Source organism: Brachyspira hampsonii (assembly GCF_002214805.1).
In the GTDB taxonomy this organism is placed as follows: domain Bacteria; phylum Spirochaetota; class Brachyspiria; order Brachyspirales; family Brachyspiraceae; genus Brachyspira; species Brachyspira hampsonii.
Genome location: NZ_CP019914.1, coordinates 1384112 through 1441782, shown reverse-complemented (window position 1 = coordinate 1441782; position 57671 = coordinate 1384112). Strand labels below are relative to the sequence as shown.

53 protein-coding genes and 2 pseudogenes (2 of these 55 running past the window's edge) are annotated in these 57671 nt (G+C 27.4%); 19 read left to right on the top strand and 36 right to left on the bottom strand.

Going from position 1 to position 57671, the window contains the following annotated elements:
• From BHAMNSH16_RS06165 to BHAMNSH16_RS06155, 3 genes are all read right to left on the bottom strand, one after another.
• Positions 1-68, bottom strand: partial view of a YggT family protein gene (locus tag BHAMNSH16_RS06165; protein WP_008728969.1) — the 5' portion only. Its footprint begins 253 nt before the window's first position; only the first 68 of its 321 coding nucleotides appear in the window; the start codon lies at positions 66-68; the stop codon falls past the left edge of the window.
• Positions 69-91: 23 nt separating this feature from the next.
• Positions 92-424 carry an STAS domain-containing protein gene (locus tag BHAMNSH16_RS06160; protein WP_008728971.1) on the bottom strand — a complete coding sequence of 111 codons (333 nt, stop codon included), beginning with the start codon at positions 422-424 and terminating at the stop codon, positions 92-94.
• A 98-nt stretch (positions 425-522) separates the two neighbouring features.
• On the bottom strand, positions 523-1308 hold the full coding sequence (locus tag BHAMNSH16_RS06155) for an exodeoxyribonuclease III (RefSeq protein WP_008728972.1): 786 nt from the start codon (positions 1306-1308) through the stop codon (positions 523-525).
• 167 nt (positions 1309-1475) lie between these two features.
• Here BHAMNSH16_RS06155 and BHAMNSH16_RS06150 point away from each other — a divergent pair.
• Positions 1476-2359 (top strand): annotated as a pseudogene (locus BHAMNSH16_RS06150) (MBL fold metallo-hydrolase).
• Between the two features lie 252 nt (positions 2360-2611).
• Here BHAMNSH16_RS06150 and BHAMNSH16_RS06145 read toward each other — a convergent pair.
• Entirely contained in the window at positions 2612-4453 is a 1842-nt protein-coding gene (locus tag BHAMNSH16_RS06145) for a methyl-accepting chemotaxis protein (protein ID WP_008728974.1), read from the bottom strand.
• 406 nt (positions 4454-4859) lie between these two features.
• On the opposite strand from BHAMNSH16_RS06145, the gene BHAMNSH16_RS06140 reads away from it, so the two are divergent.
• Together BHAMNSH16_RS06140 and BHAMNSH16_RS06135 are read left to right on the top strand one after the other, a co-directional pair.
• Complete coding sequence (locus BHAMNSH16_RS06140) at positions 4860-5702, top strand: fumarate hydratase (protein WP_008728975.1); 843 nt, start codon at positions 4860-4862, stop codon at positions 5700-5702.
• A gap of 18 nt (positions 5703-5720) precedes the next feature.
• Positions 5721-6251 carry a Fe-S-containing hydro-lyase gene (locus BHAMNSH16_RS06135; protein ID WP_008728977.1) on the top strand — a complete coding sequence of 177 codons (531 nt, stop codon included), beginning with the start codon at positions 5721-5723 and terminating at the stop codon, positions 6249-6251.
• Positions 6252-6404: 153 nt separating this feature from the next.
• On the opposite strand, the pseudogene BHAMNSH16_RS06130 reads toward BHAMNSH16_RS06135, so the two are convergent.
• Positions 6405-8249, bottom strand: a pseudogene (locus BHAMNSH16_RS06130) (methyl-accepting chemotaxis protein).
• A gap of 525 nt (positions 8250-8774) precedes the next feature.
• On the opposite strand from BHAMNSH16_RS06130, the gene metG reads away from it, so the two are divergent.
• Both metG and BHAMNSH16_RS06120 read left to right on the top strand, forming a co-directional pair.
• A complete protein-coding gene (gene metG / locus BHAMNSH16_RS06125; RefSeq protein WP_008728978.1) occupies positions 8775-10730 on the top strand; it encodes a methionine--tRNA ligase in 1956 nt (651 codons plus the stop codon).
• Between the two features lie 148 nt (positions 10731-10878).
• Complete coding sequence (locus BHAMNSH16_RS06120; protein ID WP_241033666.1) at positions 10879-11529, top strand: cell division protein FtsQ/DivIB; 651 nt, start codon at positions 10879-10881, stop codon at positions 11527-11529.
• A gap of 432 nt (positions 11530-11961) precedes the next feature.
• On the opposite strand, the gene BHAMNSH16_RS06115 is transcribed toward BHAMNSH16_RS06120, so the two are convergent.
• From BHAMNSH16_RS06115 to BHAMNSH16_RS14515, 3 genes are read right to left on the bottom strand one after another with little or no spacing between them, the layout of a single operon-like run.
• Positions 11962-13245 (bottom strand): dicarboxylate/amino acid:cation symporter, encoded by a 1284-nt coding sequence (locus BHAMNSH16_RS06115; protein WP_008728980.1) that lies wholly within the window; start codon positions 13243-13245, stop codon positions 11962-11964.
• A 53-nt stretch (positions 13246-13298) separates the two neighbouring features.
• Positions 13299-13889: an MATE family efflux transporter gene (locus BHAMNSH16_RS14520; protein ID WP_241033665.1), complete on the bottom strand. Its 591-nt coding sequence runs from the start codon at positions 13887-13889 to the stop codon at positions 13299-13301.
• A gap of 29 nt (positions 13890-13918) precedes the next feature.
• Entirely contained in the window at positions 13919-14569 is a 651-nt protein-coding gene (locus BHAMNSH16_RS14515) for an MATE family efflux transporter (protein ID WP_241033664.1), read from the bottom strand.
• A 362-nt stretch (positions 14570-14931) separates the two neighbouring features.
• On the opposite strand from BHAMNSH16_RS14515, the gene BHAMNSH16_RS06105 reads away from it, so the two are divergent.
• Complete coding sequence (locus BHAMNSH16_RS06105; protein ID WP_008731427.1) at positions 14932-15786, top strand: hypothetical protein; 855 nt, start codon at positions 14932-14934, stop codon at positions 15784-15786.
• A 113-nt stretch (positions 15787-15899) separates the two neighbouring features.
• Entirely contained in the window at positions 15900-17138 is a 1239-nt protein-coding gene (locus tag BHAMNSH16_RS06100; RefSeq protein WP_039954920.1) for a M14 family metallopeptidase, read from the top strand.
• Positions 17139-17293: 155 nt separating this feature from the next.
• Here the strand turns inward: BHAMNSH16_RS06100 and BHAMNSH16_RS06095 are convergent, their stop codons facing one another.
• The 11 genes from BHAMNSH16_RS06095 to BHAMNSH16_RS06050 form a co-directional block, all read right to left on the bottom strand.
• Positions 17294-18262 carry a beta-ketoacyl-ACP synthase III gene (locus BHAMNSH16_RS06095; protein WP_008731430.1) on the bottom strand — a complete coding sequence of 323 codons (969 nt, stop codon included), beginning with the start codon at positions 18260-18262 and terminating at the stop codon, positions 17294-17296.
• A 334-nt stretch (positions 18263-18596) separates the two neighbouring features.
• The gene (locus tag BHAMNSH16_RS06090; RefSeq protein ID WP_008731431.1) at positions 18597-20129 is read right to left on the bottom strand and encodes a DUF4026 domain-containing protein; all 1533 of its coding nucleotides are present in this window, start codon (positions 20127-20129) and stop codon (positions 18597-18599) included.
• An 89-nt stretch (positions 20130-20218) separates the two neighbouring features.
• Positions 20219-20926 carry a M48 family metallopeptidase gene (locus tag BHAMNSH16_RS06085; protein WP_069731919.1) on the bottom strand — a complete coding sequence of 236 codons (708 nt, stop codon included), beginning with the start codon at positions 20924-20926 and terminating at the stop codon, positions 20219-20221.
• Positions 20910-23294 (bottom strand): type I restriction endonuclease subunit R, encoded by a 2385-nt coding sequence (locus tag BHAMNSH16_RS06080; RefSeq protein ID WP_241033663.1) that lies wholly within the window; start codon positions 23292-23294, stop codon positions 20910-20912. Before BHAMNSH16_RS06080 ends, BHAMNSH16_RS06085 begins: the two co-directional genes overlap by 17 nt.
• Positions 23294-24049, bottom strand: a complete 756-nt coding sequence (locus BHAMNSH16_RS14510) for a type I restriction endonuclease (RefSeq protein ID WP_241033662.1) — start codon at positions 24047-24049, stop codon at positions 23294-23296. Before BHAMNSH16_RS14510 ends, BHAMNSH16_RS06080 begins: the two co-directional genes overlap by 1 nt.
• 113 nt (positions 24050-24162) lie before the next feature.
• Positions 24163-25311, bottom strand: a complete 1149-nt coding sequence (locus BHAMNSH16_RS06075; protein WP_008731433.1) for a restriction endonuclease subunit S — start codon at positions 25309-25311, stop codon at positions 24163-24165.
• A gap of 11 nt (positions 25312-25322) precedes the next feature.
• On the bottom strand, positions 25323-25658 hold the full coding sequence (locus BHAMNSH16_RS06070; protein WP_008731434.1) for a HepT-like ribonuclease domain-containing protein: 336 nt from the start codon (positions 25656-25658) through the stop codon (positions 25323-25325).
• Between the two features lie 15 nt (positions 25659-25673).
• Complete coding sequence (locus BHAMNSH16_RS06065; protein WP_008731435.1) at positions 25674-26825, bottom strand: nucleotidyltransferase domain-containing protein; 1152 nt, start codon at positions 26823-26825, stop codon at positions 25674-25676.
• A gap of 8 nt (positions 26826-26833) precedes the next feature.
• Positions 26834-27136 carry a helix-turn-helix domain-containing protein gene (locus BHAMNSH16_RS06060; protein ID WP_008731436.1) on the bottom strand — a complete coding sequence of 101 codons (303 nt, stop codon included), beginning with the start codon at positions 27134-27136 and terminating at the stop codon, positions 26834-26836.
• A gap of 38 nt (positions 27137-27174) precedes the next feature.
• Complete coding sequence (locus BHAMNSH16_RS06055; RefSeq protein WP_008731438.1) at positions 27175-28671, bottom strand: type I restriction-modification system subunit M; 1497 nt, start codon at positions 28669-28671, stop codon at positions 27175-27177.
• 35 nt (positions 28672-28706) lie between these two features.
• Positions 28707-29303 carry a restriction endonuclease subunit S gene (locus tag BHAMNSH16_RS06050; RefSeq protein WP_008731440.1) on the bottom strand — a complete coding sequence of 199 codons (597 nt, stop codon included), beginning with the start codon at positions 29301-29303 and terminating at the stop codon, positions 28707-28709.
• Positions 29304-29806: 503 nt separating this feature from the next.
• On the opposite strand from BHAMNSH16_RS06050, the gene BHAMNSH16_RS06045 reads away from it, so the two are divergent.
• Positions 29807-31651 carry a methyl-accepting chemotaxis protein gene (locus BHAMNSH16_RS06045; RefSeq protein ID WP_008726817.1) on the top strand — a complete coding sequence of 615 codons (1845 nt, stop codon included), beginning with the start codon at positions 29807-29809 and terminating at the stop codon, positions 31649-31651.
• Positions 31652-32139: 488 nt separating this feature from the next.
• Here BHAMNSH16_RS06045 and BHAMNSH16_RS06040 read toward each other — a convergent pair whose 3' ends face one another.
• Positions 32140-32520, bottom strand: coding sequence for a PepSY-like domain-containing protein (locus tag BHAMNSH16_RS06040; RefSeq protein ID WP_069731918.1), 381 nt, complete (start codon positions 32518-32520; stop codon positions 32140-32142).
• A 770-nt stretch (positions 32521-33290) separates the two neighbouring features.
• Positions 33291-33671, bottom strand: a complete 381-nt coding sequence (locus BHAMNSH16_RS06035) for a DUF4234 domain-containing protein (RefSeq protein ID WP_008730621.1) — start codon at positions 33669-33671, stop codon at positions 33291-33293.
• 170 nt (positions 33672-33841) lie between these two features.
• Between BHAMNSH16_RS06035 and BHAMNSH16_RS06030 the strand changes: the two genes are divergently transcribed.
• The 5 genes from BHAMNSH16_RS06030 to BHAMNSH16_RS06010 all read left to right on the top strand — a co-directional run bounded on the left by BHAMNSH16_RS06030 (position 33842) and on the right by BHAMNSH16_RS06010 (position 40792).
• Positions 33842-36214 carry a transglycosylase domain-containing protein gene (locus tag BHAMNSH16_RS06030; RefSeq protein ID WP_008730623.1) on the top strand — a complete coding sequence of 791 codons (2373 nt, stop codon included), beginning with the start codon at positions 33842-33844 and terminating at the stop codon, positions 36212-36214.
• Between the two features lie 386 nt (positions 36215-36600).
• A complete protein-coding gene (locus tag BHAMNSH16_RS06025; protein ID WP_008730625.1) occupies positions 36601-38454 on the top strand; it encodes an MATE family efflux transporter in 1854 nt (617 codons plus the stop codon).
• A 6-nt stretch (positions 38455-38460) separates the two neighbouring features.
• Positions 38461-39171, top strand: coding sequence for an IspD/TarI family cytidylyltransferase (locus BHAMNSH16_RS06020; protein WP_069731917.1), 711 nt, complete (start codon positions 38461-38463; stop codon positions 39169-39171).
• A gap of 75 nt (positions 39172-39246) precedes the next feature.
• Positions 39247-39795, top strand: a complete 549-nt coding sequence (locus tag BHAMNSH16_RS06015) for an excinuclease ABC subunit B (RefSeq protein ID WP_069731916.1) — start codon at positions 39247-39249, stop codon at positions 39793-39795.
• Complete coding sequence (locus tag BHAMNSH16_RS06010; protein WP_008728722.1) at positions 39785-40792, top strand: guanido phosphotransferase; 1008 nt, start codon at positions 39785-39787, stop codon at positions 40790-40792. The genes BHAMNSH16_RS06015 and BHAMNSH16_RS06010 overlap by 11 nt, the downstream gene beginning before the upstream one ends.
• Before the next feature lie 3 nt (positions 40793-40795).
• Here BHAMNSH16_RS06010 and BHAMNSH16_RS06005 read toward each other — a convergent pair whose 3' ends face one another.
• From BHAMNSH16_RS06005 to BHAMNSH16_RS05970, 8 genes are all read right to left on the bottom strand, one after another.
• Positions 40796-41287: a hypothetical protein gene (locus BHAMNSH16_RS06005; protein ID WP_008728723.1), complete on the bottom strand. Its 492-nt coding sequence runs from the start codon at positions 41285-41287 to the stop codon at positions 40796-40798.
• A complete protein-coding gene (locus tag BHAMNSH16_RS06000; RefSeq protein ID WP_069731915.1) occupies positions 41287-41778 on the bottom strand; it encodes an LEA type 2 family protein in 492 nt (163 codons plus the stop codon). The genes BHAMNSH16_RS06005 and BHAMNSH16_RS06000 overlap by 1 nt, the downstream gene beginning before the upstream one ends.
• Positions 41779-41904: 126 nt before the next feature.
• Positions 41905-42318 carry a hypothetical protein gene (locus BHAMNSH16_RS05995; protein WP_069731914.1) on the bottom strand — a complete coding sequence of 138 codons (414 nt, stop codon included), beginning with the start codon at positions 42316-42318 and terminating at the stop codon, positions 41905-41907.
• 69 nt (positions 42319-42387) lie between these two features.
• On the bottom strand, positions 42388-43215 hold the full coding sequence (locus BHAMNSH16_RS05990; RefSeq protein WP_008732488.1) for a sulfide/dihydroorotate dehydrogenase-like FAD/NAD-binding protein: 828 nt from the start codon (positions 43213-43215) through the stop codon (positions 42388-42390).
• Between the two features lie 36 nt (positions 43216-43251).
• The gene (gene rplS / locus BHAMNSH16_RS05985) at positions 43252-43662 is read right to left on the bottom strand and encodes a 50S ribosomal protein L19 (protein ID WP_008732489.1); all 411 of its coding nucleotides are present in this window, start codon (positions 43660-43662) and stop codon (positions 43252-43254) included.
• Between the two features lie 424 nt (positions 43663-44086).
• Positions 44087-44347 carry a hypothetical protein gene (locus BHAMNSH16_RS05980; RefSeq protein ID WP_008732490.1) on the bottom strand — a complete coding sequence of 87 codons (261 nt, stop codon included), beginning with the start codon at positions 44345-44347 and terminating at the stop codon, positions 44087-44089.
• A gap of 143 nt (positions 44348-44490) precedes the next feature.
• Complete coding sequence (locus tag BHAMNSH16_RS05975; RefSeq protein WP_069731913.1) at positions 44491-45528, bottom strand: substrate-binding domain-containing protein; 1038 nt, start codon at positions 45526-45528, stop codon at positions 44491-44493.
• 67 nt (positions 45529-45595) lie between these two features.
• Complete coding sequence (locus BHAMNSH16_RS05970; RefSeq protein ID WP_069731912.1) at positions 45596-46204, bottom strand: LemA family protein; 609 nt, start codon at positions 46202-46204, stop codon at positions 45596-45598.
• 200 nt (positions 46205-46404) lie between these two features.
• Here BHAMNSH16_RS05970 and BHAMNSH16_RS05965 point away from each other — a divergent pair, with 200 nt between their 5' ends.
• The 4 genes from BHAMNSH16_RS05965 to BHAMNSH16_RS05950 all read left to right on the top strand — a co-directional run bounded on the left by BHAMNSH16_RS05965 (position 46405) and on the right by BHAMNSH16_RS05950 (position 49557).
• Entirely contained in the window at positions 46405-47148 is a 744-nt protein-coding gene (locus tag BHAMNSH16_RS05965; RefSeq protein ID WP_008727523.1) for a basic amino acid ABC transporter substrate-binding protein, read from the top strand.
• Positions 47149-47232: 84 nt separating this feature from the next.
• On the top strand, positions 47233-47946 hold the full coding sequence (locus BHAMNSH16_RS05960; RefSeq protein ID WP_008727525.1) for an amino acid ABC transporter permease: 714 nt from the start codon (positions 47233-47235) through the stop codon (positions 47944-47946).
• Positions 47939-48667 (top strand): amino acid ABC transporter ATP-binding protein, encoded by a 729-nt coding sequence (locus BHAMNSH16_RS05955; RefSeq protein WP_008727526.1) that lies wholly within the window; start codon positions 47939-47941, stop codon positions 48665-48667. Before BHAMNSH16_RS05960 ends, BHAMNSH16_RS05955 begins: the two co-directional genes overlap by 8 nt.
• Before the next feature lie 152 nt (positions 48668-48819).
• A complete protein-coding gene (locus BHAMNSH16_RS05950) occupies positions 48820-49557 on the top strand; it encodes a site-2 protease family protein (RefSeq protein WP_008727527.1) in 738 nt (245 codons plus the stop codon).
• Between the two features lie 6 nt (positions 49558-49563).
• Here BHAMNSH16_RS05950 and BHAMNSH16_RS05945 read toward each other — a convergent pair whose 3' ends face one another.
• The 4 genes from BHAMNSH16_RS05945 to BHAMNSH16_RS05930 are packed head-to-tail and all read right to left on the bottom strand — an operon-like array spanning position 49564 to position 52254.
• Entirely contained in the window at positions 49564-50454 is an 891-nt protein-coding gene (locus tag BHAMNSH16_RS05945) for a hypothetical protein (protein WP_008727528.1), read from the bottom strand.
• A 15-nt stretch (positions 50455-50469) separates the two neighbouring features.
• The gene (locus BHAMNSH16_RS05940; protein WP_008727531.1) at positions 50470-51546 is read right to left on the bottom strand and encodes a hypothetical protein; all 1077 of its coding nucleotides are present in this window, start codon (positions 51544-51546) and stop codon (positions 50470-50472) included.
• Between the two features lie 25 nt (positions 51547-51571).
• Positions 51572-51979 (bottom strand): DUF948 domain-containing protein, encoded by a 408-nt coding sequence (locus BHAMNSH16_RS05935; protein ID WP_008723215.1) that lies wholly within the window; start codon positions 51977-51979, stop codon positions 51572-51574.
• Positions 51980-51987: 8 nt separating this feature from the next.
• Positions 51988-52254 (bottom strand): YtxH domain-containing protein, encoded by a 267-nt coding sequence (locus BHAMNSH16_RS05930; RefSeq protein ID WP_008727534.1) that lies wholly within the window; start codon positions 52252-52254, stop codon positions 51988-51990.
• Positions 52255-52613: 359 nt separating this feature from the next.
• Here BHAMNSH16_RS05930 and BHAMNSH16_RS05925 point away from each other — a divergent pair, with 359 nt between their 5' ends.
• Together BHAMNSH16_RS05925 and BHAMNSH16_RS05920 are read left to right on the top strand one after the other, a co-directional pair.
• Positions 52614-53126: a PaaI family thioesterase gene (locus tag BHAMNSH16_RS05925; protein WP_008727536.1), complete on the top strand. Its 513-nt coding sequence runs from the start codon at positions 52614-52616 to the stop codon at positions 53124-53126.
• 108 nt (positions 53127-53234) lie between these two features.
• On the top strand, positions 53235-55028 hold the full coding sequence (locus tag BHAMNSH16_RS05920) for a glycosyltransferase (protein WP_069731911.1): 1794 nt from the start codon (positions 53235-53237) through the stop codon (positions 55026-55028).
• 3 nt (positions 55029-55031) lie between these two features.
• On the opposite strand, the gene BHAMNSH16_RS05915 is transcribed toward BHAMNSH16_RS05920, so the two are convergent.
• The 3 genes from BHAMNSH16_RS05915 to BHAMNSH16_RS05905 form a co-directional block, all read right to left on the bottom strand.
• Positions 55032-55304 carry a hypothetical protein gene (locus tag BHAMNSH16_RS05915; protein ID WP_069731910.1) on the bottom strand — a complete coding sequence of 91 codons (273 nt, stop codon included), beginning with the start codon at positions 55302-55304 and terminating at the stop codon, positions 55032-55034.
• A gap of 397 nt (positions 55305-55701) precedes the next feature.
• Positions 55702-56655 (bottom strand): ABC transporter permease, encoded by a 954-nt coding sequence (locus BHAMNSH16_RS05910; RefSeq protein ID WP_008727538.1) that lies wholly within the window; start codon positions 56653-56655, stop codon positions 55702-55704.
• 39 nt (positions 56656-56694) lie between these two features.
• Positions 56695-57671, bottom strand: partial view of an ABC transporter permease gene (locus BHAMNSH16_RS05905; protein WP_008727541.1) — the 3' portion only. Its footprint extends 139 nt past the window's final position; only the last 977 of its 1116 coding nucleotides appear in the window; its start codon lies beyond the right edge, outside the window; the stop codon is at positions 56695-56697.

Below are 57671 nucleotides of genomic sequence, written 5' to 3'. Positions count from 1 at the left end.
ATAAAAGAATAAAGTCTTAGAGTTTGCATTAATAAATAGTATATAAATCTAATTGTTTCTATTAACATATAACATATATATCCTGTTTATATTATTTAATATTTTTTAAGGCTTCATCTATATTATCAGCAGTTTTTACAATGGTTAAAAATTTAGTAGCCTCGAATAATGATTTTAACTGTTTGCTTAGAGAACAAAAATAAACAACTCCTCCATTTTCTGAAGACACCCTTAAAGCTAATGCAATCAATCCTAATGCTGAAGAACACATATATTCTATATTATGAAAATCAAATATCAAATTATAAATATCTACATTTTTAATATAATTTAATTTTTCTTCTAATATATCAACATTCTCAGATATAATATTTTTTTCTATATTTATTATTGCCGTTTTATCCTCAATAATTGTACGAACCATGCAAACTCCTTTAATAAGATGAAAATAGAACCATATTTAATAGTTTTTAATATATTATAAAACCTTAAAAAATCAAGCAGTTTTTTAATTTACAGTTTTTATTGTTTATCCCATTCAATCAGTATAGGACAATGATCGCTTCCCATAACATCAGTTAATATATCAGCCCTTTTTATATTAGGTGCTATTTCATTGTTAACAAAGAAATAATCTATTCTCCAGCCCACATTTTTTTCTCTTGATCTAGTTTTCATATCCCACCAGCTGTAATGTCCGCCTTCTTTTACAAACATTCTAAATGTATCTGTAAAGCCCTTATTTAAGAATTCTGTTATTTTTTCGCGTTCCTCTGGTAAGAAACCTATACTCTTTTCATTTTCTTTTGGTCTTGCTAAGTCTATAGCCTCATGTGCAATATTCATGTCGCCGCATAATATTACATTAGTCTTGCTTTTTAATTTAGTTAGATGTTTTGTGATTTCATCATAGAAGGAAAGTTTATATTGAAAATGTTCTTCAGATTTTCCGCCGTTTGGGAAATATACATTAAATATAGTAAAATCATCAAATTCTAATGACAATATTCTTCCTTCTCTGTCTGAGAATTTACTTCCTAATTTGTTTTTTATTTCTTTATTTGGTTTTAATTTAGTATATATAGCAACTCCGCTGTATCCTTTTTTTACTTCAGGATCGGCAGGATTAATAAAAAGCTCATAGCCCTCTATATTTCTTAAATCTTCAGGCAGCTGTTCTTCAAATGCCTTAGTTTCCTGAAGACATATTATATCCGGATTTTCTTTTTTTATAAAATCTACCAAACCTTTTTTGTATGCTGCTCTTATTCCGTTTACATTCCAAGATATTATTTTTAATATACTCATTATTTTAATTGCCTTTTTATATAATTGTATATTTATTATAAACTTTATGCTGTAATAATACAACTATATAAAGATTGTATAGTTTTTTAAAAATTTAAATTAGATTGATTTTTTTTTATTATTGTATTATGATATATAGTATAAATATAATAATTTAAGGTTTATTTGTGAAAGTAAGATTTCTTGGAAGCAGAGGATCTATACCAACCCCTGGTAGTAGTTTTAGTGTATATGGCGGAAATACATCTTGCATTCAAGTTGTAGATGATGACGGTACTTATATAATATTAGATGCCGGAAGCGGACTTAAAAATGCAAGTTATTATGCTTTAAAATCAGAAAAGACTGAAAGCATAATATTATTAACTCATTTCCATTGGGATCATATAATAGGCATACCTTTCTTTGCCCCATTTTTCTCTGATAAATACAGCTTTACAATATACGGTCCTAAAGATTCTTATACAGAAATGTATGATACTATAAATAATATACTAGCTAAAGATTATTTCCCTGTTAATTTGGAGCAGTTTGCCGCTAATCTTAAATTTGAAGCATTTTATGAGGGAAAGAAAATAACATTCGGAAATATGACTATAGAAGGTTTATGGGTTAATCATCCTTGTCATACTCTTTCATATAAAATAACTTCAGGCAATAAAACAGTTGTATATCTTACAGATCATGAGCCTTATAAAAAGCGTCTTCATGCACAGCATCCTTCTCTTTCTCATTACAATCATAATGCTGATTTGCTTCATGCAAGATTGATAGACTTTGTACGAGGTGCTAATGTTCTTATAATAGAAGGCGAATATACAAAAAGTGAATATTATAACGGACATGTAGGCTGGGGACATTCTACTTTGAATGATGCTATTCAGGTAGGTCTTGATGCTGATGTGCCTTATGTTATACTTCATCATCATAATCAGGAAAGAACAGATGCTCAGATAGATTTAATACATAGTAAATTAATGGCTTTCCTCAAAAAGAAGAAATAGATCTGCATCTTGCTTTTGCAAAAGAAGGATCTTATATTAACATATAAATTATTTATTTAGATTTTAAATTTCATTAATTTTATTATAATAATGTTTTTTAATAATTATATACTATTTAAATATATAAATCATTTGGCATATAATTGCAATTAAATTTTATTTAAAAGAAAAAATTATAATATCATATTCAAAACTATAATTATCAAAAGTTTTTATATATAATAATAAAAATAAAGATTTTATAATTAAAAAAAGCAACAGACATTTAATGCCTATTGCTTTTAATTTATATTTTTAATTTAAGATAATTTGAAGAATGAAATACTTTGCTGAAGTTTTTCTGCTCTGCTTAAAAGATTTTTAGACAAATTATTAGAATCAACAGCTAAAGAGGCATTTTGAGTTGTTGCACTTTCCATACTGTTTATTGCAGTACTTATTTGATTAACACCAGACTGCTGTTCTAATGCAGTATTTGATATACTTTCCATTAAATTGGAAGTCTCTTTAACTTTATTTTGAAGTTCTTCAAATAATTCCTGAGATTTCCTAGCAGTTTGTGTGGCATTATTAATTTGCTCTGCCGTATTATCTACTAAATGAGTAATATCTTTTACCGAAGCCTGAGTAGTTTGTGCCAGATTTCTTACTTCGCTTGCCACCACCGCAAAACCTTTACCCTGATCTCCTGCTCTTGCCGCCTCTACAGAAGCATTTAAAGCTAATATATTGGTTTGAAAAGCTATATCTTCTATTATTTTTGTTATGTCTTTTATTTTTTCACTAGATTTATAAACTTCTTCTATATTTGCAGATGTTTCAGTTATTATTTCAGCAGCTTCTCCTATATGATTAATAGATTCATTCATCATATCTTTACCATTTACCGCATTTTCAGTTGATGACTGTATTGTAGAAACTATCTCTTCTACACTTGCTGCTGTTTCTTCCAAACTAGAGGCTTGCGATTCAGTTCTTGATGATAATTCGCTGCTGCTTTCCATCATATTCTGAGATGATTCTAATATTTCTTTAGATGTTTCATTTACTTCATTAATAACTTCGACTAATTTTTCACTCATTATATTAAATGTTTTTTCTAATTTTCCAAACTCATCTTTTCTTTCTTTTTTTATTTCTTTTATTCCTATATGTCCTTCTGATATATTTTGTGCCTGTTTCATTATACTGTCTAAAGGAGACATAGTTTTCTTTATATATGAAATAAGGAATGTGTTTATACAAATTATAGATAATATACATACTATAACAGCTATTCTTATCATTCTTATATTTTCTTTATATATGATTTTATTATCCATAGCCATAGTTAATGTCCAAGGCATTTCTTCCAATTTTGTGTATACTGCTGTTCTTGAAGTGCTGCTGGTATTTTTATACTTAATTATTCCGCTTTGCTTATTATCTTTTTTTATTAGATTAAAATAAGCTCCACCATTTTCATTTATATAATCATAGGTGTCTGCAACTATAATTCCGTCATTATCTAATGCAAATAATCTTCCTGTTTCATCAAGTTTTAATTTTTTTAATTTATTTATAAGTTCTTCCCAATTTATTATCATATATATAGAGCCTATTAAATTATTATTGGCATCTCTTACTCCGGATATTATTGCCAATGACCATTTATTATCAGCACTTGATTTTAATATTTTAGTTCCGTAAGCGGTATCATAATTGTTTTGTTTAAAATTATCCCATATACCCGGTCTTAAATCCTGTATATTTTTACCTATTTCTACATGTTTAGCATTATCCAATATATAACCATTTGTATCCGTTACACCTATATCTAAAGAAAATTTATTTATAGATTCAAATTTCTGTAATGTTTCATTTAATTGTATATTTGCATTTGTACTGTAGCTGTTTAATAGATAATTAATTACTGCTGGAGTTATAGAATAAGTTTTTATAAGGGTTTTATTGTCAAAAATCCATGAATCCATCATAGATTTATATCCTTCTATTGTGCTTGCAAATCCTGAAAATGTTGTATTGCTTACTCCGACAAATGATCTGTATGATAAAAGAATGATAGTAATGATTAGAAATATTGTGGTTATTATACTGATAGTTAAAGGCATTTTAAATCTTATTGAATGTCTTTTTTTCATATTAGTATTCTCTCCGTAAATTATTATTTATTTTCTGATAAAAATTGTAAGTCAAAAGTGGCTGTAAAGTAAAATTGATGAATGTTTACAATTTTTATATTTAGCAATATAAAGTATTTTTATACTAGAAATTAATACATAATAATTTTTTATAAACCTGCAATATTTTTATTTTATATAAAACTATTATAAAAATATACTGTAAAATATATTTTTTATATTTTATAACATAAAGGGTAAATAATATAAACTTTTAATAAAAAATATATAATCCTATAATAATATTATTAATGTTTTATTACAATTGAAAATATCTAATTTATTAATATACTATATATTATACTTCATTTGAATTGTATAAAAAATATTAATATGGTATTGAAATAAAATAGGCGGGATATGTTTTATGCGTGATTTACATGTTGATGCTATAACGGATATTATATCAAAATTATGTATAGAAGCGAATATTAATTTAAATAAAGATATTAAGAATGCTTTTATTGAAAATGAGAAAAAAGAGGAAAATCTTCTTGCTAAGAATATTTTAAATATTTTGATAGAAAATTCAGAAATAGCTTTAAAAAATGCCAAGCCAATATGCCAGGATACAGGCATGGCAATAGTTTATATGGATATCGGAACAGATGTTCATTTTATAGGCGGGAATCTTACGGATGCTATAAATAAAGGTGTGGCATTGGGATATACTAGCGGATATTTAAGAAAATCTGTAGTCAATGATCCTATTGAAAGAAAAAATACTAATGACAATACGCCTGCTATAATTCATTATAATATAGTTGAAGGGGATAAAGTAAAAATAGTAGTAGCTCCAAAGGGATTTGGAAGCGAAAATATGAGCAGATTAAAAATGTTTCCTCCGTCAGCTGGTATAGAAGGTGTAAAAGAATTTGTATATGAGACAGTAGAAATGGCAGGTGCCAATGCCTGTCCTCCAATGATTATAGGCATAGGACTTGGAGGCACTATGGAAAAATGTGCGGATATAGCTAAAAGGGCTTTACTTAGAGAGATAGGATCCAGCAATCAAGATCCTCGTTTGGATAAACTTGAAAAAGAGTTGCTTGAAAATATAAATAAAATGAATATTGGTCCTTCCGGATTTGGCGGCAAAACAACAGCTTTATGCGTTCATATTAATATGTATGCCACTCATATAGCTGCACTTCCTGTTTGTGTTTGTACCGGATGTCATGTTACCAGACATTCTGAAGCGGTATTATAATAAAGGAGTAATGATTTTATGGAAGTAAAAAAACTTACAGGCCCTTTAACTAAAGAAGTTTTATCAGTATTAAAAGCCGGAGATATGGTAAGTTTAACAGGAACTATATATACAGCCAGAGATGCAGCTCATAAGAGATTGATAGAAATGATAGATAAAAATGAAAAACTGCCTTTTGATTTAGAAAATCAGACAGTATTTTATGCAGGACCTTCTCCTAATAAACCTAATGAAGTTATAGGAAGCGTAGGACCTACTACTAGTTATAGAATGGATGCTTATTCTCCTAAACTTATAGAACTAGGACTTTTATCTATGATAGGTAAGGGAAAAAGGGGTAAAGAAGTTATAGATGCTATAGTAAAATATGGAGGATGCTATTTTACAGCTATAGGAGGTGCTGCTGCATATATGTCTAATTGCGTTAAAGAAGCAAAAATTATAGCTTTTGAAGATTTAGGTACAGAGGCAATTAGAGAAATGTTTGTTGAGGATATGCCGTTAATAGTTACAATAGACTCACATGGCAATAATGCTTTGACTGTTTGATATATAAAGTATTTTATTTTTTAATATTTAATAAAAAGAGAGGCTGAATTTACAGCTTCTCTTTTTATATTAATAAACAATTATATTTTTATTTATTTTAAAACATAAAAATATAATTAATACATAAAGGTATTATGCTTTTTTCTACTATTATTATTTATATAATTTGAAAAATGAAATGCTTTGCTGAAGTTTTTCTGCTCTGCTTAAAAGATTTTTAGACAAATTATTAGAATCAATAGCTAAAGAGGCATTTTGAGTTGTTGCACTTTCCATATTATTTATTGCTGTGCTTATTTGATTAACACCAGACTGCTGTTCTAATGCAGTATTTGATATACTTTCCATTAAATTGGAAGTCTCTTTAACTTTATTTTGAAGTTCTTCAAATAATTCCTGAGATTTCCTAGCAGTTTGTGTGGCATTATTAATTTGCTCTGCCGTATTATCTACTAAATGAGTAATATCTTTTACCGAAGCCTGAGTAGTTTGTGCCAGATTTCTTACTTCGCTTGCCACTACCGCAAAACCTTTACCCTGATCTCCTGCTCTTGCCGCCTCTACAGAAGCATTTAAAGCTAATATATTGGTTTGAAAAGCTATATCTTCTATTATTTTTGTTATGTCTTTTATTTTTTCACTAGATTTATAAACTTCCTCTATATTTGAAGAAGTTTCTGCGATAATTGCTGCTGCCTCTCCTATATGATTAATAGATTCATTCATCATATCTTTACCATTTGCCGCATTTTCAGTTGATGACTGTATTGTAGAAACTATCTCTTCTACACTTGCTGCTGTTTCTTCCAAACTAGAGGCTTGCGATTCAGTTCTTGATGATAATTCGCTGCTGCTTTCCATCATATTCTTAGATGATTCTAATATTTCTTTAGATGTTTCATTTACTTCATTAATAACTTCTGCTAATTTTTCGCTCATTATATTAAATGTTTTTTCTAATATTCCAAACTCATCTTTTCTTTCTTTTTTTATTTCTTTTACTTCAATATGTCCTTCTGATATATTTTATGCCTGTTTCATTAAACTTTCTAATGGGGACATTGTTTTTTTAATATACGATAAAGTAAAGGTATTAATAAATAAAACGGATAATATACATACTATTATAGCTATTTTAATCATGGTTATATTTTCTTTATATATGATATTATCATTCATAGACATAGTCAATGTCCAAGGCATTTCTTCCAATTTTGTGTATACTGCTGTTCTTGAAGTGCTGCTGGTATTTTTATATTTAATTATTCCGCTTTGCTTATTATCTTTTTTTATTAGATTAAAATAAGCTCCACCATTTTCATTTATATAATCATATGTGTCTGCAACTATAATTCCGTCATTATCTAATGCAAATAGTCTTCCTGTTTCATCTAATTTTAATTTTTTTAATTTATTTATAAGTTCCTGCCAATTCATTGTAATATATATAGAGCCTATTAAGTTATTATTAGCATCTCGCACTCCGGATATTAATGTAAGAGACCATTTATCATCATCGCCGTATTTTAATATTTTGCTTCCATAAACAGTATCATAATTGTTTTGTTTAAAATTATCCCATATACCCGGTCTTAAATCCTGTATATTCTGACCTATTTCATTATGTTTGGCATTATCGAGTACAATACCGTTTATATCTGTTACACCTATATCTAAAGAAAATTTATTTATAGATTCAAATTTCTGTAATGTTTCATTTAATTGCATATTTGCATTCGTACTGTAGCTGTTTAATAGATAATTAATTACTGCTGGAGTTATAGAATAAGTTTTTATAAGAGTTTTATTATCAGAAAGCCATGAATCCATCATAGATTTATAACCTTCTATTGTGCTTGAAAATCCGGAAAAAGTAGTTTTACTAACGCCTAAAAATGACCTGTAAGATAATATAGTTATTGTAATAATTAGAAATATTGTAGTTATTATACTTATAATTAAAGGCATTTTAAATCTTATAGAATATCTTTTTTTCATAAAATTATTCTCCCTAAAATAAATATATTTTTTCTTAAGTATAAATTAGTTATGTGTCAAAAAATGACGCAGATATTTTTTTATTAGAATTATTATTAAAAAAATAGATTTTTATGAATATTATTTTATGCAATAACGATATGAATATAATAATATTTAAAACTTGATGCTTGATGCTTGATGCTTGATGCTTGATGCTTGATGCTTGATGCTTGATGCTTGATGCTTGATGCTTGATGCTTGATGCTTGATGCTTGATGACATAATACTTAAACCTTAATAAATTCAAATAAATTATACTATTTTATTTTAAATAAGTCAAACTTATGTATTCTTATAAAACATGTTTAGAGTCTTATAATATATATTCAAACTTCAAAGCAAAATAATTTGATTATAAGTTTAAGCATAAATAATAATGAAATACTATATTAATTTTTTAGCTTTACAAAAAACATTAATTTTAGTATAATTGATTTGTTTTTAAAATATTAAAGATACATAACCTGACATGGAGGCATACAGATGACAGATAAAAAGTTTTATATTACAACTCCGATATATTATCCTTCAGATTATCTTCACATAGGGCATTGCTACTGTACTATAGCTACAGATACTATGGCTAGATATAAGAAGATAATGGGATATGATGTTTATTTTCTAACAGGTACTGATGAGCATGGTGAAAAAATCGCAAGAAAAGCAGAAGCAGCAGGAACTACTCCTAAGGCTTATGTTGATAATATTGTCAATGCCACTAAAGAGTTATGGAAAAGACTTCATATTGATTACAGTCATTATATAAGAACTACTGATGACTATCATGAGAGAAGAGTTCAGAAAATATTTAAAATTCTTTATGATAAAGGATATATTTATAAGGGGGCTTATAAAGGACTTTATTGCGTAAGCGACGAAGCATTTTTTACTGAAAGTCAGGTAGTAAAAAAAGATGACGGAAAGTTTTATTGTCCGGACTGTGAAAAAGAATTGGAATATAAAGAAGAAGAATGCTATTATCTTAAACTTTCAGAATATGGACAATGGTTAATAGATTATTATAAAGAGCATCCTGAGTTTTTAGAACCTAAAGAAAGACAAAATGAAATGCTTAAAAACTTTTTACTTCCGGGTTTAGAGGATTTAGCAGTAAGCCGTAAGGGATTGCAATGGGGCATACCTTGTCCTGTTGACAGCGAACATAGTATATATGTATGGATTGATGCTTTGGCTAATTATATAACAGCTTTAGGATATCCTGAAGAGGGACAAGATGAATTATATAAAAAATATTGGCCTGCAGATGTACATTTTGTAGGAAAGGAAATTGTCCGTTTTCATGCTATTATATGGCCTATAATGCTTAAAATGCTTGATATACCGCTTCCTAAGAAAGTATTCGGTCATGGCTGGGTGCTTTTTGATGACGGAAAGAAAATGAGTAAAAGCAGGGGAAATGTAGTTGATCCTAATACTTTAATAGATAAATACGGAGTTGATGCTTTAAGATATTTCCTTATGAGAGAGATTAATTTCGGTTCTGACGGATATTATTCTCAGGAGCTTTTTTTAAAGAGAATAAACAGCGACTTAGCTAATGATTACGGCAACTTATGGCATAGAATCACTACTATGCTTGGAAAATATTTTGATGGTGTTCTTCCTAATGAATCAGAGAGTGTTTATGGTGATAGAGAAAAAGAACTTAAAAAAATGGTTCTTACTCTTGATGCTAATGTAGAATCTGCTTTAGATAGTTTTAAATTTCATGAGGCTTTGGCTTATATTTGGGAAGTGATTAGAACTACTAATAAATATGTTGAAGAGAGTGCACCTTGGAATTTGGCTAAAGATGAAAGTAAAAGAGAGCATCTTGCCAATGTAATGTATATTTCTTTCCAAGTTTATTATATAGTAACTGCATATTTACAAATATTTTTTATAGAAACACCTAAGAAAGTTTTTAATAGATTAGGAATTGGAGACAGTGTTTCTTTGGAAAGTGCTAAGCAATGGGGTTCTTTAAAAGCTGGAATAAAAATAGAAAAAGGGGAGCCTTTATTCAATAGATATGATATAGAAAAAGAAATAGGTGCTTCTTCTGAGGATAATAAAAAACAGGTTAATCCTCCTAAAGAAGATAAGCATAAACCTAATATAGAAAAAGAAGATTTTGAAAAATTAGAATTATTAACTGCTAAAATACTAGTGGCTGAAAAAGTAGAAAATGCTGATAAACTTTTAAAATTTGTACTTGATATTGGTGGAGGTGAGCAGAGAGTGGTTGTATCTTCTATAGCAGAATATTACAAGCCTGAGGAAATGGTTGGCAAAACTGTACTTTATTTAGCTAATTTAAAGCCTAAAAAATTCAGAGGCGTTACATCTCATGGTATGCTTCTTTTAGCTGATAATGGAGAAACCCTTTCTCTTATGACTGCAGAAAAAGGTTTCGATGCAGGATGTTCTGTTAATTAATAATTTATAATTAAACATTAAAAGCTGATATTATAATGAAAGATTTTAAAGATAATAAACTTAGAAAAAAGCTTAAAAAAATAAACTTAGCGATAAGCAGAAAAATATTTTAAAGAAAATAATTATCTTTTTTGTTTCGGCTGTTATAATGTTATCTCTTGTTGTGATTATAAATAAAGCTAGAATATTAAGAGTGGAAATACGAGGATTAGAAGTTTTAAATGCTATAGATATAATGGAAGAAGCCGGATTATCAAAGTACAATAATGTAAGTATTTTTAATATACCTAAGAAAGAAATAAAGTCTGATATAGAAAATAATCCAAGACTTCAGGTAGAAAGCATAAAAACTTCTTTTCCTGATTTACTTATTATAAATGTAATAGAAAGAGGAACATTATTTTTACTGGAATCCAGCAGCGGAATATATGAAATCACAGATGACGGATATATTATCAAAGATAATATTATTCACAATTATGATGTTCCATATATAACAGGATTAAGTATTAATCCTGCAAACAGAATGGTAGAAAATGATTATTCTAAATATCTTTCATCTGTTATATATGATTTGAAAACTAATCATAATGAAATATATAATCTTATATCAGAGATTAATGCCTATGGAGATGATTTGATACTTTATCCTAGGGGATATCAGGTGCAGGTGATATTGGAAAAGTATGTGAAAACTGATAAATTTGTAGATTTGGCTGCTATATTAAAGACATTGCAGAATCAGGATAATCAAACTCACAGAATAGATTTCAGATTTAAAGAAGCTATAGTCAATTAATATATTTTTATCTCTTTATTTAATGTTTAATGCACTTTATAAAAATTGCGTAGCATATTTATACTTTAGTATAAATAGATTTCAGATTTAAATAGTATATAGTTAATTAAAATATATTTTATTATTTTTATATTTACGCACGGTAAATAAAATTTAAAATATAAAAATATTTCAATTACAATTTTAATAATATATATAAATGCATTTATCGTGCGTTAAAAAAAATTTAAATTTAAACACAGCTAGGGTGGGTGTGCTTTTATAATTTAAACTTTAAATTTAAATATATTTATTAGTTGTAAATAGAATTCTAAAATCTAAAGGGCGGGGTATGTAATTAGTTTTTTAAATTTAATTACACTTTCCTCCCTATATAGTTTTAATCTGAATAATTTTATTTTTAAATACTTAATATTTAAAAATTAACTTATATCAGTTCCACTTACTCATATCCATTTGCTTTGTAATTTTCGCTACAACAGCTGTACCGCATAAATCACCGGATATATTTAATGCAGTTCTTCCCATATCTAATAAAGCATCTATACCAAGTATCATTCCGTACGCAGCAGCAATATTAGGATTACTGTCAACACTAAGCCCTATAGAATTAAGCACCATTAATAGCATTATAGAACCTGCTCCCGGTACACCTGCAGTTCCTATAGAAGCTAATACGGATACAGCTATTATTGTAAGCTCAGAAGAGAAATTTAAAAAGTGTCCTGTAGCATTAGCAATAAATATAGCACAAATACCCAAATATATTGTTGTACCATCCATATTAATAGTAGCACCTAAAGGTAAAGTAAAGCTATAAACCCCTTTTTGTATTCCCATTTTTTCATCGGCAATCTTCATAGATATAGGAAGAGTTCCGTTTGAAGAACGAGTAACAAAAGCTGTAAAGCAGGCTTCTGAAATATATTTCAAGAATTTTATAGGCTTTAATCCGAATATGATATTTATTACAGTATAAACTACAAGTAGCTGTAATATAAGTCCTATATAAACAGTAGATGTAACTTTTAATAATTGTCCGAAAGCCTGAGATCCGTTTTTAACAAATACAGAAAATATTAATGCTAAAACCCCTATAGGAGCATAGAACATTATCCATCCTACAATTTTTATAATAATTTGTGTACATCCTTCAAAGAACTTGTATACTATTTCCGCACTTTCTCTTGTTTTTTCATTATCCCTGCAAAATGCTAATGATATACCGAAGAAAATAGAAAATAATATTGTAGGAAGAACATCTCCGTCGCCTTTAGCAAATGAAGCAAAAGGATTTGTCGGTACTATAGCAAGTAATGTATCAACTAAATTTGGCTTTACCAACTCTTTTGTAACAGCCATAGCATCATCTAATTTCAACCCTACTCCAGGATTAAATATATTTCCTACTGCTAAACCTAATATAGATGCAAATACAGAAGTTATCATATAAAATGCCAATATTGCTATTCCAACAACTCCTAAATGTTTAGGCGATATGCTTGCAACTCCGCTTATAAGTGTAAAAATGATTACAGGCATAACTATCATCTTCAATAATCTTACAAATAAATTACCAATTGGATCTGCTATTGATATTAATTTTACTATTGTAGCTTCTGATGCTGAAGATGAAACTATTATACCTAATATAGCACCTATAATCAAACTTATTAATATTATAATAAGCAGCTTGCTTCTTATGTCTTTTAACATATATAACTCCAATTATATTTTTATAAGAATAATATGAAAAAAATTAAAATAATTCAATAAGTTCTATACTTTTTTTTAAAAATACAGAAGTAAATTATACCTATAAAAGCAGGAACTATACTTGACAATGACATAGCAACATATATACCTAAATATCCTATGTATATTTCTAATATTTTTGATATTATCACTTTAAATATTATAGAATCTATAAATGAATTAATAAAAGCCAAATATGATTTTTGAATGCCTATTAAAAAACTATCTAATACATACATTAAAGCATAGGTAATACCATTGAATGAAGCACATATTTTTATATAAAATATAATATCATTAATGACTTTCTCATCTCCGCTGTAGAATATACCTATTATATTTTTAAGGAATATATGTATAAATATTATTGCTGCTGCTGTAGCGGATATATTAAAGAATATAGCAAATTTAACAGAGCTTTTTATTTTGATATAATCTTTTTTTCCTATACTATTTGAAACAATTATACTTAAAGCCTCTCCTATAGACCAAGAAATCATACCTATAAAAGTATTTATTTTTAATCCTATTGTGAATCCTGCAAGAGTGTCATATTTATTCATCATTATATTAACAAAAAAATATGATGTATTTATTATGAGCATTTGAAATATGCATGGTAAAGAAATAAATATTAATTCCTTATTATTTTTATATCGAAATTAAAAGTTAATAATTTTCTTGTATAATATAAAGATAGTAAAAATGAAACAGCCTGAGATGTTACAGTAGCTAATGCTGCACCTTTTACAGATAATTTTAAAATATAACAAAATAAAAAATTTAGTATAAAATTTAGTAATGCAGCGATTATCATAAAATATAATGATGCTTTTTCTTTTCCGCTTGATTTTATTACAGATGATAGAGAAGAATATAGAAATATAAAAAATATTCCTAAAAAAATTATTTTTATATAATCATCAGCATACTTAAATGATTCTTTCGGAATATTCATAAATAATAATATCTTCTTTGAAAATATTAATCCTATTATTGAAATTATTAAAGCTGCTGCTGAAGATAAAAATAACAAACTTCCTATTGCCTGCTTATATCTTGTATTATCATAAGCACCTTTATACTTTGATATTATAACAGATCCGCCTATTGATAAACCTAAAGATATTGAAGTTATTATAAACATTATAGAAGCACAGTTTCCTAATGCTATAACCCCATTGTCGCCAAGCAAATGAGAAATAAATATTATATCCGTAATGCTGTATAAGTATTGTAATATATTTGAAATGAATAAAATAAATGAAAATTTTATTAAATACATGAAACTTTCCTTTGAATAAACAAAAAACATATTAAAAATTTTATAATTTTTAATGACTATAAAGAACTATAGCATACTGTTTTTTAGTATGCCCCAACAATAATGATAAAATATTGCCGGAGCTTTATTCAATAACAAGTTTCATATTGTTATGATATATTTATTTTTATTAATTGTCAATTATATGTATTCATTATATGTTTTTATATCAGCATTATAATATATAATTTTTCATACATTTTCTAAAAAAGTTATAAATAAATTGATAATTTTTATTATATTTATTATTAAATTACTATTTAGTAATTATTCTTATGTAAAAGCATATTACATAATAGTAAATTTTTTATAAAGGATATACTATGATAAAAAAAACAATCTATTTAATTTTTACAATTCTATTATTTTTACCGATTATAAGCTGCGGTAAAAATGTCAATAATTCAACATCACCTATTGCTAAAGAAAGCAGTGAGTATACAGTTAAAGGTTTAGATGCCAAATATAATACTGTTTGGAAATTTTTTAATGATGATAAAACAGGAAATAATGCAGTAGATGTTGTTATAGATAATGGGGGAATAAAGGGTTTAATTGTATCGAATAAAACAACAGAAGTAAATTTTACCAAAGATGATATTTACAGCATTGCAGATGAAAAGAAAAATAAATATTATGACAGATATTTCGGATATATAGTAAGTTCTCCAAATTGGGTTGGTGAGATTCAATTTCCTACAGATGAATATGAAACTGTAGGATATGTGTATATAAGAAATAAAAGAAATTCAGATATAATAGCAGGAATTATTGATAAGGCTCCAGATGTTAAAGAAAAAATAGAAAAAGTATTTCAAGGTAATTATACAGCTGATGATAATAAAAGATCATTAAATATATCAGATAATTTTGTTACATATTCTGAAAATAATACTGTTAAACTCAAGATACCTTATTCTTTTCTTGAGCTTTCAAAAGATGAAAATAATAAATTAGGATATACTGTATTCTCAGGGCTTTTGTATAGCGGTGTTTGGATTAATAGTCAAAATTCTAATATTAAAGCCAATGTAGATAAATTAAATTTTATATTTATAGATTATAATTATAAGCTTGATATAACATTAAGAGATGACGGCGTTCCTATTTCAGCGAAATATAATAAAATAGTAACAGTAATCTCACCGGAAAATATTCAATATTCAAAAGCGGATTAATCCTATTTTCGTTGCCATAAATTTATATAAGATGCTTTAAATAAAATTTTATTTAAAGCATTTTTATTTTTTTGCGACAATTAAAGCGATATTTTTATTTAATGGTTTTAATGATGAGCAAATATATAATAATATTAACAATAATACTTAGTTCTGTATTATCGGCTAATAATTTTAAAATTATATCCAGACAAGGCGAGGCATCTGTAATAGTTAATGAAGAGCATGCTGATATGGATATAAAAAAAAGTTTTCCCACTGATTATTTTTCCATATCTACAAAAGAAGAATCTTATTTAGTAATAGATAATGGAGAGAAATCAATCATACTTATGCCTAGTTCAAAACTTACTTATGAGGATAATAAATTCATTTTGGATTCAGGATATATTTATGTAAAAAGCAAACATAATGATGATATTCAAATGACTTTAACAAAAGAAGGCAAAGGATATAATTTCAAAGGAAAATCTTTTGCTGTAGTATCTTATGATGATGAAGTATCGGTTATAACATATAATAATGCTTTAAAAATTACTCCTGAGGCATCTTTAGGAGTAAGCTATTTTTTAGAGCCTAATCATAAAACATCTATAATACCAATGCTTAACGGACCTTACAGAACTACAGAAAATGAAAAAGCCCTAATTGAAAATGTATCAAGACAATTAGAAAGCGAAGTAGCAAGCCATTTAAATGAAGATATAGACAGATACAATTTTAAGATAATGGAAGGTACTAAGAACGAAAATACTATATACAGAGTGGTTCACCCGGAAAAAGGACCTAATATATTTTTAATAGTGCCTCATGGAAGCGAAAGAGTCGGTACAGATGTTGCTATGGAAAGAATCAATATGCCTATAAAAAAAGGAAGTCTTACTATAGTACCTATTGCTGTACCTGAAGCATATAGAAAAAATACCAGAGCTATAGAAGGACAGGATATTAATAATAGATTCTTTGATAAAAGTATAAGCAGAACTGATACTGATAAATTAGCCAAAGAGTATATGAATATGCTTGATGAATATGATATAGATGTTGTACTTACACTTCATGAGGGAAACGGATTCAAAGAATTTTTTGGTGATTCTATAATATATGACAGCAGAAAATTAGATAATAAAGTTATAAAAGTACTTGATAATATAAACTCAAGAATAGAACCTATGAAGTTTAAATTTAAACAAATGTATTATCCTATGCCTACAACTATTACTTATTATGCAGCTAAAAAGAATATAGAATCTTTCGGAATAGAGCTTACAAGAAATTTGGATTATGATAAAAAAAGAATAATTATGCATACCATATTAAGCGAATTTTTGAAAATATACGGACTTGAATAGAAAATATAATTTATTATCAAAATAAAAATTAAACAGCTAATGATGAAATCAATCAATCATTAGCTGTTTTTACAAGTTTTATAATTAGTATATAAAAAATTTAGCAGTAATGAAAAATGAATATTGTTAAAATTATTTGCTTTCAAAAATATTTATTACCAAACCATTAAAGTAGAACCCCAAGTAAATCCGCCTCCGAATCCTGTAAGAAGAACTAAATCTCCGTCATTAATTTTATTATTATCTAAAGCATCAGTTAGAGCCAAGCCTATACTTGCAGAAGAGCAGTTTCCGAACTTGTTTAATACAACACTTACTTTTTCCATAGGAAGCCCTATTCTTTTAGCAACAGCCTGCATAATTCTCAAATTAGCCTGATGAGGTACAAAATATTTAACATCGCTTAATTGTTTTCCGGAATCTGCCAAAACTTTATCTATGCTATTAGAAAACTCAGTAACAGCTCTTTTAAAAGTTTCAGATCCTTCCATATATATCTTGAATTCAGGTGCCTCTATATCATCGGCTCTTATAGGACAAACACTTCCGCCATTAAGTACAATACTCATATCCGGCTCGCTTTGCATATGCATTCCTATTATGCCTTTACCGTCATTTCTTGCTGTTATTAATGAAGCAGTAGCAGCATCTCCGAATAAAATAGCAGTTCCTCTGTCTTTCCAATTAATATCTTTAGTAAGTTTTTCGCTTGAAACTATAAGTACATTTTTACATTGTCCGCTTTCTATTAATGCAGTAGCTGTGTTCAATGCATATATATATCCAGAGCAGGCAGCAGATATATCTAAAGCAAAGCAGTGTTTTAATCCCAATGTTTTTTGCAATTGTCCTGCCATAGAAGGGAATATATAATCTTTTGTTACAGTAGGTACTAATATAGCATCAACTTCCTGCAAATCAATCCCTTTTTTTTCTAAGTTTCTAACAGCATTCAACCCCATTTCAAAAATAGTTTCATCTGCTCTTGCCATATGTCTTGTTTCTATTCCTGTACGAGTTATTATCCATTCATTGTTAGTGTCTAATATACTTTCAAAATATTTATTATCTAATATTCTTTCAGGTACATAGTAGGCTATGTTTTTTATATATGCTCTTTCCATACTTTTCTCCGTTTTAATGTAATGTACTTAAGATAGAATTCTTATTATAAAAGTTTAATTAAAAATATAAAAAAATCTATAGCTAATAATAACTATTTTTGTAAGTTTAACTATAGTATTAATATAATTTATGATATTTTTATATTAAATTATACTGTATAAGTTATCATAGTGCGGAATAAATAAAGAATATATAAAAATTGTTTTATAATTAGATTTATTAATATAGGTTTTATAAATATACATTATTTTAATTTATTTATTAACAAAAATTGCAGGCTGATTATATATAACAAATACTAAATTTATTATATGCCTGCAATTTTTAATAATATTATTCTTCTTGAAATAATAGATATATATTTCTTGAATTATAGTTATTTTCTTCTGTATATATTTCCCAATCGGTGAGTCTTTCTATACTATGCATTCCTCTATCGCCTTCATGCATACCCAAATCTTTATAAGGTTCATTTATTAAAGTAGCATCGAAATATCCTTCATTGGTGAAGTCATGCACATCAAACCATAAATGCTCTAAGTCATTAGGGTTTTCTTCTGTTTCTCCGTATCCTAATTTCACTAAGAAAGAAATCTTATCATCACCTTTACTTTTATTCAATAATTCTAAGAAATACTCTAATTTTTCAAAAGCAGCCTCTCTCATTAGCGAAGTTTCAAAATAACTCATCATAAACATAGGATTATCTGTAAGCTCATTTTTATAATAATCAAGAGAATGATAATTGCCTTCAGCATCTACAGCAAGCAAAATACCTGAAGGCGTATTATGCACTCCGTCATTTCTGTCTTTAGCACTTCCTGTAATATCATCAGCAATATTTAATTTCTTCAAAGCCTCCTGCCAAGGAAACCAGCATACATAAGTGTTATATGCAGGATTAAATTTAAATCCCGCTTCAGGAACTCCTCTTTCTATAAACATTTTTGCACAAGTATTAAGCAATGCACCATAAGAGGCATTTGAATCTTCAACTCCTACTATTTCTAATTCTATAGAACCTACTCTGTAAAGTCCATGCGTATGAAACCAATATTCTACTTTGTTAGGGTCTTTATCATCATCATAAACTGCATGTATGGTATATAGATAATCTAAAGAAGGAGGTAATGCAAAAGTTGATGTATAAGAAAGCCAATCTCCTGAATGTGCTGTGTAGCATGACATATCTAAAAATATAGAACATTCCGGAACTAAACTGTCTAATAATTTTAATTGTCTTTGATAGTCGGTAAGAGGATGATTATCAAATGTTGTTGACACATGTACTGCATATTTACATTGACATGCCTCATTATAATCATTTTCTCTTACTGTATTTACAGAAAATATTTCAGGTACATTTTCAGTAACGCTTGAAGCATCGACTAATGCCACATAAAAACTAAGCTCATCATTATTTTCTTCTTCATCGTCATAATTATGTCCGCACCCGCAGGAGTGTTCTTCATCGTTATGATTATGTCCGCATCCGCAGGAGTGTCCTTCATCGTCATGATTATGTCCGCATCCGCAGGAGTGTCCTTCATCATCATGATTATGCCCGCATCCGCAGGAACCATCGCCGCATCCATCTTCGTCCATTTCTTCTATTTCATCTATAACCATAGGCAAATACTGCAGCTTAACCGATACTTCCCATTTAGATTTATCTCTTATAAAATTGGATTTTTCTATTTCATTGAACTCTAATACCATATATTCATCAGATTCTGATAATATATCTCTTAACTCTTCAACTGTCATATTATGATCATATTCTTTAGTAAATACAGCCGCCATCCATGATTCTAATCTCTGCTCTCCACTGGAAAATACATTATATAACTTTTCATTATAATCCATTATTTTTACCTCTATTATTAATTTTGTATTATGAAATTAAAAAGCTTTTTTAGTATAGAGTAATTTATATTTTTTTCAACTTCTTTAAATTATAAATTAGTAAAAAATGTATCCAAAATCTTCTTTTCCTTTTTCCATTCCGGCATATACAAACTTACTATATTATAAAATTTTTTACTATGATTAGCCTGCAGAAGATGTGCTAATTCATGAAGAACAATATATTCTACAGCAGAAATCGGATATTTCATAAGTTCCAAATTAAATGTAAGATGTTTTTTATTTATATCGCATGAACCCCATTTGCTTTTTAATTTTTTTACTGTGAATGTATTAATTTCTAAGTTCATCATAGCAGAATATTTTTTTATAAGTGAATCAAATAGCTTTAATGCTTCTTTTTTGTACCATGTATCAAGAAGAATATGTTTTTTTCTGATATCACTATTTTTATATTCCTCTTTATCTTTTATATTCACATACATATACATCATTCTGCCGGCAAGAATTATATTTTCTTTCTTGCATTTTAATACTTTAAGCATATAGCTTTTGCCAAGATAATATACTTCATTGCCGCTTGCAAGTTCCTTTTTGCTTATATCAAAACTGTTTTTCTTTTTTATAGCTTCCTTTCTCTCTTCTATCCATTCTCTTCTTTTTTCTATAAGTTCGTATATGTACTTTTTAGCAGCTCTTTTTGGGGCTGTAACATATATATTTAAATCGGGCTTTACTCTTATATAAATATTTTTTATTTTTTTATATTCTATTATTATTTCACTTGTAGTTTGCATATATATTTAAACCTATCTTCACCAGCATTTTTAAAAATTCTTTCATCTCTTCATTGCTTATACTTAATATTTTTTTATCCTCGCTTTCATTACCAAGTTCATATAATTTTATATCTATATCTCCTTCTATATTATTTCTTATAGATTGTATATTCTGCCAATTAGGCATACCGCTGTTTGCTTTAAATAATTTATCAACAAATAAAGAAAAGTCTATTAATGTATTATCATTATCTATATATTTTTTAGAGTTATCGTATATGGATCTTGCACATTTATTATCTCTTATACGCTCATCATATTTAAGATTTTCTTTTTCATTTTCGCCTCTTATTGTCGATGCTACTTCCATTGCCTCTAAAAGTTTTTCCTGCTCATTTATTCTGTTATTCTTGTATTTTTCTATTATATCAAATATTTTCTCTGAAAGTTTTCTGTACATTTCAGGGTTTTCATCCATTTTTTCTTTTATAACACTGTTTGCTGCATTTATTACGGCATCTGCTTTTGATTCATTTAAATAATCTATTTCTTTTTCAAAGTCGGCATCGAATATGCTAGGTATTTCATTTAATACTTTTACATTATTATCAGTACCTACAAACTCATCATATAACTTCTGCATTTTAGATTCATATTCTTTAAAATCTACCGCTTCATGATGTGTAATTCTCAAACGATTTCTAATCTCAATACAAGTTTTAAATAATTTTTTATATTTTTCAATTTCTTCATATTTAAAACTCTCTATAAAATGATCGCTGAACTGACATATATTTAAAAGTTTTGAATAGTTTAAAAATAATCCATAGAATTTTTTTCTTTTATCTTCATCGCTTAAAAGGGGAGGGCATATCTCATAAGCTTTTTCTAATGTAAGCTCAGGCAAGAACTGTACTAAATCTTCATAAGCATTTTTAAACTCTTCGATTTTTTCCTTTATGTCGAATACAACATCTTCAATATCTTTAGGATCATAATTGGCTAATTTATCATAAGCATTTAAAGCATTATCCAAGTTGGCAAGAAGTCCTCTATAGTCTATTAATATTCCATTATCTTTTCCTGAATATGTTCTGTTTACTCTTGCTATAGCCTGAAGAAGTCCATGATCTTTTAATTTTTTATCTATATATAAAACCTGAGCCTTTGGGGCATCGAAACCTGTAAGAAGTTTATCTACTACTATTATTATATCTATAGTGCCTTTTTTAAAACTTTTTATTATTTCTTCTGTGTATTTATTTTCATCATTTGAGTATTTGCTGTATAGAGCTTTCCATTTTTCTGCTACATACTGTTTTTTTTCTGAGCCATTATTTTTTTTGTATTCATCACTGTCTGCCCCTTCATCATTTTGCGAAGATATAACCACTGCTGTTTCAAGGCTATGATAAGTATCGAATATTTCCTTCATCTTAATTGCCTCATATTTGCTTTCTACTGCAAGCATAGCATTAAACTCTGTATTTGCTAAATTAGTTTTATAATGTTTTGCTATATCATCAGCTAATACTATTAATCGCTGCTCGCTTTCAAGTATCACATTTTCGCTTAGATTTTTCTTTTGTAAATCTTCTTTTTCTTTATCTGTTAAATCTCTAGTAATTAAATCAAATCTGTAATCTAATCCTTTTTTATCGTATATTTTCTGATTTATCAATCTGCTTTCATAGTATAGAGGTACTATTACTTTGTCTTCTAATGCATCCCTTATAGTGTATGAATCTATAAAGCCTCCGAATTTTTCTGCTGTACTTTTTTCGGATTTGTATAAAGGGGTTCCTGTAAAGCCTAAATAACAGGCATTAGGAAAAACTTTTCTCATCTTCATAGCAAAATCCCCATACTGCGTTCTATGGCTTTCATCTACTAGTATAAAAATATCTTCAGAATCCATTACCACTTTTTTATCAAATACTTTTTCAAATTTATTGATTACTGTTGTTATGACGCTTTTACCGCTTTCTATTAATTTGATTAAGTTGGCACCTGTTGTTGCTCTTTCAACCTCTATATCTGTATTTTTGAAAGTGCCATGAATTTGCTCGTCTAAATCTACTCTGTCGGTTACTACTACTATTTTAGAGTTTTTTATTTTTCTTGATATTATTTTTGTAAGCATAGACATTGTAAGGCTTTTGCCGCTTCCCTGAGTATGCCATATTACTCCGCCTTGTCTTTTTCCTTGACTTATATTTTGTATTTTATCTATAGTTTTTTTTATAGCGAAGTATTGATTGTATCTTGTAACTTTTTTTACCGTGCCGTCAAATATGATAAAATATTCTAATATATCGAATAATCTTTCTTTTTCAAATAATGAATATAATGTTATGTCTATTTCATTTATTACTCTGTCTTTCACTATTTTTTTAATGCTTTCATTACTTTGCTTTCTTCTTTTCTGCCTGTTTTATCTTTTTTATTATCATTATTTTCTTTATCTTTCCAAACATTATACAATTTTACCGGAGTTCCTGCTGTGCCGTATTTAACCATATCATCATTAGCACATATTAGTAATTGGCTGAATTTAAATAACTGTCTTATTTCATTTTCTTCCTGATTTCTCACCATCTGCTCTATAGCATTTTTTGAGTTTACGCTTCCTTTTTTTAATTCTATTACTGCTATAGGTATGCCGTTTATGAATATTACTAAATCCGGTCTTCTTGTTTTTTCTTTTTCTTCTGTGCTGTTTCTAGTTACTGTAAACTCTTCAGTGATATGAAATGTATTATTTTCTATATTGTCAAAATCTATATATTTGATATTAAAACTTTCATATTTATTTCCGATTTTTTCTTTGTATGATTCGCCTTTTAAAATTCTTTCTGTAATCTCTTCATTTGTGATTAAATATCCTTTTATAAGCGGCATATCCAAGTCGCTTATAGCCTTTTTGATATTATCTATTGAAAATCTGTTTTTCTTATCATCATACATAAAGTAATTAATTTTTTTAAGCTGTTCTTCGAGAATATTTTTAAATAGCACATTATTAGTATCATTATCTCTTTCTTTAAGAGCTTCCTCTGGGCTTAAATATTGATATCCCATATTTTTAAAAAGTTCTATAACTTTATTTTGTAATATTCTTTCGCTGTATTGTTCATTCATAAAAAACTCCTGTACGAGCTGTACCACCAACCCGCACCGTATTTCTTAATATTACAGATAGTCAACAGTAGGTGCGGCTGATTACTTCTCATTATACAATTATACTAAAAACTTTAAATCCTCACCTCTCCGCTTAAAAGCCTCTGCATAAGTCCTTTCTTCTGCTGTTTACGAAGCTCCAACTGCTTTTTAAGATTGTCAATCTCTTCGTCTATAACCGAAATAAGCCCCGCAATTTTTTTCTGCTCCTCTAGGCTTGGTACTTTTATTTCCATCTCTGTTAATGTACTTAAAACTATATATGGTGTATTTCCCTCATTTTTCTCTTTTCTTATTCTATCTTTTAAATATATGTCAAGATAATATTTTATATATTTTATATCTTCTTCAAAATCCATTAAAACATAAGTTCTTTGATAAGCATTAAACTTACCTTTATAATAATGAACATATCCAACATAAGCACCATTGCCGGATATTAATAAAGCCTCCCCATAAAAGGCATATTCATTTATTCTATAATATTCTCTAGCACAAGTATAAAACCTATATTGTCCGTTTTCTTCCATAGCATTAGCATCTAATTTTCCTGTTTTTATACTTCTGCTAATTTCGGATAATTTTTTTATTTTCCACTCATCTTTAAAACCATTGAAACGAACTTCACCGCTTAACACTCTTTGCATTACGCCTTTCTTATAAAGCTCTTTCTTCTCTATTAATTGCATAAGATTCTCTATAACATCATCGCATAATGACAACACTTCTGCTATACGCTTTTGTTCGTCTAGCGGTGGGAGTATTATATTCATATTAGCATATTCTTTTCCATTTATTCCCGGCTGTCCTGTTCTCGTAGATGTAATTTTCACAAAATCCCAATATCTTTTACTCTGAGTATAATATTTTAAAAATAGGCTATTTAATATATTTTGATTCGGTTTTACTTTTATTAAATAACCTGCAAAAACTAAAATGCCGTCTTTTCTATTATATAAATATGTTTTTCCTACTGAAGCTCCCGTTCTTGCAAACAAAAAGTCATTATCATGTAAAATATACTCTTCATAATTCGCATTATTAACAGATACTTTATTATCATTTATAAAATTTCCATACTCATCTATATCAGTTATCCTTATATATGTCGGTAATGAATTATCATATTTTACAGCAGGGGCATTCATTCCATATTTTGGTTGTTCTAATAGGCATTCCTGCAATTTTAATTCTTGCCAGCCTGCGGGGAGTGGGTGGGTCATTGTTGGGCCTCCTATAATTTTATACTATAGATATCTTCTTTTAGTTTTGGAATATCTTTATTTACTGTTGCCCATACTATATCATTGCAAATATCATGATATTGATGTATTAAAAAATTACGCATGTCTGAAAGCAAACGCCATTCTATTTGAGGATTATTGTTTTTAGTCTCTATTGATATTTTAGAAGATGCTTCTCCTATAATCATTATTTCATAGATCATTAACTTTTGCATTCTTTCATTACTAAGAAAATCATCTTTATCTTTTATTTCAATAAGGTAATTTTCTATCGAATTTATGCATTTCTTTATATCATTAATATAATATACATCACTTCTTTTCATTTATTACCTACTTTATTATAATAATACTTCTTTATTTTCTTCTATTGACTCAATCATATAATCTTTTATACTATTTTCAGGAACTAAATCTACTTTTCTTGAAAGCATCTGCTCTAATTCATTTTTTATTCTCATTATTTCAAACATACTTTTAGTCTCTTTAAAATTCACTAATATATCAATATCGCTTTTATCATTGAAAACAGATTTTTCTTTTTTTACAAATGAACCAAATATGGTTATTTTATTTGCTCCTTCTTTTTCTAATTTTTTTAGTATTATTTGTTTCTGTATATACGGTATTTTTTTTCTTTGCTCATTTATAAATCTTAATCTTCTTTCACATATTTCTGCAAAATGATCATATTTTCCATTTGCTATCCTCCATAATGTCATATAAATAGGTCCGCTGTCTCTGTTTTCTCCTGTTGCTTTATTGTACAAATATACTATTTTTTCAGCATCGCCATAATTAGGTGTCAAACCAAAACCATTGCCTATAGAAATTTCCATTAATTTTAATAAATTTTCTCTGCTATATATAAGATTATCTTTTTTTAATTGATCTGGTATATAGTATCCATTTACAAATGGTATTTTTAATTCTTTTAGCCTAACTTCAAGCATAAACTCGGTTATACCAAAATATTTTCTTATGATAGATGATTCTCTCATTAAATCTATTGTTCCTATTATTTCATTTGAAGAAAGAAATTTATTTAATTCATCTTTAGGAATTAATAAATTTCTAGCATATTTATTTGCAAATACTTCATTATTAAACATTATATTAGAATACTCATCAATATAATAAGCCTTATCAAAAAGATCTTCATTATCTATACTATTGTATTTTACATAATGCCCTATTTCATGAGCTATAATTTGATTTTCAGATTCCTCTATATAAAATTCTTTAGGTACTACAAAATCTCCTATCTTAAAATCTTCTCTTTTTGGGTTTATATTTATAACAGATTTCTTTATATTTATCATACCTGCTTTATTTTTATGTTTATAGAACAACCTTTCATCATACTGAACATCCAATCCAAAATTTCTAAAAGCAAAATCGATAATAGGAAATGGATATTTTATTATTCCGCCTTTATTCTCATAATCTTTTAAATTTTTTTCAATGATTTTTACTATTTCATTATTTTTCATAATAATAATTAGCCTCTTTTCTTAAAAGTTTTAAAATATGTTTCTTCCTGATAATCAATATTTTCATCTATATTATTATCTACTTCTGAATTTTCCAATACATCAATTATTTCATTTAAATTGTAATCTGCTTTTAGTGTGTCTAATATTTTTATTACTTCATCTTTTGATGGTATTTTTCTACTGCATTCTATATCACTTAAATATATATGACCTTCATTACCTAAATTCATTTTTGCAGATAAATCTCTTAAACTAATAAACTTATTCATTCTAATATTTTTTAATATTTCACCTATATTTTTTTTCATAAAATACTTCCTTAAAAAAATTTTATTATATTAATTTATTAAAGTTTTATATCTTTCAAAAAATCTTCTAATTTGCCGCTTAGAGTTTCGCGTTCTTTTTCTAATGTTGTTATTTCTTTGTTTATGCTTTTCAAATCTACATGCTCCTCGTCTTCAAATGAGTCTATATATCTAGGTATATTGAGATTGTATTCATTTTCTTTGATTTCTTCTAGGCTTGCTGATTTAGAGTATTTTTCTATGTTTTTTCTGTCTTTGTAGGCTTTGACTATTTTTTCTATATCCTCATCGCGTAAGCGGTTTTGATTTTTTCCTTTCTCATATTCTACGCTTGCATCTATAAATAAAATGTCTTTCTCTTTTCTGTTCTTTTTTAATATTAGAATGCAGGCAGGTATTGAAGTGCCGTAAAATAAATTGTTTGGAAGCCCTATAACAGCATCAAGCAAATTTTCATTTATTATTCTTTCGCGTATTATTCCCTCGCTGGCTCCTCTGAATAATACACCATGAGGCATTACAACAGCAGTGATTCCATTTTCAGACATACTGTTTATCATATGAAGTACGAAAGCATAATCGCCTTTGCTCTTTGGAGGTATGCCGTACTCAAATCTATTGTATTGGTCTTTAACTGCTGTTTCCTCTCCCCATTTATCCAAACTGAAAGGAGGATTAGCAACTACTATATCAAACTTTTCTAAATTTCCGTTTTTATCCAAGAATTTAGGCTCTTTTATAGTGTCGCCCCATTCAATTATTCCTTTATCGCCTATTTCATGCAAATACATATTCATTCGGCATAAAGAATATGTTTGGCTGTTTTTCTCCTGTCCGTATACAGAACAGTTTTCGCCTCCTAATTCTTTATACACTTTAACAAGCAAAGAACCGCTTCCGCAAGTAGGGTCATATACTTTAACACCGTCTTTTATATTCAAAGTTACTATTTTGGCTATAAGCATAGATACTTCGGGAGGGGTAAAGAACTCACCGCCTTTTTTACCGGCATCGCTTGCAAAGTTTTTTATCAAATACTCATAAGCATCGCCCATAACATCATTGTTTTCTAATGCACTAGGGCTTAAGTCTAATGCAGGATCATTGAAGTCTTCAAGCAGATTTTTTAATATAGAATTTCTTGTTTTTGTGTTGCCGAATTTATTTGAGTCATTAAAATCTATATTGTTAAAAATGCCTTCAAATTTAGTTTGATTCTGTTTTTCTATTTCTCTTAAAGCAGTATTGATTCTCTCGCCAATATTGTTTTCTTCTCTTATAGAATATAGATAATCAAAGTTAGCAGTTTCGCTTATTTTATAATCCAACCTTTCAATCATTCTTGATAAAATGCCTTCATTGTCTTTATATTTTTTTCTTAATTCTTCAGTTTTTTCTTTCACGAAATCTGATAAGTATTTCACAAATAGCATACTCAATATATAATCTTTATAAACAGATGAGTCTATTGATCCTCTGAAAGTGTCGCATGCTTTCCAAACTATATTTTCAACTACTTCTTTTGTTGTTTTCATAATTATTTCTCCTTTTAAAAAATATTATTAAATGATTAACAGTTTTTTAATATTTTATTCATAGCTTCTTTGTAGAATACTTGTTTTAATTCAAAGAGTTTTCCATGAATAAAAATATCTCTTTCAAATAGTGAATTTATTTCAATGATTTCTTTTTGTTTATCTATACTAGGCAGTTCTATTTCTATATTTGATATATCAAAAGTTCCTATGGATATTATCCCTGTTCCTCTTGATTCTCTTTTTAGAAATTTCTGAACTTTTTTATTATTTAGATAAATAGCAAGAAAATGAGGCAGGCATATATTATAAAATTCTTCTTTTATTCTGATGCATGCCATTAATGAACTTATTATACAATTATCAATATTATCTTCTATTATTAGACTATTGAATGGTTCTCTAAGTCTTATAATAATATCATTTGTTTGTATTAGCTCGATATTTTTTTGTTTGATTTGTATTTTATCAATGTTTTTTTCATTTTGAGCATACTTAACTGATTTGTTATCGAATGCTTTTAAGTTTATGAGATTAATTTCGTATCCTTTTTCGTATATCTTTGCAGAAGCTCTTGAAACAGATGCCCCAACTCTTATGTTTGCTATATTTTTTAATATAATTTTTTGCATATTTGTACCCTCTCTTTATTTTAATATTATCATACGAAAGAAGTGGCGTCAATATTTTTATTATAAAAAGTAGGTTCTATTTAAAAATATGTTATAAAAAATATCTATATACTATATATTATCATACAAGTAATACATATTTTTTTGCTCTATATAGAAATATGCTGTTGTTTTTTTATCTTAGTGTATTAAAGATTTTAATTTATCTATAAAATAAAACGCGAAAAAATAAGCGGATATAAAACTATATCCGCTATTAAGGTAAATTATGAAGAAAAAATTTATAAAATTAGATACAAATCAACTTTGTTATACTAATAATATATAAAACTTTTAAAAAAAGTGTAAAAAAAATAAGGTTTTTATATATTTTTTTCTAAAAAAATATTTTTTTATATTAAAAAAAGTATAAAATTAAGAAAAAATAACGATTAACTATAAAGTATTATTATATTTTAATATAAATTATATAATTGATTTTTAAAATAAATTGGAGTTTTTATATGAAGAAGATACATAGTTTATCTTTCAAAGTTCCTGCTATAATATCAGTCATATCTATATTGATAATATTCATTATATTAAGTATAGCAGTAACTTTTGCTAATAAAGGAATAAGCAGAAGCAGATTTGAGGGATTTGCTAATACAGTTCAGTCTTATGCTAAATTATTTGATTCCATATTGTCAGATCAAGTTTCATTAGCTAAAACATATTCTGTTGCTCCTGCTATTATGAATTCTCTTTTAAATAGAAATGAACAGACAGAAGCTGATGCATTAAATGCTTTGGCACTATTTAATGGGGCTAATGAATATTCTATAAATATAGCAGTAGTGGATTTAAATGGTGATATTATAGCCGATGCTTTAGGTAGTTCTATTGGCAACAATATTTCTGATACTAGACCTAATTTCTGGTCTGTACTAGAAAGCAAGAATTTTGAATATACATTTGATGATGAAATAATAGATTCAGCAGATACGGGAAATAAATCATTGGTCTTGGGCGGTGCTATAAAAAGTTTAGACGGCAATTTATTAGGTGCGATACTTGTTGTAATAGATTGGAAACTTATACATGATAATTACTTTTCAGATATAACTTTGGGAGAAACAGGCAGGATACTAACTATAGATTCTAATTTAATTGATATAATGGATAATCTATATGATCAAATAGGATCTAGTACCGTTCAGGATTATAAAACAGTATTTGATAATAATTTAACACAGGGCACTTTATCATATATGTATATGGGTCAAAAAAGAACAGGTTCTTATAGTAAAATGAAATCTATGAATTGGATAATTGCTATGACTATGTTTGATAGTGAAATATATTCTACAAACAGGGAATTAATTTTAATAAGTTCATTAGTAGGTTTAATTGCTATAGTATTATTATCTGTATTTGTTTATCTTTTTATAAAAAGAATAATGAGTCATATAAACAGCATTATAAGAGAGGCCAAGGAAATAGAGATAGGAAATTTAACTTATGTTTCAAATGAGCATAAGAGAAAAGATGAGCTTGGAATATTATTTGAATCTTTCAGCGGAATGCGTAAAAAACTTACAGAGATAATATCTCAAGTTAATGATTCCTCTATCAAAATAACTACAGCAGCTCAGGAATTAGCAAATGGTAATTCTGATTTATCAAAAAGAACAGAAGCTCAGGCTGCAAGTCTAGAAGAAACTGCTAGTTCTATGGAGGAGATGGCTTCTACAATTAAATCTTCTACTTCTCATTCTATAGAAGGCAATAATATGATGAAGGAATCTATGAATTCAATTAGGAATGCCGGATCCATAATTTTAGAAACAACTAAAAGTATAGAAGAGGTTAATGAGGATAGTGAAAAAATAAAAAATATAACAAAGGTCATAGAGGATATTGCTTTTCAAACTAATATATTGGCACTTAATGCTGCTGTTGAAGCTGCCCGTGCCGGAGAACAGGGTAAGGGATTTGCTGTTGTAGCGAGCGAAGTTAGGAATTTGGCACAGAATTCTCAGTCTTCTGCTAAGGATATTACTTCTTTGATTAATGTTATATATGATAAAATTAGTAAATCTGTAGAGAAAGCAAAAGAGTCAGAGAAAATATTTGAAGATTTAGAGAAAAAAATAGAAGAGACTTCTAATATAATGAGAGATATCAGTGAAACAGCTATAGAGCAGCAGTCAGGAGTTGATCAGGTAAATATAGCAGTTTCTCAAATGGATAGCGTAACACAGCAGAATGCCGGATTGGTAGAACAATCTGCTTCAGCGGCTGCTTCTTTGTTAAATGAAGCTAAGGAATTAGAAGAGGCTATGCAGTTTTTCAAATTAAATAAATAATTTGTTTAATATTTTTATAAAAATCTACCGCCGTCTGATAATTTATTATCAGAGCCTTTTAGGCGGTAGATTTTTTATTATAATAAGAGCTAAGGAATTAGAAGAGGCTATGCAGTTTTTCAAATTAAATAAATAACTTGTTTAATATTTTTATAAAAATCTGCCGCCGCCTGATAATTTATTATGATGCTTTTTCCAACGCACGGTAAACGGTTCTTTATTTATAATTTAAATTATGATTTTGTATTAGCATATATTTTTAATATTATTCTGCGTGCGGTTATATATTTTTTAAAATTTAAAAAAACTTGTGTGGGTGCTGACAAATTCTAATTATACAATAAAAAAACAAAAAACTTTGATTGCAGATTTAAATAATAATCCTAGAGGGCGGGGTATGTAATTAAGTTTAAAAAATGAAAAGACCTGAATATATAAATATCCAAGCCTTTATTTAATTACTTTTAGGAGATACAAAGTGATAAGAGTTATGCCATTATTAATTGTCCGTTATTTCTTATGCATATTTCCAAAGAATTAGTCAATCTTATTTTGTAGAATTCTATTCTTTTACTAACTTCAAAAATATAAGCATTATTATATTTTTTCATTATGTTTTTTATTTTACCTGCTATATTTTTTGGGAGTATATTTTCAGATAATTTGTCATCGCTGCTTATATAATTCCAGGCTCCGTTTTTGTCGAAATTGATATAAATTCCATTATTTAATTTAATTTCATATTGTTCTTTTCTTATGTCAATATAAACGATTTTAGCTTTGCTATAATTAGAAGCGATAAATCTTCTAATATTTTCAGGTAATTTGCTAGGTGTAATTTTAATAAAAAGGTTTAAGCTGTTAGTCATGATGTATCTCCTTAGGTTTATATTGTAAAATCTCTTTACATTTATAATTATAGCAGAATGTAAAAATTAAGCAATATTTATTTACAAATAATTTACAATAAATTTACAAAAGATATAAATATTTATTAGTTATTAATACATATAATACATAAATAAGCTGTGTATAACAAATCAATGTAAAATATATTTACAAATATTATAAAATTAGCTGTAAATACAGGATTTTACTATGAAAATTAGAAATAAATTGGAAATTTTGATTAAAAATTGTAATATTAAAAATAAAAAAATCATTTACATACCCCGCCCTTTATATTTTTCAATTCATTTAGAAGATTATATTTGAATTTTATTAAATGCTTAATTAGAAATTTAAGGCACCCGCCCAAGCATTATTTAAATTTGTAATCTACTAAACGCACGGTTGATATGATTTTATATATTATTTAAATTATGATTATTAATTGATTTATATTTTAAGTTTTATTATGCGTGCGTTTAAATCATTATAAATTTAAATAAAATAGGGTGGGAATTAAAAAGCCTAATTTTAGAAACAAAGAAATAAAAGATAAGAATTACAAATTTAATTTATAAATCTAGAGGGTGGGCAAGTGTAATTAAATTTAAAAAATTATTTACATACCCTGCCCTTTATATTTTTCAATTCGTTAAGAAAATTAAATTCAAGTTTTCTTAAATATTTATATTAGAATTTGTAAGCACCCGCCCAAGTGCTGATTAGGTTAATAATATTTTACTGTGTTCTATTATTTCGAATCCTTATCTGAATATTTAGTAAAAATAATATTTAGTTTAGATTGAAGGGCTATAATAGAATAAATATATCCGAATGGTATAAAGAGTAATATTGCTAAAACAGCAGCATTTTCACCATAACTGTCTAATTCAGCCTTTTTACTCATATCATTAAATACTATTGTTCCATATTTATAAAACCAATATATGGAGAATAATCCGCATGTTATTATCGATAATACAAGAGATAAGGTAGGATTAATATATTCCTGTTCCATATAATTATTAACATCATTTGTTGTAACATAAATCCAATAAATAAAATATATGCCGCATGTTACTATTGATAAAATTGCTACAGTTAATAATGGTTTAGGTTGAAAATTCTTCATAATGTATCACTTAAAGACTATTTTTTATTTAGTTTAATATATAAAAATGTATAAGTCAATTGTAATTTTTATTATGAATAATAAAAAAATCTAAATAAATTCCGCTTGCAATGTTATATATATTATAGTATCATATATAGTATAATATAATTATGTTAATATGGTGCTAAATGTTTAAGAAAAAAAAACAAGAAAATAATAATAACAACATTAAAAAAAAGAAGAAATCTAAATTAAAGAAATTTATACTAACTATTTTTATTATATGTTTATTTGTCTTTGTTGCGGTGGGTATAGTAGGGATATACTTTGTCGGCGGCGTATATAAAGATTGGGTAGCCAGAAGAGATCAAAGTATGGCTATGCTTGAAGAATACTATGATATAATAGTTATAAGAGGTAATGAAAAAAGGATAAGATATTTTAATCCTTTAAATCCTTTCGGAGATTCTCCTCCTACAAAAATATATGATAGAAATAATATATTGATAGGTGAATATATGCCTCCTGCTTATGAAGTTGTTAATGTAGATGATATTAATCCTCTTTTGGAACAGACATTGCTTTTAATGGAAGATCAGAAATTCTACTCCCATAAAGGTATTAACTATTTCAGAACAGCCTATTTAGGTATACAAACTATTTTAACAAGAAAAATAGTAGGCGGCGGTTCTACACTTACTCAGCAGCTAGCCAAGCTATTATTTACTAAAAGTGAAAGAACTATAGAAAGAAAGCTTTTTGAAATGTTCGCTGCAAGAGAGATAGAACAGAAATATACTAAGAAAGAAATTTTAGCTATGTATTTTAATACTGTTTATCTAGGCGATGGGAACTACGGATTTGAAGCAGCAGCCAATCATTATTTTAATAAACCTCTAAGACAATGCCGATTATTAGAATACGCTATATTAGTTGGTATGCTTCCTAATCCCACATACTATTCTATAGTAAATAATCCAGATAACAGCAGGAAAAAAGTAGAGCAGATATTATCAAGACTTGTAAAAAATAACATTATAGATAAACAGACTATGGAATCTGAACTTGCTTTATTTGATAAAGAATATACTAATATAAACAAGCAGGTTAAAGGTGCCCAATGGAAGATGACAGTAAATAGAACTCCTTATGTCAATGAATATGTAAGGCAGGAATTATTGAATTATTTTAATAAAGATGAGCTTGCATTATCCGGTCTTAAAATATACACAACAGTAAATGAAAGATATTACAGAGTTGCCGATTCTGTAATGAAAGAAAATATTAGAAATTTACAGACTAGTTCATCAAATAGAAGCTATCAGGGAGCGATGGTATCAATAGACCCTAAAACAGGCGGAATACTTGTTATGATAGGTGGAGACGGATACACATTGCAAAATCAGTTTAACAGAGCAGTACAGGCAAAAAGACAAATAGGCAGTGTAATAAAACCTTTTATATATTTATATGCATTTGAGGGCGGGGCACAGCCTTTTTCTACTATGCTTGATACCAATTACAGCTATCCTCAGGGTACAGGAAAGCCTGCATACTCACCTAGAAACTTTGACAGAAGGTATAGAGGTGAAATGACTTTAGAAACAGCTTTATCAAAATCAATTAATACAATAGCGGTTAAATTATTAAATGATATAGGGCTTTCTTATTTCATAGAGCATTCAAGAGAATTTTTCGGAGAGAATGCTTATATACCTAATGCTTTGTCTATAGGTTTGGGAACTATGGAAATGAGTCCTCTTGATTTAGCTTCTGCTTATAGTGCATTGGCTAATGGAGGTATTAAATATAAGCCTTATATTGTGGATAAAATAATTGATATAGACGGTAATGAACTTAGTGTTACAGCTTTAGTCGATAGAACGCCTCATAAAATAAGTGCAACTTCACCGTCATCTTATTATTTTTTAAATACTACTTTACAGAAAGTTATAGCACCAGGAGGAACAGCATATAGAAGTGCTAATACTTACGGCTTTAAATATCCTTCATATTCCGCCAAAACAGGAACAACAAGCGAACACCGTGATAATTGGTTTGCCGCATATAATGATGAGATAGTTACAATTACTTGGATAGGAAGCGACAGAAATGATCTGCTTCCAAATAATGTAACAGGAGGGGCCACTACTGCTTTAGCAACTTTTCAATATCTTAATTCTATTACTCCTCAATCTAAAAGAGAATTTAATTGGCCTATACCTAATGATGTATTAGTAGTAGAAATTTGTCAGGATTCAGGGCTTCCTAGAAATCATACCTGCGTAAATGTTGCACCTCTTACGGTAGGCGGAAATGTTGATTTGTCTACTCAATGTCCTATAGATCATCTTAGAACAGGTACAGTTAGAAATGAGGATACCAATGATACTATGATAGATGATGAGGGAGATTTCTATTATACGCCTTTAGATGAAAATACTAATAGCTATGATAGTAATCAAAATAATAATACTCAAAATAACAATCAAAATAATAATATATACTTGCTTCCAGAAGATAATATAGAAGATCCTAGTTTAGGAAATATAAGAAGTTGAAATAAAAAAGGGAGTTTTTTATAAGCTCCCTTATTATTTTTATTATAAATTTTATTAATTATAACTGAATATCTTTATAATATTTACATCCATTAATACCATATAAATTATATAATATAGTGTATTTATTTTTAATGAAACTTTAATTTGTATATAAGCTGATATTTTATTTTTACTAAAACCAAGACTATAAAATTACTGCATAATTAAATTAAATAAAATTAAAAAAATATATTTAAAAAATTTACTATTATTGATATATTTATTTGTATTAGGATTACAAATAAATAATTTTTTCATTTTATTTATGCAAAAAAATTTTTTTTTAATATAAAATATATAATAATCGGTTATATTGTTTATACGATAAATTTTAAAGGATAAGTATGATTAGTTTTTTCAAAAGTCAGTCTACAGAAGCAAGAAGAGATTTAATACTTCATGGCTCTATTACAAATACATTGATAATGTTATCTATCCCAACATTAATGATGAGTTTAGTTCAGTCAATGATTCCTTTAATGGACGGTCTTTTTCTCAATAATGTTACAGGTACTATTATAGCAAGCAGTGTTAATTTTGCAGAACCTATAGTTAATATGATGACAGCATTATCTCAGGGCTTAGGTGTTGCTGCTATGGCAATAGTTGGACAGTATAACGGACTTGGAGATTTTAAGAGTGCCAAAAAAATATCTACACAGATAGTAGTTACAGGTGTTTTATTTGGTATTGCTATGGGACCTACGCTTTACATTGTAAGCATATTAGTTTCTATGAATTTACAGCCGGGCATTAAAGAAAATGTATATCAGTATTTATCATTATATAGTTTTGTTATGCCTATGACATTTTTGGCAGCTTTATATAATGGTATAAAAAATGCTAATGGTAAGCCTGAAGCCACTTTTATAAGAAGTGTGATATTACTAGTTCTAAAAATATTATTTAATTTTATATATGTATATTTCATGCATTTGAAAATAGTAGGCAGTGTATTAGCTTCATTTTCTACTTATGCCATTGTTACAATTTGGATGTATTATGATTTATTTATTAAAAATAGCGATGATAAATTATCATTAAAAGAATTCAAATTTGATTTTAGTATTTTAAAAGAGCTTATGATAATAGGTATTCCTTCAATGCTTACAACATTTTTAAGTAATTTAGGATTCTTTCTTATCAATAGCGAAGTTGAAAAATATGGTGCTACAGTATTAAATGGTCAGGGAATAGCAAATAATATTACAGCAGTATGTTTCAATTTGCCTGCTGCATTTGGGTCAGCAGTTACTACTATGGTTAGTATGAATATAGGGGCTAAATATGCAGATAAGGCTAAAAAATCTTGTTATACAGGTATGTTATTGAGTGCTATTACCGCTATTGTTCTTATAGCTATTGTTATACCTCTTACTCCTTATATGACTAGACTTTTTACAAGAGAAGCAGAAGATTTATATGTTGCTAATGGTGCATTACCTATATTTGCATTGGGGGTTTTGGGATTTGGAATAACTATGGTAGTTCAAGGGGCATTAATAGGGCTTGGGCGTACTAGGGTTCCGCTCATAATAAGTATATTAAGGATATGGTTTTTAAGATTTGTATTTATTATTTTAACTACTAAGTATTTGTCTTATTGGTCTGTATTTTGGGGTAATTTATTTTCTAATACTATGTCCGGAGTGATAGCACTTATCATCATATCTAGAGTACCTTGGGTTTCTGTTATTAATTTGAAAACACAGAACAGTCTTGTTTTAAGGACAAGATTATTTATAGATTCTTTGGGGGCTAAATTGTTTCCTAAAAATATAGGAAAACGAAAAGATTATGTTCAGAAGATGAGAGATAAATTAAGTAAAATAAAAGACCCTGTAAAACTTGTTCTTTTTAGAGAGAAGGAAATTGAAAAAATAGAGAAAATGCAGCAAAAAGAAGAAATAGAAAGAAAAAAAGAAGAAAAGAGAAAATTAGAAAGGGCAGAGTGGAGAATGCAGCTTGAAGAGATGAAGGAATTAAGAGAGAAAAGAAATCAAGAGCGTAGAGAATATAATGAAAATAGGAAAAAAGAAAAAGAGGCTAAGAAATTACAAATGAAGCAAGAAGTTCAGGCTAGAAGAGAAGCTAGATATAAATTAAGAGAAGAGAAAAAATTAGAAAGTGAAAAACGAAAAGAAGAGAGAATGAATTTAAGAAATAAAAATACACAAAATAATCAGCCGAGAGAATAAATATTTATGAATAATACAACTTTAGTAATATTAATAGCGGGAAGTTCTAAAAGATTTGCAGGTAAAGTAAAAAAACAATTTATCAAAGTTGATAATAAGCCTATATTTATTCATACTCTTATAAATATGCTTAAGTTTCATTTTAATAATATTGTTTTAGTAAGTGCTGAAGAAGAGATAAAGAATATAAAAAAATATATTGAAAAAGAATCTCTCATAAAAGAAAAGATAAAGAAAAACATTCATTATATAAAAGGCGGAAGTGAGAGGGTATATTCTGTATATAATGCTATGAGTTTTCTAAATGAACATAGAGAAGATATTCAAACAGATTATGTATTTATTCATGATGGGGTAAGACCTTTAGTGAAGAAAAAAGAAATTATGCAGTTATATGAAGATGTTTTAAAATATGATGCTGCTATATTGGCCTCTAAGGTTGTAGATACAATAAAAAAAGTGAATGAAGATAAAACTATTACAGATACTATTGACAGAACTTATCTTTATAGGGCTGCCACTCCTCAGGGATTTAAATTTGATAATTATATGTATGCTATTGAAAAATATATCAATGATAAAAATGCTGATTTAGTTACAGATGATGCTGAAATATATAGTAAGTATTTCGGAGAGGTAAAAATATCTGAATGTTCTTCTGATAATATAAAGATAACCAATAGAGAAGATTTAGATATTTTTATAAAACTAAGATAAAATTATATTAATTATTTGCTTTTTTTTTTATTCAATGATAAAATTTTATTAATAAGTTATTAGGGGCGATGTATTTTGAAGTGCAATATATGTGGTAAAGAAAAAGCTGTATTATATATTCAGGAAATAATAGGCAATGAAAGAAGACAAATTCATATATGCAAAGAATGTGAAATAAACGGCAATATTATAGAAAAATGTTTAGAATTGGAATTTAATAATATTGATACTATATTTCCAAATTATAAATCATTGCCTTCAAAAAAGAAAAAGAAAAAAACTCCTAGTACTAGTAAAATATGCAAAGTTTGCGGATATTCTTTAGATGATTTTCTAAAAACAGGCATAGTATCCTGTCCTAAATGCTATGAATATTTCAAATCAGAACTTAGTAAGCATATTAAAAAAATACATAGAGAAAATAAGCATATAGGAAAAATATCCAGCAGAAATTTAAGCAATAAAGATGTAGAAGCCAAAATTAATAAATACAGAGAAGAAATAGAACTTCTTATAAAAATAGAAAAATATGAAGAAGCTGCATTGATAAGAGATAAATTGGAACATTTGAAAAAAGATTTAATATCTAAAAAAACTAAGAGCGAAAAAAAAGATGTCCGTTAATAATACAGCAAATTGGATATACAAAAAAGGCGAAGATGATAATATAGTGTTATATTCTAAAATTTCCATTTATAGAAATTTAGATGGTATTAGATTCTTTCACAATATGGATAAAGAAGATTTCAAAAATACAGAAAATATTTTAAAATCCAATATAGAAGAATTAAATCCTGATTTTTTATATAAGAAACTTATTGAACTTCCTTCTATTAATATTAGAATGCTTATAGAAAATCTTACTATACCAAGCAATAAGAATATAATTCATGCCTCATTATTTACAGATGAAGATGAGGATATATCTTTATTAATAAATTCTAATGATCATTTAGAAATTCAAGTTATATCAAGAGGTTTAGAATTAGAGAATTGCTTTAATAAGGCTTATGAAATAGAAACTGCATTAGATCAGAAAGTAGATTTTGCTTATGATAAGAAATTCGGATTTCTTACAAGCTCTCCGAATATAATAGGTACGGCAATGAGGGCTGAGGTTTGTATTGCTGTTCCATGTCTTACTTGGAAAACTCCGGATAATATAGATTATATAATCAGTGAGTGCAATAAAAAGGGATTAGAAGTCAATGTAAAAAATGGCTTGCTAAGTATAAGCAATAATATTATGATAGGAGTTACTGAGAAATTTATACTTGACACTATTATAGAAAAGGTTAAAGAGATTTCTGAGAAAGAAAAGAAAATAAGAAATAGAATAAAAAAACTCGATAGGGTAAAGGCTGAAGATAGAATATACAGAAGCAATGCTATATTATTATCAGCAAGAAGTTTAAAATATAGAGAGCTTATTAATTACAGTTTATGGCTTAGATTGGGGATTTATTATGATATTATTGATGATATAAGTTTGGATACTATATATTATATGATATTTGTTGGGAAGAATGCCCATTTAAAGCATTTATATGAAAAAAGCAGCTATTATAGAAATGTTGATGAAATAAGGGCTAATGTTATAAGAGATATATTAAAACAGTAGATGCTATTTTATAAAATTTATTTCTACATTGTATTTAAATTGAAAATTCATACCGTAAACATTAAAAGTTATAATTATATCAGCATTGCATTTCAAACTTTCTGCCCTTATAGCATCAAGGGCGGTTTGAAATAAATCTATATATTTTGCTTTAGATTTCATATTTATTTCTCTGGAATCATTTGCAGGAATTTTTATAATATTTGATTCTTCAGATGATTTTGAATTTGCAAATATATCACCTGAAGAATTAATAAGATTTATTTCTAGTTTTTCTATTGGAAGCTCAAACGGTAAATTATTTTTTATTTCAAGCAATGTATTTAATGTAATATCTGATAAAGTAATATTATATATAGAGGCAGATTTTATAGTTATATCAGGTTTATATTTTTCTATATATTCCCTTGTAATTTTATCAGCCTCTGACTTTACCTTAGAGCATGATACAACTGTAATAATTAACAAAAAAATTAATATTTTAATTAATTTCATTATTCTTTGAATGTTAATTCTTTAGTATAAGGGAAATCAAATTTCATTCCGTATACTGTGAATGTTAAAGTTATATTAGCATTGCATTTAAAAGATTTTGATTTTATAGCATCAAAAGCTGTTGTAAATACATCTAAATATTTTGCTTTAAAATCCAAATTAATATCTCTTGCCTGATTTGCAGGTATTTTTAATGTTTCTACAGAAGTAGCTGTTGCAAAAGTTTTTCCTGAAGTATTAACAAGATCTATTTTAATTTTATCTATAGGAATTTCAAAGTCTAAATTATTCTTTATTTCAAAAAGAGTAGTTAAAGTGATATCCTGTAATGTTATGTTGGATATTTTAGCATTCTTTGCTTTTATATCAGGTTTATGTTCTTCTATATAGCTTCTTGTAATTTCTCTTGCTGATGATTTTAATGTTTCACATGAGTATAATACAAATAGCATTGATAATATTGAGATTATAACAGTTATTTTCTTAATCATAAATCATACCTTTTTATTTAATACATATTTATATAACAAATATAACTAAAAATAGTAATATATAATAATTTATTATTGAATATTGTAAATAAAGTTTCTATTTTTTATATAAAAAATAATAAAATTTTATGAATTATATAAATGTTTTATAATATTAAGTATATCAATATTATGCTCATAATTTTTCAAATTTATTGGTATTATAGAAAACATATTTAATGTACCAGTTATTATATGAACTTTAAATATTGATTTTTTAAAATTAAAAAAGTTATTTATTAGATTTGAAAATTCTTTATTGTATAGGACTATATCAAATGTAATTTCTTTAGCTTCTTTTGATTTTATTGATATATTATCACATTCTATATAAGCAAATTTTTCATTTAGACAATTAATAAGATTAAACTTTAAATTTTCCAATTTTATTTTTATAGTATAATTGTTTTTTATATTTAATGTTATTTGGAAGTATGTACTATCCCATTCAAATTTTTGCAAAATAATATTTTTGATATTAACATCAATATGCAGCTTCATTGTTATAAATAGATAATATTATAAAAAAGCTACAATCTGTATTAGACTGTAACTTTTTATAATTAAATATTAATTGGCTAATTTTAAATTACATTCATGTTCTTCTTTTTTGTACATAGCCTGTCTTTTCATAAGAAGATCGAAATCAATTAAATGTCCGTCAAATTCAGGACCTTCAACACATGCAAATTTAGTTTGATCTCCTACTTTTACTCTGCAGCATCCGCACATTCCTGTACCATCAATCATAATAGGGTTCAAGCTGACAACTGTAGGAAGATTATATTTTTTTGTAAGCAAGGCAACAAATTTCATCATAATAGCAGGACCTATAGCTATAACTTCAGAAATTTTTTCACCTCTTTCATATATTCTAGTAATCATATCAGTTACAAGACCTTTTTCTCCGTAACTTCCATTATCAGTACAGATAAGAACTTCATCAGATATTTTTTTCATCATATCTTCCATAATGATAAGCGATTTATCTCTTGCACCTAATATAGAAATAACTTTATTTCCGGCTTTATGATGAGCTTCTACTATAGGATGTAAAGGAGCAATACCTACGCCGCCTCCTACACCTAAAACTATTCCGTCTTTTTTTTCTATATGAGTAGGCTGTCCCAATGGTCCTATGATATCCATTATTTCATCACCAACTTTAAGTCCCATAAGTTTAGTAGTTGAATATCCTATACTTTGAGTAACTATAGTGATAGTACCAGCTTCTGCATCAGCATCAGCTATAGTTAGCGGTACTCTTTCACCTTTTTCATCTAGCCTGAATATTATAAAATTACCGGCTTTACGATGTTTAGCTATATCTGGGGCTACTACTTTCATCATAAAAACTTTTTCTGACCATTGTTCTCTAGCAACTATTTTATAGCCCATAAAATTCTCCTTAAAATAACAAAATTGTAAACAATATTATTCTTCTGATTTATTTTCTTCTGCAGTATTTTTTACTAAATCTGAATGTTTAGGTATTTTTACACCTAATCTTTCTACTAAGCGGGCTTTTTTACCAACTTTGTTTCTAAGGTAATAAAGTTTAGCTCTTCTTACTTTAGCTTTTCTTATAATATCAACATGATCTATTCTAGGAGAATTCAATAAGAATATTCTTTCAACGCCTACGCCGTAAGATATTTTTCTAACAATAAAACTTTTATTAATTCCTTTTCCGCGAATAGAAATAACAGTGCCTTCATAAGCCTGTAGTCTTTCTCTATCGCCCTCAATAATTTTTACCCATACTTTTACTGTATCGCCTATTTCAAAAGGTAAAATAGCTTCTTTTTTATATTTTGCTTCTACTAATCTTATCTGTTGATCCATTTGTAATATCTCCTAATTAATTTTATTTATATTAATGTTATTTAATTTCATAAAGAATCTAAAATAAACAAATATAACATTATAGAATATAGTTGGAATATTCTATCATAATATGTTAATTTTATCAAGTGAAATTTCAAAATAAATTCTATTATATGTGAATATAATAGAATTTATTTAAATACTATTTGATAATATTATTTATAAAATTATTTTTTAATTACAAAGTAAAGTATTATATCTTATATAATTGATTACTTTTATATGTATTTTTACATATAAAAGTAATACAAGTTAGCGAGAAACCACTAACTATGAAATTAAAATAATATTGATTTAGTTTTTAAACGAGTTTAATTATATAGGATACCTGCTTTTTGGAATTTTACATATTTTTAGTGCATTTTAATTTTAATGCTATGTATTACTGATAAAGTGCTGAATTACCATTACTTGTCCATTTTATCATATTATCACCTATAAAAACTATATCACCTTCATCTATAAAATTATCTACATGCAATACACCATTTGGTTGCATAGTTACTGTATCTTCACTAGTATGACTTGAAAATATTAATGTTATATGATAAGTATTATTACCTATATTATCTAGGGTTATAGAGTTTGGCATATTAGCAGGGGGATTGTTACTAATTATTTGATAATTTCTAGCTATATTCATTGGAACCTCTTTTTATTAATTTTTTGCAAATTATATTTAATTTCTAACATTTAGTAAACAATATATAAATTACTTTTGTTACATATTATTAAAATTTTTATTATTATAATTTACTATAATAAAATACGAGATGGAAACGATGATTAATCACTTAAATTTTCTAAAAATATTATTTTAGAGTCAGATACTTCCCAATTAGTATTAACATTTTTTTTATATATCATTTCAAACATTATTTTACCGGCATTATATCCTTCCATAAATACAGCTTCCATAACAGTAAATGATATTATACCTGATTTTATTAAGTTTTTTATGCTTTCAGCCATACCATGAGTAACGATTTTCTTGCCTCTTAATATGTTTTTATCTATCATATCATAAATTTCCTGAGCATATCTATTAATATAAATTCCTTTGATATCCTCTTTAAAGCATATCTCTTTTATAGTATGTATACTGTCTTCTATATTACCGCAGTAAATAGGTCCTAAAATATCTATATTTGTATTCTTTATTCTTTGTAAAAATCCTTCTAAATACATTCCTGAAGAAATATTATCGTCTCCGTTATCTATTATCAGAAGTTTTTCATTGTCTCTTAAAATATTAGAAACTATACCCGCTACTATAGAACCTTGTTTTATATGATTAGGTCCTACATGCGATATGTTTTCAGATAATCTTGTACCTATAGAGATTATATTAATTTTACCAAAATAAGGCTTTAATATATTGTATATAATATCTCTATTTAAAGGTGTTATTATTAAACCGTCTATATTACCTTCTTTTAATATGTTTTTTAAAGTTTCTATCTGCTTATCGGGAGAATGTATTTCTGTTGGTGTTATTTTTAGATTATAATTATATATAGAATATTCTTTCTGAACTGTATTGAGTCCTCGTATAATTTCTTTTGTATAAAACTCATTAAAGGAATCCGCTATAAGACAATGTACTATCTTTTCTTTTTGATTTGCAAGAGAGCTTCCTATATAATTTTTTTCATAATTTAATTCGGATGCTAATTCTAATATTTTAGATTTGGTTTCTTCTTTAATAAATTCGCTTCCGTTTATTGCTCTGGCTACGGTTGTTCTGCTTATTCCAAGTCTTTTAGCTATTTCTTTCTGTGTTACTCTTTTGAGTTTTGTTAATTCTTTTATATTATCGTTCATATTAATCCGAATATTTAATTTATTATATTATAGTAAAAGTTTTAATTTTTGTAAATATAATTAATGTCTATTGAAACATATTCGCAGTTTGTGCTATTATATTAGTCCCGGTTTCAAATTTTAGGAAAGGAAATTTTCCCATTATACCTGCTACTATGCTTGAAGGCGGAGTTGTTGTAAGTCTATTATATTCCAATACATGATCATTATAAGCAGATATATATTTTTTTTCATCTTCTATTATAGGACGCATCTCATTTAAAGCAGATATATAGTTCTCATTTGTTCTTAAAACAGGGTAATTCCTTGCTGTATAATTTATTTTATTTATATTTTCAGTTATTCTTGCCTGTATATATTGATATTCCTGAAATGTTAATGGTTTTTCTATTAAAGTGGAATCTGCTTCTATTGATTTTATTCTTTTTATATAATTGCTTAGTGAATGCAGTACATATATATCTATTTTGGGTATTACTGATACGGCATTATAGTAATTTTCTGAGGCTATATTTTTTTTATAATAAGTATCTATTATAGAGTCTAATGATTCTCTTGATAATTTTTCTTCTGTTAATATAGATTCTTTTATAGAAGTGGTAGAAACTATCATAAATATAGTAATAGCTATTATATTCACTATGATAAATATTACTGCTACCACAGAACCTCTCATATACTTTATATCTCCATTTTTTATATCTTTTAGATTAAAAATTATATATTATATATCTTATTAATTCAAATTTATTTATTTTATAAAACAGTTAATAGCAATTTATGTGATAAATTAGTATTTGAAAAGAATATATTTTACCTTGACTTTTTTACATTATTATATAGAATTATTCAAAATATAGAATTATAGGATTAACTATGTTTAAGAATAATATTGTGAAAATAGCTATAGCTTTGTTAGCAGTTTTATTTCTATTTATAAGCTGTCAGAAGAAAGAGGAAAAAAATAAATTATATGTAGGCACTAATGCTGAATTTGAACCTTTTGAATACAGAGAAGGTGATAAAATAGTTGGATTCGATATGGATTTGATAGCTGAGGTTGCTAAATTAATAGGTAGAGAAATAGAGATAGTAGATATGCAGTTTGACGGACTTCTTGCGGCTTTAGAAGCTAAAAAAATAGATATTATTGCTGCAGGCATGACCGCAACTGAAGAGAGAAAACAATTTGTTAATTTTACAGAGCCTTATTATAATTCAAAACAGTCTATAGTAGTTCAGGCATCAAATACTGATATAACTTCTTTTGATAACTTTGCCGGTAAAAAAATAGGGGTTGTTTTAGGATATACAGGAGATATTTTAGTAAGCGAAATGACTAATGTAGAAGCTCAGAAATTTAATAGTGCTTCAGAAACAATATTGGCTTTGAAATCTCAGAAAATTGATGCTGTTGTATTAGATTATGAGCCGGCTAAAAATTATGTTGCTCAGAATACTGAATTAAAATTAGTAGAAACTGATGCTGCTGTTGAAGAGTATTCTATAGCTATGAGAAAAGAAGATACAGAACTTCTTGCTCAAATTAACGATGCTTTAAAAACACTTAAAGATAACGGCACTTATGATGCTTTAATAAGCAAATATTTTGGGGAATAATATTATTTATATATTCTTCTTATTTTTATATTCTTATTAGACTATTTAATAAGAAGAAGATATTTTTTATAGGGGTTTGTATATATGCTTGAATATTTAGAACTTCTAAAGTTAATATTCATATCAAATGATAGATACATTTATATTATAAAAGGGTTATTATTTTCTGTAGGAACAACTGCATGTGCTACAGTTATAGGGGTTATATTAGGTATATTAGTTGCTTTGATTCAGCTGTCTGAATTTTATCCATTTAAAAACTCTGAAAAATTAAAAGATTTCAATCCATTAGCAAAATTAGCATTCTGGTATGTAAATATTTTAAGAGGAACTCCTGTTGTAGTACAGCTTATGATATGGGCTAATATTGTTTTTGTTGATAATTTAAGAAACACTCCTATATTTATTATAGCAGCTATTGCTTTTGGTATAAACTCTGGTGCTTATGTTGCTGAAATTATAAGAGCGGGAATACAAAGTTTGGATAAGGGACAAATGGAGGCGGCAAGAGCTTTAGGTATGAATTATTCTATGGCTATGAAAGAAATTATAATACCTCAGGCTATTAAAAAAATACTTCCTCCTTTAGTAAGCGAATTTATAGCTTTGCTTAAAGAGACTTCTGTTGTAGGATTTATAGGAGGAGTTGATTTACTTAGATCTGCAAACATCATAACAAGCCAAACATATAGAGGAGTTGAGCCTTTACTTGCTGTTGGTATAATATACTTTATACTTACTTCTATATTTGCTATGATTATGAAGAGAGTAGAGGAGGGTTTAAAAGAAAGTGATTAAGGTAAAAAATTTACATAAACAATTTGGAAAATTAGAAGTTCTTAAAGGTATTGATGTTGAGATTGCAAAGGGAGAGATCATTGCCATAATAGGACCTTCCGGAAGCGGTAAATCAACATTTTTAAGATGTTTAAATAGACTTGAAGAACCTTCTAAAGGCGATATTATCGTAAACGGCAAAAACATAATGGATAAGGATACTAATATTAACATTATGAGACAGGAACTTGGAATGGTATTTCAGCATTTCAATTTATTTCCTCATAAAACTGTTATTGAAAATATCACTTTAGCACCTATGAAAGTAAAGAAAGTTTCAAAAGAAAATGCTGAGAAAAAGGCTATAGAACTTCTTAATAAAGTAGGATTGGTGGATAAAAAAGATGTTTATCCGAGCAAACTTTCAGGAGGACAGAAACAGAGAATAGCTATAGCGAGGGCTTTGGCTATGGAGCCTGATATTATGCTTTTTGATGAGCCTACTTCTGCTTTGGATCCTGAGATGATTAAAGAGGTTTTGGATGTTATGATAGAGCTTGCAAGAGAAGGCATGACTATGTTAATTGTTACTCATGAAATGGGTTTTGCAAAGAATGTTGCTACAAGAATACTTTTTATGAATGATGGACAGATACTTGAAGATGAAAAACCTAATGAATTCTTTTCTAATCCTAAACATGACAGAGTTAAAGATTTCTTGTATAAAGTATTAAATCATTAATTGTAATAATATACAATAAAAAATAAAAATTATACTTTTTATTCTATAAAAGTTTATCTTATAATAGTTTTATATGTTTTAATCTTAAATTGATTTTTTAATTTAGTATAAAAATAATTTTTGATAATAACAATTTTTTAAGGAAACAAATAATGGTTTATGAAATATTTTCTAATAAACTTTCAATAGGAATCATATCTTATGTTGTATTTATAATATCAGCAAGCACACATGAATATTCTCATGCAAGAACGGCATTTATGTTTGGAGATAGAACAGCTATGAGGCTTGGAAGGCTTACTCTAAATCCTTTGGCTCATATTGATATATTGGGAAGTGTAGTTCTTCCAATAATTGCGGCAATTACAGGTATTCCTGTTATAGGCTGGATGAAAGCTGTTCCTGTTAATCCGCATAATTTTAATAATTTTGAAAGAGATCAGGCTTTGGTATCATTTGCAGGTCCTTTTGCTAATCTTATCATAGCATCTATAGCATTTATCATAATGAAAATACTTACATTTACCTCTAACGGTACTTTTGTAATTTATAAAATAATGATGTTTTTACAAGAGAATAATAATGGCTTATCAAATTTTCTGCTCAATGCTTTGCCTATAGTTTTAACAATGTTATTTATGTTTTATATGATTAATATAATGCTTATGTTTTTTAATTTATTGCCTTTTCCGCCATTAGACGGAGGCTGGATATTAAGGTTTTTCTTATCACCGAAGGGCAAAGATACTTATGATAAAATATATCCTTACGGATTTTTAATACTTTATGCCTTACTTTTTTTTGGAATATTAAGAACTATATTGGCATTTATACAGACTATATCACAGCATTTATTAGGAAAAAGTATTAATATTATATTTTCTATATGATATTTTTTATCTATTTAAGCTCCACCAGCTTCCATTAGGAGAGTAGAACATATATTCTATGGCAAAATTGAATGTTGATGTATTTGGGGCATTGCCTTTTCCATATACTGTTTTCTGATATGATACTGTCATATATAAAAAGTCTGATATTGTAGCTTTAAATTTTACAAATATGTCTAAATAAGAAAGAGTTGATTGTTTGGTATATGGGAATATGTAATTAACTCCTGTATATAAAGTGATAAAAGGAGATGTGATTATTTCTACGCCTCCGGATACTTCTCCTGTATTAAGAATATCTTTTAATAGATTATCTCTGGTATCAAATGTATAGCAAAAGAAGAAATTAATGGGTATTACTTTAGGAATGCCTGCAAACATTATCGTGGTGTATAGATTGAAAGGATCTTTAATATCTAAATATATATGATTATTTTTCATAAAACTATAGCTTAATCCTACTTTAACTCCTATAGATAAATACCAATCCAATAGTGTGGCTTTCATAGTGGCATTGATAGAATCAAAATTAAATGCATCTGTCATATTTGTAGCACTAGTGATATCATTTCTCCAATCTTGTCTTTGATATGTGAAGCTCGTTGATACTCCTAGTTCTAAATATTTAATAGGTCTTACTTTGAAATAAGGCATAAATGTAAAATATAAATCTCTTCTGCTTATATTTGGGTTATGAGGATCCAATATCTGTAATTTTCCATCAAACCAAGAATTATACTCAGAAAATATTCCCCCTATGCCTACAGAAAACATTTTATTTTTTTCTATAAGAGGGGTTACATCAAAATCAAAGTCATTTCTTCTTGCAAAAGATATTTGAGAAAAACAGAATAATATAAAAAATATAAAGTATATAATTGATAATCTATTTTTCATAATATTAGTTAATAATTACTTTTTTAATAATAAATCAATATTCTTTTCTATATTGTATCGGTATCTTAGATCTGTAACTAATATTTGATATTTTTGCTGTGTTTTAGCTTCTACAACTAGACTGGCTAATGCTTTTTGAGCATCAGCATAAGGAAGAGAATCTATATTATACATTTTACCGTATCGCTCATAAGCTAAATTAATTTCTTCTTCTGTAGGAGTTGGTATAGTTGATCTTATTGTTTTGTTTATAAAATTGGCATTAACGGCATTTCTAGTTAAGAAATTTTCTATTGATTTAGCCTGAGGAGTTTCATAAAAACCTTCTTTTTTAGCTTCATACATCATAATTTCTCTAGCTACAAAAGCTTTGAACATTCCTTCTTTAGCCTGAAGTTTTAATGCAGCCGGAATATTTGCTCCAGCCTGTTTTATAGATTCATCAAACATATTATTAAATTCTGATAAAGGTACAGTTGTTTCTTCTATAGTAACGCAAGGATCGCTATTAAGCGAATATTTAAAATTATTATAATTAGTTTCTGCTGATTCTATGATTTTATCATATTCATTTCTCATACGCTCCTGAAGAATTGTTGTTTCTATTTCCATAGCAACCTGTTCATAAGTTACATTAGGACCTACAGCAGCCCTTATTCTTGATATATTATTATTAAAGAATCTTCTTTTTTCTTCATCTGTTACTACAGCAAAATCATCTGCAACTTTTTCCTGCATATAAAGCTGAGATAATTGATTGTCTCTTTCTTTAGAAATTAATTTTAATACCTCTTCGTCTTTATCATATCCCTCTTCAACGGCTTTTAAGTATATTACTTCCTGTTCTATAATTTGAGAAGCAAACTGCCATAATTGAAAATCATTAGTAAGAAGAGCATTAACGGCTTCTTCCGGAGCTCCTCTTAAAACAGTAAGATTAGATATTTCAGACAAGCATTCTTCAACAGTCATAAGTTTTTTTATATTTCCTTGACCGTCTCTTATCCTAATTACCCAATTAGTATCCTCTGAATATAAGAAAGAAGAAAATAATACTATACAAAAAATTGAAAAAAATATTTTTTTTATCATAATAAAACAATTCCTAAATTATAAATCAAAAATCTTCATCATCATTTTCGGTAAAATCATCTTTTTTTCTATTTTTACCGGTAAATAGGGCAAATATAGATTTAAATATATTAATAATGCTAAAGTTATTAGATATATTTGAAGTCATTGAACTAAAATTACTAATGCTGCTGGATAAATTATTAAAAGAATCATGTATACTGTCTAATGTTAGTTTAACCTTATTAGCTTCATCATCTACTGTATTTGCAATGCTTCCTATTTTTTCACTAATAGATTCGATATTTTCTAATATTCTATCGAATCTATTAGTAAATCTAAAATAACCTGCAAGTAAAACAAAAAATATAGCTAAGACTAATATTAATATAGAAATAGCTATGAAAGCTAAAGATATAGCTATAACATTAATTTGAAATGTAATATCCTGCATGTTAATTATTATTCTTCAACAGTTTCTTCAGAAGCTTTTTTCTTTCTTTTTTCAAAGAAATCATTTGTTTTTTCTTTTCCTTTTTCAACTAATTCTGAAGTTTTTAATACGCTTCTATGATAAATATCATCTACTTTATATTTAATATTATCCATAGTTTCTTTAATATCTTCTCTAGTTTCTTCTCCGGCTTTTGGTGCAAATAATACTCCCAAAGCAATTCCGGCAGTTAAGCCCAATAAAAATGAAAACATACCTGATACTTCTCTAGACATAATAATATCCTCCTAGTTGTTACATAACTTGTATTTAATATTAAATTTAATTTACATTTTTGTCAACTAATCAAAAATGCTTTTCTAATATAAAAACTATAAATAAAGTAATAAGTAATATTGTTTTTTTATATAAAAAGCTTTAATATTAGTTTTATAAATAATGCTAATAAAAATTTTTTTTTAAATTATAAGTTTATCACTAGTAAAAATATAGAGCATTAAATTGGCAGAGTATTGCTATTATATAATGTAAGCGAATCATATAACAATATTATATTAATTAAAAATATAAAAATTATGAGTATATGATAACTTATTTAAGCCAACAATTTTTATTATAATAATTAGGAGTTATTATGGAATTAAAAGTTCTGAATAAGCAGAATAATTCTAGAATGTGTCTTGTATGCGGATTTAAAAATGATTTGAGTTTGAAAGCAGAGTTTTATGAGTTGGAAGATAAATCATTATGTGCTTTAGTAACTTTTAAAGATGTGCATCAGGGTTATCCTTCAAGAGTTCATGGCGGTATACTTGCAGCTATTTTAGATGAAACTATAGGAAGGGCTATGATGCCTTATACAGGTGAAGATAAATGGGGTGTTACTATGACACTTACAACAAAATATAAAAGACCTGTGCCTATTAATGAAGAGATAAGAATAATAGGAAAAATTACTTCTGGAGACGGGAGAATATTTGAAGGAGAGGGATATATACTTCTTAATGATGATAAAGTTGCTGTAACTGCTAAGGGTACATATATATGTATGGGACTTGAAAAAATAGCAGAGATGGATCCTAATAATGAAGAGGATTGGTTTGTAGAAAAAAAAGATACTGATCCTAAAGCAATAAATATACCTTAATTTTGTTAATTATTATAAAGTATTATCAAATTTGACTTTGATTAATAGTTTTTGTATAATACTTTGTACTTTATTTAACTATAAAATTTATTAATTGAAATGTAAATTATGAAAATAAATGAATTAGTATCTATATTAGTTCCTGTTTATAATATAGAAAATACAATAGAAAAAAATATCAATATACTTATAGAAAAAGTTTCGCCATTTTTAATGAACTTTGAAATAATTATTTCAGATGACGGCAGCAGCGATAATTCTAAAGAAGAAATAAAAAAATTATGCTCAAACTTTCAAAAAAATAATATAAACTCAAACTTAAAAAATATGATAGGAGTTTATGCAATAGAAAATCAGGGAAAAGGACATGCTTTAAAAAGGGCATGCGAAGTTTCCAACGGAGAGTATATTATATTCTGCGACGGCGATATGGAAATTGATCCTTCTCAATTAGAAAATTTTTTTGTGATTATGCAAAAAGAAAATGCTGATGTCGTTATAGGCTCTAAAAGACATAAAGATTCTGTAGTTAATTATTCTAATATAAGAAAATTAATATCTTTTATATATTTTATGTTTGTTAAAATATTTTTTCATCTTCCTATACAGGATACTCAGACAGGATTAAAACTTTTCAAAAGAGATGCTGTTATAAATATTTTTCCAAGAATATTGGTAAAAGCATTTGCCTATGATTTGGAAGTTTTAGCGGCATGCAATTCAAATGGTAAAAAAATAGTATCAGCACCTGTTATAGTTAATCCAAACAGACATTTTGGATTTATTAAGTTTCCGATTCTGTGGAGAACATTTATTGATACTTTGGCAATATTTTATAGGCTTAATATAGTACACTTTTATAGAGATTTATTTTCTGAGCTTAAAGAAAAACCTCTTGTAAGTATTATAATACCCTTAAAAAAAATTAATGATTATATAAAAGAAGAAACACAGTATTTGCTTGATCAGATATATACGAACTTTGAAGTTATAATACTTCCGGATAAATATTCTGATGATGAAATTAATATAGAATTATTTAAAGATTCTAGAATAAAAATTATAGAAACAGGGGAGTTTCCTCCAGCTATAAAAAGAGCAATGGGGGTGAAAAAGTCAAAAGGAAGTATATTAGCATTTTTAGATGATGATACATACCCGGAAAAAGATTGGCTTTTAAATGCATTAAGAGCAATGGAAAGTAAAAAAGTTTATGCCCTTGGCGGACCTGCAGTAAATACACCTAAAGATAATTTCTCAAAACAGATAAGCGGACTTATTTATAGTTCAACACTTATGAGCGGAAAGCATAAGGCTAGATATGTACCAGATAAGGTGCAGTATGTTAATGATTATCCAAGCTGCAATTTTATTATAACAAGAGAGCTTTATGATATGGTAGGAGGCTTTGACAGTGAGTATTGGCCTGGTGAGGATACCATACTTTGCAATAATATTATGAAAGCAAATGAAAAGATATTATATACTCCTGAAGCATTAGTATATCATCATAGAAGAGATTTATTTTTTGGGCATTTTAAACAGCTTAAAGGTTATGCTTGGCATAGGGGATATTTTGTTAAAAGGTTTGGAGGTAATTCTTTGAGTTTGTCTTATTTTATACCTTCAGTATTTTTACTCTATACTATATTTGTGCCTTTTGCATTATATTTTGATTTGCCTAAAGTTTTAAATACTTATATACCGGCTATTAATAAAAATATATTTTTAGCTTTATTATTATTTCCTCACAGTTTCTATGCATTATGTCTGCTTGGAAGCTGGATTAGTACATTATCTCCTATAAAGGGTTTTTTTAAGGCTATAGGTATATTTCTATCCCATTTAACTTACGGCTTTTTCTTTATAAAAGGATTTATTAAAGGACTTATAAAAAAATAATTTTTAAAACTCTATGAAATATAATTCCATTTTTTTTATTATATTAGATAGTGCTTTAACTTTTTCATTATCTTCAATATTTGATATTTGATATTTTGAAGGATTTGACTTTATCATATCCAATAATTCAAATGATAATACAAATAGATTCTCTGTTAGAATATCATCTAATTCCATATTATCTTTTAATAATTCATCTATTTCTACAGCATTACACAATAAATTTTCATGATCCAAATTTTCCGTTAGTCCATTTAATTTATCATAATTTACCATAATCAAACTCCTTTTTACATATTTTACAGTATATGAAAAGTATAATATAAAGTCAAGATTATGTAAATACTATATAACAAAATATTTAATTATACTAACAATTAATTATAAAAATAAGATATACAATAGTGATTTTGTATTTTTATACAGTTAAATTATTTTATGAATAGATTTGTTTCGAAACTAATTTTTTATAATTTTGTGGGGACTAGCTCTACAAAGTACTCCTGCGGCGATAAGCAAAAGGAATGCATACTTATATATTAAAGTGATAGTTTGTGCAACATGTAAAATAGTATTTTTATAATTTATCAATTATAAAAATACTATATATAATCTTATCAAGTAGTTTTGAAACAAGTCTACTAAAAATTATTACAATTACCTAGTAAATTTATCATCTAGCTCCCTTATCATAAGGAATGCCTGATGCCTTAGGAGCCTGAGAATTTTTAGAAGTAAATGCAAGCACTATTATAGTTGTAATATAAGGAATCATCTTATATATGTTATTGGATATAGGAAGACTTGCAAGTATAGGTATTCCGGAATAAGCAGAAGCTAAAGTTTTCATAAGTCCGAAGAAGAAAGCTGCATAAAGTATTTTCATAGGCTTCCATTGTCCGAATATTAATACTGCCAAAGCTAAAAATCCGTATCCTGCAACAGTGGCATTGAAGTTTGTAGAAGTAGGAATAACAAATACTAATCCTCCTAAACCTCCCAAAGCCCCTGATATAGCAACACCAATATAACGCATTTTATAAACATTAATACCAACAGAATCGGCAGCCTGAGGATATTCTCCGCAGCTTCTTAATCTAAGCCCAAATCTAGTTTTATAAAGTACAAACCAAGATAAAGCTAATATTATAAATCCTATATATGTTGTTATATATGTGTTTTTGAAAAATAGTCCTCCTATTATAGGAATGCTTCCAAGTATAGGTACAGATTCTATTCTAAAGTTATTAACGAAACTTATTTGCTGAACGGTTTGAATGGCTCTTGTAACATATATAGCAAAAGCAGGAGCAAATATATTTAAAGCTGTACCGCTTATAACCTGATCTGCACTCATACTAATAGCAGCATAAGCATGAAGAAGAGAAAATACAATACCGGATAAAGCTGATATAATCATCGCTAAAAATAATGTTATCATAGGCGGGAAATTAGCACCTAATCTGCTTATAAAAAATATTCCGGCAAAAGCTCCTATTATCATTATTCCTTCAAGAGCAATATTAACAACCCCACTTCTTTCAGAAAACATTCCACCTAATGCTACAAGCAAAAGCGGAATAGAAAAAAACATTGTCTGCTGTACTAAAAAATAAATTGTTTCCATTTTAATAAAATCTCCTTTATATTTTCTATTCTTTACTAATTACTCATTAGCATTCTTTTCTTCTTTTTTGATTATCTTTTTAGATATAAATCCAACAATGGATTTAAAAAGCAAAGCAAAAGCACTGAAATATATTATAGCAGATATTATCATCTCTATAATTTCCGGAGTAAAGTCATATATCTGCATATAAAAACCTCCTACAGTAATATGAGCAATGAAAAGCCCTGCTATCAATATACCTATAGGGTGAGAAAGTCCAAGCAAGGCAATAGGTATTCCCATAAATCCTTCCTCAGCAAGTACATCAACAACCTCTATATGCTTTCCTACTCCTGAAAGATATAAAAGTCCTCCTCCAAGTCCTGCCAAAGCACCAGCTATAACCATAGAAAGAATTATATTTCTTTTTTCGTTGATTCCGGCATATTTACTTGCATCTTTATTTAGTCCGCATGCTTTAAGCTCGAAACCGAATGTAGTTTTTGAAAGTATTATATATACTATTATGACTACTATCACAGCAATGAAAAAACCTCCGTTAGCACTTGAACCTTTAAATATAGTATTAAGCCCCATAGTAGGAATCATAGAAGAAGGAGGAATATTCTGAGACTGATTTTTAAGCATATCATAAACTGTAAGCGTAACTAGATAATTAACTAAATACATTCCAATATAATTCATCATAATACTTGAAATAACTTCATTAACATTGAAATGAGCCTTTAAAAAACCAGGTAAATAAGCCCAAAGTCCTCCGGCTATAAAAGAAACAAGCAAAGCAATAATCCAATGCAAAGCAGGAGGAAGAAAGGTACATTTTACTGCAACCAATACAGCAGCATAAGCACCCACTATAAATTGTCCGGGAGCTCCTATATTAAAAAGTCCGTTTTTAAAAGCAAATCCCACAGAAAGCCCTGTAAGTATTAGAGGTGTGGCAGTGTATATAACCTGTCCCAATCCTCTGCTTCCGCCTGAAAAACCGCCTGAAAGTATTGTCATAAAAGCTG

Bases quoted from the DNA above. Each gene is read 5' to 3' on its own strand.
- BHAMNSH16_RS06160 (WP_008728971.1), bottom strand. From the start codon at position 424: ATGGTTCGTACAATTATTGAGGATAAAACGGCAATAATAAATATAGAA.
- BHAMNSH16_RS06155 (WP_008728972.1), bottom strand. From the start codon at position 1,308: ATGAGTATATTAAAAATAATATCTTGGAATGTAAACGGAATAAGAGCA.
- BHAMNSH16_RS06145 (WP_008728974.1), bottom strand. From the start codon at position 4,453: ATGAAAAAAAGACATTCAATAAGATTTAAAATGCCTTTAACTATCAGT.
- BHAMNSH16_RS06140 (WP_008728975.1), top strand. From the start codon at position 4,860: ATGCGTGATTTACATGTTGATGCTATAACGGATATTATATCAAAATTA.
- BHAMNSH16_RS06135 (WP_008728977.1), top strand. From the start codon at position 5,721: ATGGAAGTAAAAAAACTTACAGGCCCTTTAACTAAAGAAGTTTTATCA.
- metG (WP_008728978.1), top strand. From the start codon at position 8,775: ATGACAGATAAAAAGTTTTATATTACAACTCCGATATATTATCCTTCA.
- BHAMNSH16_RS06120 (WP_241033666.1), top strand. From the start codon at position 10,879: ATGTTATCTCTTGTTGTGATTATAAATAAAGCTAGAATATTAAGAGTG.
- BHAMNSH16_RS06115 (WP_008728980.1), bottom strand. From the start codon at position 13,245: ATGTTAAAAGACATAAGAAGCAAGCTGCTTATTATAATATTAATAAGT.
- BHAMNSH16_RS14520 (WP_241033665.1), bottom strand. From the start codon at position 13,889: ATGCTCATAATAAATACATCATATTTTTTTGTTAATATAATGATGAAT.
- BHAMNSH16_RS14515 (WP_241033664.1), bottom strand. From the start codon at position 14,569: ATGTATTTAATAAAATTTTCATTTATTTTATTCATTTCAAATATATTA.
- BHAMNSH16_RS06105 (WP_008731427.1), top strand. From the start codon at position 14,932: ATGATAAAAAAAACAATCTATTTAATTTTTACAATTCTATTATTTTTA.
- BHAMNSH16_RS06100 (WP_039954920.1), top strand. From the start codon at position 15,900: ATGAGCAAATATATAATAATATTAACAATAATACTTAGTTCTGTATTA.
- BHAMNSH16_RS06095 (WP_008731430.1), bottom strand. From the start codon at position 18,262: ATGGAAAGAGCATATATAAAAAACATAGCCTACTATGTACCTGAAAGA.
- BHAMNSH16_RS06090 (WP_008731431.1), bottom strand. From the start codon at position 20,129: ATGGATTATAATGAAAAGTTATATAATGTATTTTCCAGTGGAGAGCAG.
- BHAMNSH16_RS06085 (WP_069731919.1), bottom strand. From the start codon at position 20,926: ATGCAAACTACAAGTGAAATAATAATAGAATATAAAAAAATAAAAAAT.
- BHAMNSH16_RS14510 (WP_241033662.1), bottom strand. From the start codon at position 24,049: ATGAATGAACAATACAGCGAAAGAATATTACAAAATAAAGTTATAGAA.
- BHAMNSH16_RS06075 (WP_008731433.1), bottom strand. From the start codon at position 25,311: ATGACCCACCCACTCCCCGCAGGCTGGCAAGAATTAAAATTGCAGGAA.
- BHAMNSH16_RS06070 (WP_008731434.1), bottom strand. From the start codon at position 25,658: ATGAAAAGAAGTGATGTATATTATATTAATGATATAAAGAAATGCATA.
- BHAMNSH16_RS06065 (WP_008731435.1), bottom strand. From the start codon at position 26,825: ATGAAAAATAATGAAATAGTAAAAATCATTGAAAAAAATTTAAAAGAT.
- BHAMNSH16_RS06060 (WP_008731436.1), bottom strand. From the start codon at position 27,136: ATGAAAAAAAATATAGGTGAAATATTAAAAAATATTAGAATGAATAAG.
- BHAMNSH16_RS06055 (WP_008731438.1), bottom strand. From the start codon at position 28,671: ATGAAAACAACAAAAGAAGTAGTTGAAAATATAGTTTGGAAAGCATGC.
- BHAMNSH16_RS06050 (WP_008731440.1), bottom strand. From the start codon at position 29,303: ATGCAAAAAATTATATTAAAAAATATAGCAAACATAAGAGTTGGGGCA.
- BHAMNSH16_RS06045 (WP_008726817.1), top strand. From the start codon at position 29,807: ATGAAGAAGATACATAGTTTATCTTTCAAAGTTCCTGCTATAATATCA.
- BHAMNSH16_RS06040 (WP_069731918.1), bottom strand. From the start codon at position 32,520: ATGACTAACAGCTTAAACCTTTTTATTAAAATTACACCTAGCAAATTA.
- BHAMNSH16_RS06035 (WP_008730621.1), bottom strand. From the start codon at position 33,671: ATGAAGAATTTTCAACCTAAACCATTATTAACTGTAGCAATTTTATCA.
- BHAMNSH16_RS06030 (WP_008730623.1), top strand. From the start codon at position 33,842: ATGTTTAAGAAAAAAAAACAAGAAAATAATAATAACAACATTAAAAAA.
- BHAMNSH16_RS06025 (WP_008730625.1), top strand. From the start codon at position 36,601: ATGATTAGTTTTTTCAAAAGTCAGTCTACAGAAGCAAGAAGAGATTTA.
- BHAMNSH16_RS06020 (WP_069731917.1), top strand. From the start codon at position 38,461: ATGAATAATACAACTTTAGTAATATTAATAGCGGGAAGTTCTAAAAGA.
- BHAMNSH16_RS06010 (WP_008728722.1), top strand. From the start codon at position 39,785: ATGTCCGTTAATAATACAGCAAATTGGATATACAAAAAAGGCGAAGAT.
- BHAMNSH16_RS06005 (WP_008728723.1), bottom strand. From the start codon at position 41,287: ATGAAATTAATTAAAATATTAATTTTTTTGTTAATTATTACAGTTGTA.
- BHAMNSH16_RS06000 (WP_069731915.1), bottom strand. From the start codon at position 41,778: ATGATTAAGAAAATAACTGTTATAATCTCAATATTATCAATGCTATTT.
- BHAMNSH16_RS05995 (WP_069731914.1), bottom strand. From the start codon at position 42,318: ATGAAGCTGCATATTGATGTTAATATCAAAAATATTATTTTGCAAAAA.
- BHAMNSH16_RS05990 (WP_008732488.1), bottom strand. From the start codon at position 43,215: ATGGGCTATAAAATAGTTGCTAGAGAACAATGGTCAGAAAAAGTTTTT.
- rplS (WP_008732489.1), bottom strand. From the start codon at position 43,662: ATGGATCAACAGATAAGATTAGTAGAAGCAAAATATAAAAAAGAAGCT.
- BHAMNSH16_RS05980 (WP_008732490.1), bottom strand. From the start codon at position 44,347: ATGAATATAGCTAGAAATTATCAAATAATTAGTAACAATCCCCCTGCT.
- BHAMNSH16_RS05975 (WP_069731913.1), bottom strand. From the start codon at position 45,528: ATGAACGATAATATAAAAGAATTAACAAAACTCAAAAGAGTAACACAG.
- BHAMNSH16_RS05970 (WP_069731912.1), bottom strand. From the start codon at position 46,204: ATGAGAGGTTCTGTGGTAGCAGTAATATTTATCATAGTGAATATAATA.
- BHAMNSH16_RS05965 (WP_008727523.1), top strand. From the start codon at position 46,405: ATGTTTAAGAATAATATTGTGAAAATAGCTATAGCTTTGTTAGCAGTT.
- BHAMNSH16_RS05960 (WP_008727525.1), top strand. From the start codon at position 47,233: ATGCTTGAATATTTAGAACTTCTAAAGTTAATATTCATATCAAATGAT.
- BHAMNSH16_RS05950 (WP_008727527.1), top strand. From the start codon at position 48,820: ATGGTTTATGAAATATTTTCTAATAAACTTTCAATAGGAATCATATCT.
- BHAMNSH16_RS05945 (WP_008727528.1), bottom strand. From the start codon at position 50,454: ATGAAAAATAGATTATCAATTATATACTTTATATTTTTTATATTATTC.
- BHAMNSH16_RS05940 (WP_008727531.1), bottom strand. From the start codon at position 51,546: ATGATAAAAAAAATATTTTTTTCAATTTTTTGTATAGTATTATTTTCT.
- BHAMNSH16_RS05935 (WP_008723215.1), bottom strand. From the start codon at position 51,979: ATGCAGGATATTACATTTCAAATTAATGTTATAGCTATATCTTTAGCT.
- BHAMNSH16_RS05930 (WP_008727534.1), bottom strand. From the start codon at position 52,254: ATGTCTAGAGAAGTATCAGGTATGTTTTCATTTTTATTGGGCTTAACT.
- BHAMNSH16_RS05925 (WP_008727536.1), top strand. From the start codon at position 52,614: ATGGAATTAAAAGTTCTGAATAAGCAGAATAATTCTAGAATGTGTCTT.
- BHAMNSH16_RS05920 (WP_069731911.1), top strand. From the start codon at position 53,235: ATGAAAATAAATGAATTAGTATCTATATTAGTTCCTGTTTATAATATA.
- BHAMNSH16_RS05915 (WP_069731910.1), bottom strand. From the start codon at position 55,304: ATGGTAAATTATGATAAATTAAATGGACTAACGGAAAATTTGGATCAT.
- BHAMNSH16_RS05910 (WP_008727538.1), bottom strand. From the start codon at position 56,655: ATGGAAACAATTTATTTTTTAGTACAGCAGACAATGTTTTTTTCTATT.